The sequence below is a fragment of the Myxococcus xanthus genome (assembly GCF_013116825.1).
In the GTDB taxonomy this organism is placed as follows: Bacteria; Myxococcota; Myxococcia; order Myxococcales; family Myxococcaceae; genus Myxococcus; species Myxococcus xanthus_B.
The window spans coordinates 1-57,671 of sequence record NZ_JABFNS010000036.1; the positions used below are offsets into that span (position 1 = coordinate 1).

Annotated in this window: 38 protein-coding genes (1 of these 38 running past the window's edge); 26 read left to right on the plus strand and 12 right to left on the minus strand. The window is 65.4% G+C overall.

Annotated elements, in window-relative coordinates:
• The 3 genes from HNV26_RS12920 to HNV26_RS12930 form a co-directional block, all read left to right on the plus strand.
• Positions 1-4,552, plus strand: a 4,552-nt coding sequence (locus HNV26_RS12920; protein ID WP_171452801.1) for a non-ribosomal peptide synthetase, incomplete at its 5' end; no start/stop codon positions are given.
• Complete coding sequence (locus HNV26_RS12925) at positions 4,552-20,835, plus strand: non-ribosomal peptide synthetase/type I polyketide synthase (protein ID WP_171441524.1); 16,284 nt, start codon at positions 4,552-4,554, stop codon at positions 20,833-20,835. The genes HNV26_RS12920 and HNV26_RS12925, both read left to right, overlap by 1 nt.
• Complete coding sequence (locus HNV26_RS12930; protein WP_171441523.1) at positions 20,835-21,800, plus strand: proline iminopeptidase-family hydrolase; 966 nt, start codon at positions 20,835-20,837, stop codon at positions 21,798-21,800. The genes HNV26_RS12925 and HNV26_RS12930 overlap by 1 nt, the downstream gene beginning before the upstream one ends.
• A 68-nt stretch (positions 21,801-21,868) precedes the next feature.
• Here the strand turns inward: HNV26_RS12930 and HNV26_RS12935 are convergent, their stop codons facing one another.
• Positions 21,869-23,542, minus strand: coding sequence for an ABC-F family ATP-binding cassette domain-containing protein (locus HNV26_RS12935; RefSeq protein WP_253816518.1), 1,674 nt, complete (start codon positions 23,540-23,542; stop codon positions 21,869-21,871).
• Positions 23,543-23,722: 180 nt separating this feature from the next.
• Between HNV26_RS12935 and HNV26_RS12940 the strand changes: the two genes are divergently transcribed.
• From HNV26_RS12940 to HNV26_RS12995, 12 genes are all read left to right on the plus strand, one after another.
• Positions 23,723-25,453, plus strand: a complete 1,731-nt coding sequence (locus HNV26_RS12940) for a hypothetical protein (protein ID WP_253816519.1) — start codon at positions 23,723-23,725, stop codon at positions 25,451-25,453.
• A 595-nt stretch (positions 25,454-26,048) separates the two neighbouring features.
• Positions 26,049-26,333, plus strand: a complete 285-nt coding sequence (locus HNV26_RS12945; protein ID WP_171441522.1) for a hypothetical protein — start codon at positions 26,049-26,051, stop codon at positions 26,331-26,333.
• Between the two features lie 68 nt (positions 26,334-26,401).
• Entirely contained in the window at positions 26,402-26,671 is a 270-nt protein-coding gene (locus tag HNV26_RS12950; RefSeq protein ID WP_171441493.1) for a DUF6900 domain-containing protein, read from the plus strand.
• A gap of 72 nt (positions 26,672-26,743) precedes the next feature.
• A complete protein-coding gene (locus HNV26_RS12955) occupies positions 26,744-26,968 on the plus strand; it encodes a DUF6900 domain-containing protein (RefSeq protein WP_171441521.1) in 225 nt (74 codons plus the stop codon).
• A gap of 114 nt (positions 26,969-27,082) precedes the next feature.
• Entirely contained in the window at positions 27,083-27,700 is a 618-nt protein-coding gene (locus tag HNV26_RS12960; protein ID WP_171441520.1) for a DUF2924 domain-containing protein, read from the plus strand.
• A gap of 8 nt (positions 27,701-27,708) precedes the next feature.
• Positions 27,709-28,071 (plus strand): hypothetical protein, encoded by a 363-nt coding sequence (locus tag HNV26_RS12965; protein ID WP_171441519.1) that lies wholly within the window; start codon positions 27,709-27,711, stop codon positions 28,069-28,071.
• 165 nt (positions 28,072-28,236) lie between these two features.
• Entirely contained in the window at positions 28,237-28,578 is a 342-nt protein-coding gene (locus tag HNV26_RS12970) for a hypothetical protein (RefSeq protein WP_171441518.1), read from the plus strand.
• A gap of 377 nt (positions 28,579-28,955) precedes the next feature.
• Positions 28,956-29,930 (plus strand): amidoligase family protein, encoded by a 975-nt coding sequence (locus tag HNV26_RS12975; RefSeq protein ID WP_171441517.1) that lies wholly within the window; start codon positions 28,956-28,958, stop codon positions 29,928-29,930.
• A 149-nt stretch (positions 29,931-30,079) separates the two neighbouring features.
• Positions 30,080-30,283: a hypothetical protein gene (locus HNV26_RS12980; protein WP_171441516.1), complete on the plus strand. Its 204-nt coding sequence runs from the start codon at positions 30,080-30,082 to the stop codon at positions 30,281-30,283.
• Positions 30,284-30,416: 133 nt separating this feature from the next.
• Positions 30,417-30,857, plus strand: a complete 441-nt coding sequence (locus tag HNV26_RS12985) for a gamma-glutamylcyclotransferase family protein (RefSeq protein WP_141619455.1) — start codon at positions 30,417-30,419, stop codon at positions 30,855-30,857.
• Entirely contained in the window at positions 30,854-31,243 is a 390-nt protein-coding gene (locus HNV26_RS12990; RefSeq protein ID WP_171441515.1) for a gamma-glutamylcyclotransferase family protein, read from the plus strand. The genes HNV26_RS12985 and HNV26_RS12990 overlap by 4 nt, the downstream gene beginning before the upstream one ends.
• Before the next feature lie 5 nt (positions 31,244-31,248).
• Positions 31,249-31,479, plus strand: coding sequence for a hypothetical protein (locus HNV26_RS12995; protein WP_171441533.1), 231 nt, complete (start codon positions 31,249-31,251; stop codon positions 31,477-31,479).
• 45 nt (positions 31,480-31,524) lie between these two features.
• Here HNV26_RS12995 and HNV26_RS13000 read toward each other — a convergent pair whose 3' ends face one another.
• On the minus strand, positions 31,525-31,893 hold the full coding sequence (locus tag HNV26_RS13000; RefSeq protein WP_253816520.1) for a hypothetical protein: 369 nt from the start codon (positions 31,891-31,893) through the stop codon (positions 31,525-31,527).
• A gap of 426 nt (positions 31,894-32,319) precedes the next feature.
• A complete protein-coding gene (locus HNV26_RS13005) occupies positions 32,320-32,874 on the minus strand; it encodes a plasmid pRiA4b ORF-3 family protein (protein WP_366816859.1) in 555 nt (184 codons plus the stop codon).
• 71 nt (positions 32,875-32,945) lie between these two features.
• Between HNV26_RS13005 and HNV26_RS13010 the strand changes: the two genes are divergently transcribed.
• Together HNV26_RS13010 and HNV26_RS13015 are read left to right on the plus strand one after the other, a co-directional pair.
• The gene (locus tag HNV26_RS13010; protein WP_253816521.1) at positions 32,946-34,016 is read left to right on the plus strand and encodes an IS630 family transposase; all 1,071 of its coding nucleotides are present in this window, start codon (positions 32,946-32,948) and stop codon (positions 34,014-34,016) included.
• A 162-nt stretch (positions 34,017-34,178) separates the two neighbouring features.
• On the plus strand, positions 34,179-34,769 hold the full coding sequence (locus HNV26_RS13015) for a hypothetical protein (protein WP_171441512.1): 591 nt from the start codon (positions 34,179-34,181) through the stop codon (positions 34,767-34,769).
• Positions 34,770-34,813: 44 nt separating this feature from the next.
• On the opposite strand, the gene HNV26_RS13020 is transcribed toward HNV26_RS13015, so the two are convergent.
• The 3 genes from HNV26_RS13020 to HNV26_RS13030 all read right to left on the minus strand — a co-directional run bounded on the left by HNV26_RS13020 (position 34,814) and on the right by HNV26_RS13030 (position 39,123).
• Positions 34,814-35,257 (minus strand): hypothetical protein, encoded by a 444-nt coding sequence (locus HNV26_RS13020; protein WP_171441511.1) that lies wholly within the window; start codon positions 35,255-35,257, stop codon positions 34,814-34,816.
• Between the two features lie 1,199 nt (positions 35,258-36,456).
• Positions 36,457-37,005 (minus strand): hypothetical protein, encoded by a 549-nt coding sequence (locus HNV26_RS38370; RefSeq protein ID WP_253816522.1) that lies wholly within the window; start codon positions 37,003-37,005, stop codon positions 36,457-36,459.
• A gap of 171 nt (positions 37,006-37,176) precedes the next feature.
• Positions 37,177-39,123, minus strand: coding sequence for an FG-GAP-like repeat-containing protein (locus tag HNV26_RS13030; RefSeq protein ID WP_171441510.1), 1,947 nt, complete (start codon positions 39,121-39,123; stop codon positions 37,177-37,179).
• A gap of 210 nt (positions 39,124-39,333) precedes the next feature.
• Between HNV26_RS13030 and HNV26_RS13035 the strand changes: the two genes are divergently transcribed.
• The 4 genes from HNV26_RS13035 to HNV26_RS13050 all read left to right on the plus strand — a co-directional run bounded on the left by HNV26_RS13035 (position 39,334) and on the right by HNV26_RS13050 (position 44,945).
• Positions 39,334-40,557 carry an IS701 family transposase gene (locus tag HNV26_RS13035; RefSeq protein WP_171441509.1) on the plus strand — a complete coding sequence of 408 codons (1,224 nt, stop codon included), beginning with the start codon at positions 39,334-39,336 and terminating at the stop codon, positions 40,555-40,557.
• A gap of 249 nt (positions 40,558-40,806) precedes the next feature.
• The gene (locus tag HNV26_RS13040; protein ID WP_436410039.1) at positions 40,807-40,974 is read left to right on the plus strand and encodes a transposase; all 168 of its coding nucleotides are present in this window, start codon (positions 40,807-40,809) and stop codon (positions 40,972-40,974) included.
• 448 nt (positions 40,975-41,422) lie between these two features.
• Positions 41,423-44,509, plus strand: coding sequence for an RCC1 domain-containing protein (locus HNV26_RS13045; protein ID WP_171441507.1), 3,087 nt, complete (start codon positions 41,423-41,425; stop codon positions 44,507-44,509).
• Between the two features lie 277 nt (positions 44,510-44,786).
• On the plus strand, positions 44,787-44,945 hold the full coding sequence (locus HNV26_RS13050) for a hypothetical protein (RefSeq protein ID WP_171441506.1): 159 nt from the start codon (positions 44,787-44,789) through the stop codon (positions 44,943-44,945).
• A gap of 76 nt (positions 44,946-45,021) precedes the next feature.
• Here HNV26_RS13050 and HNV26_RS13055 read toward each other — a convergent pair whose 3' ends face one another.
• Positions 45,022-45,480 (minus strand): hypothetical protein, encoded by a 459-nt coding sequence (locus tag HNV26_RS13055; protein ID WP_171441505.1) that lies wholly within the window; start codon positions 45,478-45,480, stop codon positions 45,022-45,024.
• 214 nt (positions 45,481-45,694) lie between these two features.
• On the opposite strand from HNV26_RS13055, the gene HNV26_RS13060 reads away from it, so the two are divergent.
• Positions 45,695-46,057, plus strand: a complete 363-nt coding sequence (locus HNV26_RS13060) for a hypothetical protein (RefSeq protein WP_171441504.1) — start codon at positions 45,695-45,697, stop codon at positions 46,055-46,057.
• 393 nt (positions 46,058-46,450) lie between these two features.
• Here the strand turns inward: HNV26_RS13060 and HNV26_RS13065 are convergent, their stop codons facing one another.
• Positions 46,451-47,221, minus strand: coding sequence for a hypothetical protein (locus tag HNV26_RS13065; RefSeq protein WP_171441503.1), 771 nt, complete (start codon positions 47,219-47,221; stop codon positions 46,451-46,453).
• 709 nt (positions 47,222-47,930) lie between these two features.
• Between HNV26_RS13065 and HNV26_RS13070 the strand changes: the two genes are divergently transcribed.
• Both HNV26_RS13070 and HNV26_RS13075 read left to right on the plus strand, forming a co-directional pair.
• The gene (locus tag HNV26_RS13070) at positions 47,931-48,854 is read left to right on the plus strand and encodes a DUF429 domain-containing protein (RefSeq protein WP_171441502.1); all 924 of its coding nucleotides are present in this window, start codon (positions 47,931-47,933) and stop codon (positions 48,852-48,854) included.
• Between the two features lie 22 nt (positions 48,855-48,876).
• The gene (locus HNV26_RS13075) at positions 48,877-49,101 is read left to right on the plus strand and encodes a 50S ribosome-binding protein YggL (RefSeq protein WP_171441492.1); all 225 of its coding nucleotides are present in this window, start codon (positions 48,877-48,879) and stop codon (positions 49,099-49,101) included.
• Positions 49,102-50,381: 1,280 nt separating this feature from the next.
• Here HNV26_RS13075 and HNV26_RS13080 read toward each other — a convergent pair.
• Positions 50,382-51,389, minus strand: coding sequence for a methyltransferase domain-containing protein (locus tag HNV26_RS13080; protein WP_171441501.1), 1,008 nt, complete (start codon positions 51,387-51,389; stop codon positions 50,382-50,384).
• 399 nt (positions 51,390-51,788) lie between these two features.
• Between HNV26_RS13080 and HNV26_RS13085 the strand changes: the two genes are divergently transcribed.
• Positions 51,789-52,346: a hypothetical protein gene (locus HNV26_RS13085; RefSeq protein ID WP_171441500.1), complete on the plus strand. Its 558-nt coding sequence runs from the start codon at positions 51,789-51,791 to the stop codon at positions 52,344-52,346.
• Positions 52,347-52,961: 615 nt separating this feature from the next.
• A complete protein-coding gene (locus HNV26_RS13090; protein ID WP_171441499.1) occupies positions 52,962-54,818 on the plus strand; it encodes a GmrSD restriction endonuclease domain-containing protein in 1,857 nt (618 codons plus the stop codon).
• Positions 54,819-55,591: 773 nt separating this feature from the next.
• Here the strand turns inward: HNV26_RS13090 and tnpC are convergent.
• The 3 genes in view from tnpC to tnpA are tightly spaced (at most 46 nt apart) and all read right to left on the minus strand, a layout consistent with a single transcriptional unit that may run on beyond the window.
• Entirely contained in the window at positions 55,592-57,091 is a 1,500-nt protein-coding gene (gene tnpC, locus HNV26_RS13095; RefSeq protein ID WP_171441498.1) for an IS66 family transposase, read from the minus strand.
• 46 nt (positions 57,092-57,137) lie between these two features.
• Complete coding sequence (gene tnpB, locus HNV26_RS13100; protein WP_216612192.1) at positions 57,138-57,503, minus strand: IS66 family insertion sequence element accessory protein TnpB; 366 nt, start codon at positions 57,501-57,503, stop codon at positions 57,138-57,140.
• Positions 57,504-57,507: 4 nt separating this feature from the next.
• On the minus strand, positions 57,508-57,671 hold the 3' portion of the coding sequence (tnpA, locus tag HNV26_RS13105) for an IS66 family insertion sequence element accessory protein TnpA (RefSeq protein ID WP_171441497.1). 151 nt of this gene lie beyond the right edge of the window; 164 of the gene's 315 nt are visible here — the last part of the coding sequence; the start codon falls outside the window, past its right edge; it ends in the stop codon at positions 57,508-57,510.

Below are 57,671 nucleotides of genomic sequence, written 5' to 3' on the forward strand. Positions count from 1 at the left end.
ACCCTCCCTCGCGAGGACCGGCGTCCACGTCCCCCCCGCGACCGAGCTGCACCGGCACCTGCACGGACTCTGGGCGAAGGTTCTCGAGGCGCCGGAGCAGCGCATCGGCATCACCGACAGCTTCTTCAGCCTGGGCGGCAATAGCATCTCGGCCATACGCCTGATGAACAGCATCAACAGCGCGCTGAAGGCCAACATCACGATCCGCGACATCTTCGATGCCAGGACCATCGAGCGACTCTCCGACGTGGTGAGCGCGAGCCTGGGACGTTTCGCCTACCAGGACCATCTCATCCACGGCATCGACGAGGAGGCGCTGCACAGCCCATTCCCACTGAACAACGTACAACAAGGCTACTACTTCGGCCGCTTCAACAGCTTCGAACTCAGCAACATCTCGACCCACGTCTACAGTGAGTTCCGCTACAGGCGCCTCGACCCGGCACGGCTCGAGGCGGCACTCAACCGACTCATCGCGCGCCATCCAGCGCTGCGCACCCAGTTCAACGACGGGCAGCAACACTTCCTGCGCGAGCACGGCCATTACGCCATCGCCGTCCACGAACTGCGGAGCATGGCGGAGCTGGAGGAGCTCCGTGCCCGGTATTCCCACAAGGTCTATGATCCCGACCAGTACCCGCTCTTCGACATCGTCGTGAGCCGGCTGGATGGCGTCTATCGGCTGCACATCAGCTTTGATGCCATCATCATCGACATGGCCAGCTTCCGCATCCTCTTCGAGGAGTGGAGCCAGCTGTATCAGTCCCCCACCCAGCAGCTGCCCTGCCTCGGCGTCACGTACCGGGACTACGTCCTGGCCTATGAACGAATCCGGGAGGGCGAGCTGTTCGCCAAGGCGCGCCGATACTGGGAGGGCAAGGCAGATGCCTACGAGCTCGAGCTGAAGCTCCCCCTCGCGGTCCATCCTTCGAGCATCGTCAAGCCCCACTTCAAGCGGATGAGCCGGACGATCCCCACCTCGGTGTGGGAGAGCCTGCTGGCCAGGTGCAGGCGACACGGAATCAGCCCGACGGCCTTGATTCTGGAGCTCTACAGCCAGGTCCTGAGCCGCTGGAGCGGACAGGAGCGGCTGTGCGTCAACCTGACCCTGTTCAACCGGCTCCCGCTGCACGCCGACATCGATGGCATCATCGGCGACTTCACCGTCCTTGAACTCTTCGACTACCGCCTTGAGCCCCGAAAGACCATCGTCGAAAAGCTGCGCGGTGTTCACGACGCGCTGTTGCAGGACATCGAGCACAACCTGTTCGATGGCATCGACTTCCAGCGTCTGCTGAAGATGCAGCGCGGAATCCCTGGCAACAAGGTGATTGCCCCAGCGGTGCTCACCAGCGTGCTCGGCATGAAGGGCAAGGCGAGCATGTTCGAGCTGCCGCTGGGAGACAGCTACCTCGGCATCGACTACGCCATCTCGCAGACGGCCCAGGTCTGGCTCGACAACAAGGCCTACGAGACCGACGACGGTTTCGTCGCCGAGTGGGACTACGTCGAGCAGCTCTTCGACGAGCAGGTCATCTCCGACATGCATTCGGCCTACTGCGCCGCCATCGAGGGGCTGGCTCGACTGGACTGGGAGGCAGCGGCCTTCCCGGCCATCGAGGCACCCGCGCATGACCTTGTGTTGATCCACGAAGCCAACAGCGCGCGGCAGCCGCGTGCCAGTCAGACCCTCTTCGGGCGCTACGAGCAGGAGTTCTCCAGACAGGGCTGGGAAGCCAGGACCGCCGTGACGGACGTCGCCCTGGGGCGCACCTTCAGCCATGGCCAGCTCCATCGGGATAGCCACTGCCTGGCCCTCCAACTCGCGGCGCTGCGACGCCGGTCGCCCACGGCGCTGATCGCCGTGCTCTCAGAGAAGGGCTATCTCCAGGTGGTCGCCACGCTGGCCATCATGAAGTCGGGCGCGGCCTACCTGCCGCTCAACAGCGAGTGGCCTGCAGGGCGTATCGACGAGGTCATGGTCCAGGCCAATACGCCCGTCATCCTTGCCTCGCGGGCACAGCTCAAGCGCGACGAAATCCAGGCCCTCGCCGGTAGGTACCAGTTGCTGGACCTCGATGCGCTCGTCTCGAGCGAGGCTCAGGCACCGCTCGCCTCTTCCGAGCAGACACTGCCAGACGTCCACCCGGACGACGTCGCCTACGTCATCTTCACCTCCGGCTCGACAGGAAAGCCCAAGGGCGTGACCATCAGCCACCGGGGCGCGGTCAACACCATTGACGCCATCAACAGCCGGTTCATGGTCTCCTCCCGTGACAGCGTGCTCGCCCTGTCCGAGCTCAGCTTCGACCTCTCCGTCTACGACTTGTTCGGCGTGCTGGCGGCGGGCGGAAACATCGTCTTCCCCATCCAGGCCGAAACCAAGAACCCCGCCCACTGGCTGGAGCTCGTGGAGAAGCACGGAATCACGCTCTGGAACACCGTGCCTCAACTAGCGGGTCTGCTGCTCGACGAAGCCTCTGGCAGCACCGGACGGCTCGCGTCCCTCCGGCTCTTCCTGCTGAGCGGTGACTGGATTCCCACCAGCCTCCCTGGCCGCATTCGTGGCCAGTGCCCCAACAGCCTGGTCATGAGCCTTGGAGGCGCCACTGAGGGGAGCATCTGGTCCATCTGGTATGAAATCGCGCAGGTCGACCCGTCCTGGAGCAGCATTCCCTACGGCACGGCAATGCCCAACCAAGGCATGTATGTGCTGGACGGTCAGTTGCAGCACTGCCCAGTCGGAGTCACCGGTGAAATCTACATCGGTGGCGAGGGGGTCGCGCTCAACTACTGGCGGGCCCCAGCCCTGAGCGAAGCGCGCTTCATCCAACACCCCCACCTTGGCCGGCTGTACAGAACCGGGGACCAAGGTCGCTGGTCCCGCGCGGGACATATCGAGTTCCTCGGTCGCAACGACTTCCAGGTGAAGCTGAACGGCTACCGCGTCGAGTTGGAAGAGATTTCAGCGAAGCTGTGCCAGGTCCCCGGCGTGGACAGCGCCGTCGTGCGCATCCACAAGAGCAAGGGTCGGGAGCACGTGGTGGCATACCTGGTGCCCACTCCCGAGCCCGACCGCCCAGCGGAACACATCCAGTTGGACAGCTTCCTGCTGGCCTCTCACGGCCTCTTGGATGACGCGACCACGCAGCACCCCCTGCCCATCGTGCCGGACGAAGGCGCATGGTGCCTTCGGAAGAGCTACCGTCAGTTCCTCTCACGCCCCATGGAGTCTGCCTCACTGCTCGAGGCCGTGCAGGAGACACTTGGCGCCCGGCAGCCCATGCTCTCGCTCGTCCACCGGGAGCTCGACTGGACCACGCTCGCGGCATTGCTCACGCCGCTGGCAGCGATGCGCCTGGAGGGCCGGGCCCTGCCCAAGTACCGCTACCCTTCGGCTGGCAGCACCTATCCGGTCCGCTCCTGGTTGAAGCTCGGCAGCGCCACGGCCGGCCTCCCCCGGGGTTCGTACTACTTCCACCCGGTGCGACATCAGCTGTGTAACGTCGAGGGGGCTTCCGCCGAGTTGTTCGACGACGATGACCGCGATCAGCTCGCCCTGAGCATCCACTGGCCGGCCATCACGCCGCTCTACGGCGCACAGTCCCGGCGCCTGGCATTGCTCGAGCTCGGGCACATCCTTCGCTTCCTGAGCGAGCGTCTGAGGGAGCAGCGGATCGCGCACGAAGTCGTGCTCATGGAGCATCCGCTCGACACGGACAACACCGTCGTCTGCCGGATCATCCTTGGTGGTGAGGGTAGTGGCTTCGAGCCAGCGCCACTGGTCCCGCGCTGCTTCCAGAAAGCCGAGGACGGGCGCAGCTACGCCGAGGTGGCGGGCCCAGGCCGGTTCCCCGTGAGCCACGGTGCCATCCCCGGGAAGGTCGCTGACGCCCACGCCATCCTTCGTCAGGCCCAGTACGCCGTCGTGTTCGAGGGTGACGAGAGCATCCAGATGCTCGTGTCGGCCGGGTACCTGTCCCAGCGCCTCGCGGATGAGCTCCATGAACGAGAGCTCGGCAGTTGCATGCTCGGCGTGAAGCTGACCGAACGCAGCATCTACGGCATGGCCGTGGGCCCCATTGAGCCGAGCGCGCAGGCGCAGCCGGACAGCCCACTCCAGCGCGAGGCGCTCCGCGGCGCGCTCAACCGGGAGTTGGCCAGCGTGCTGCCCGACTACATGCTGCCGGAATTCTACCACTTGTTGGAGAGCCTGCCGCTGACGCCAAACGGCAAGCTCGCCGTCGACCGGCTCCCCACCATCGACTTCAGCATGCCCCGCGTGGCGCCGAAGAACGCCGTCGAAGCCATCCTTGCGAGCATCTGGCAGAAGACGCTGGACCTCCCGGAAGACTCCGTCAGCACCGACCAGAGCTTCTTCAGCCTGGGCGGTAACTCCCTGTCCGCCATGCGTCTGGTCAGGGCGCTCAATGTCGAGTTGGGGCTGAACATCAAGCTCAAAGACATCTATCAGCACAACACCATCAGCGCCTTGGCGCGGGCCTTCGTCCCCGCGCCCGAAGCCGCGACGCGTGAAGAGGGGGAACTCTAATGGTCTTGCTGCAACTGCTCGGCGAACTGAAGGCACACGGCATCGTCTTGTGGCTCAAGGGCGGCGGCCAGCTAGGCTACAGTGTCCCGAAGGACACGGGCTTTCCCGATGCGCTCAAGGAACAGGTCCGGCAGCACAAGGGCGAACTCCTTGACCTGCTTGCGCTCAACGGCATCGACTCGGCGCAGCGCGCCCGCGACAGCGTGTACCTCAAGCTGCCGGCTGGGCAGAGACCACGCGCGCTGCACTCCATCCAAAAGGGGATGTACCTCCAGAGTCGGATAGACGGGCTCCCCTACACCTACACCATTCCGCTGTTCGTCCGGCTCCAGCACGCCGACCTGGAGCGGCTCGACGCGGCCCTGGTGTCACTGCTCGAACGACACCCCATCCTCCGCATGAGCGTCGCGGAGGACCTGAGCTTCACGTTCTGGGAGTTGGCGCAGCACCCCATCCAGCATGTCCGGGTGGAGTCGGTCGCCCTAAGCCAGGCTTGCGAAGCGCGAGCCCGGATGGGATTCGAGCCCGGCGCGCCGCTGCTCCGCCCCGAGGTGCTGGAAGTGACGGGGACCCCGGACGTCGTCGTCAGCCTCTGCCACCACCACCTGCTCTCCGATGCCTACTCCGCGGAGCTGCTGGTCCAGCAGTTGATGGCCTGCTACGAGGCGTCTGGCGACGGCGCGATGCGAGTCAGTCCGGATGATGCCGGCCGGGCGCTCGACTATTTCGACCACGCCGCCTACCAACAGGTGGAGTGCGACAGCCCCACCTATCGTGAGGCCCGACGGGTCCTGGTTCGCAAGCTGGAGCAAGCGCAGAAGCTCCAGCTCAAACGAAAGAAGGTGCTGGCGTCCCAGGAGAATCACGCCGGCACCCTGACCTTCACCCTCGACGCCGACACTTGCCAGCGGCTCAGGGGCGTCGCCAGCGGACACAACCTGGGGCTGTATTCCCTCCTGTTCACCGCCCTCTACCAAACCCTGGCGACCTTCTCGAACAGCGAGCCCGGCTTCCCCATCGGCCTGACGGTGGCCAACCGCCCCGACGAGTTCCGTCACGCCATCGGTCCCTTCATCAACACATTGCCGCTGGTCCCCGAGTACCAGGCCAGCGAGAGCTTCCTGTGGAACGCCGAGCGCGTACAGCAGGAACTGCTCTTTTTGAACCAGCACCACCAGCTCAACGTCAACATGCTGGCGGAGCAGATGGGCAACAGCGAGGAGCTATCCGAGCTGATGCAGGTGCTCTTCACCCTGCACAACTTCAAGCCGGTCGATCGCTTCCCGGCGAGCATCTCCTATGAAGTGCTGCCTCACCCGGATCTGGCGGAGAAGTTCGGAATCACCCTGGTGGCCCGGGAGCACCGCGAGCACGTCTCGTTCACCGTGACCTATGCCCGCGACAGCTTCGAGGAAGCGTTCATCCAGGCACTGCTCGACGGCTACCAGACGCTGCTCTCCAACCTGACGACCAACAGCGTCCACCAGCCGATCCATCACCTGAGCCTCCTCAGCCCGAGCGAGCGGCAGCGAATCCTGGTGGACTGGAACGAGACGGAGGCCGCCTTCGAGGGTGGTCTGACCGCGGCCCAGCTCTTCGAGCGGCAGGTGCTGCGGACTCCGGACAATCTCGCGGTGATCTATCAGGACACGCGCCTCACGTACCGGGACCTGAATGCGCGAGCGAACCAACTGGCGCACTGGCTGCGGACCGAAGGCGGAGTGGCGCCAGAAAGCCTCGTCTGCCTTTGCCTGGACCGCAGCGAGGACATGTTGGTCGCGGTGCTGGGCATCCTCAAGGCAGGCTGCGCCTACGTCCCCATCGACCCCAGCTTCCCCCCAGAGCGACGGGACTTCATCCTCGAGGACACGCGGGCTCCGGTGCTGCTCACCCAGGAGCGCCACCTTCCTTCCTGGCGCGACCGCCAGCCGAGCGCACACGTCTTCGCCATCGACAGCGCCAGCACCCGCGCCACGCTCGCACAGCACCCCCGCGACAACCCCGCCTCCGTCATCGACGGCGAGGCGCTCGCCTACGTCATCTACACCTCCGGAACCACTGGCAAGCCGAAGGGGGTGATGTCCGAGCACACGGGGCTGGTCAACCGCCTCCAGTGGATGAACAAGCAGTACCCACTGCAGGAGACCGACAAGATCCTCCAGAAGACCACGTACGTCTTCGACGTGTCGGTCTGGGAGTTGCTCTGGGCCAACTGGTATGGCGCCTGTGTCGTCTTCGCAGAGCCGGAGGGCCACAAGGACGTCGACTACCTGCTCGGGTTGATGGAACGGGAGTCGATCAGCGTCGTTCACTTCGTCCCGTCGATGTTCGGCGTCTTCCTGGACAGCCTGCGGGCCCGCGCGACGCCGTCGCCCCTGTCGAGCCTGCGCTACATCTTCTGCAGCGGCGAGGCCCTGCCCCTCAATCAGGTGCGGGACACCCATGCGCTGCTGCCAGCGGTGCGGCTCCATAACCTCTATGGCCCCACCGAGGCTTCCATCGACGTGCTGCACTTCGATTGCACGGACCGCGCGCTCGACTCCGTCCCCATTGGAAAGCCCATCGACAACACCCAGGTCTACGTCCTCAACGAGGCCCTTCGGCCCCTGCCCATCCACGCAATCGGTGAGCTGTTCCTGGGCGGAGTCGGACTAGCACGGGGGTATCTGAATCGCCCCGAGCTCACCGCGCAGCGCTTCATCCCCAACCCCTTCGCCGCTCCGAGCGAGCGCGACGCCTCCCGCTCACGGCTCTACCGCACCGGCGACCTGGTCCGCTGGCTGCCGGACGGCAACCTCGAGTACCTCGGCCGCAACGACTTCCAGGTCAAGATTCGTGGGCAGCGCGTGGAACTGGGGGAGATAGAAGCCGCCCTGGCCCGGTTTCCCGGGGTCAAGCAGGGCCTGGCGCTGGTCCGTACGCCCACCGGCGATCCGGACGCGGCCCAGGTACTGGTCGGCTACTACGTCTCCGCGCATCCGCTGGATGAAGCAGCGCTGCTGCGACACCTCAATGAGAAGCTGCCCCAGCACATGGTGCCCAGTGCGCTGGTGTTCCTCCCCCATGTTCCGCTGACTCTCAACGGCAAGCTTGACCGCAACGCCCTACCCGCCCCACGGCGGCCGGAGCGCGAGCAGTACGTCCCCCCTCGGGACCCGCGGGAGGAGCAGCTCCGCGCGCTCTGGGCCGAACGCCTGGGACTGGAAGCGCACCGGCTGGGAATCCGTGACGACCTGTTCAGCCTGGGCATGGACAGCATCATCGCCATCCAACTGGTCAGCCGCCTTCGCCAGCAGCTGGCCTTGAAGGTCACCGTCAAGGACGTCTTCGCCCACAAGACGTTGGGGCGCTTCTACGACCACCTGCTGGCGCGGGAAGCCGAACAGGCTCGCGCCTCGGAATCCGTGACCGAGCAAGGCTTGCTCGAGGGCGAGCTCGGACTGCTCCCCATCCAGTCCTGGTTCTTCGCCCAGGACTTCGCGCGGCCCGCCCACTGGAACCAGGCGTTCCTGGTGAAGACGCCCCCCCTGGCTCCCGAGCGATTGGAGGAGGCGCTGCGAGCCCTGGTGCTGCACCACGACGCCTTCCGTCTACGCTACGAGCCCATCCCCGGGCAGCGTGAACCGCGGCAGTTCTACGCCCCCTCCGCGCCCGTTCCCCCACTGCGCCGGTTGGACGTCCGCACCCTGGCGGCGGCCGAAGGCACAGCCGCCTTCCAAGAGGAGCTGCACCAAAGGCTGACCGACTGGCAGAGCCACTTCGACCTCCACCAAGGCCCGCTGCACTGCTTCGGCCTCCTGGAAGGCTACGCCGAGGGGGGCTGCCGGCTGTTCTTCGCCCTGCATCACCTCATCGTCGACAGCGTCAGCTGGCACATCCTGATCGACGACCTCCAGGCCCTGTACGAGCAGCGCCCGCTTGGCGCGAAAGGAAGCAGCTACCGCCAATGGGTGGCCAGCGTGGCGCGCTACCAGGAGCTCCACGCGGCCGAGCGGGAGTTCTGGCGAAAGCTGCTCGCCGACCACCATCCGTCCCAGCATCCCTGGCTCCATGCCCCCGCGCCCGGTACGTCCCATCAGCGCCAGCTCAGCCTCGACGCGGCGCAAACGGACGTCCTGCTGCGCAGCGCCCATCGCGCCTACCACACCCAGGTCAACGACCTGTTGCTGACAGCCATCGGCTACGCCCTGCGGGAAATGGACGGCAATCCCATCCATCACCTGATGGTGGAGGGGCATGGCCGCGAGGAGTTCGACGCGACGCTGGACATCACCCGGACCTTGGGCTGGTTCACCACCCTGTATCCCGTACGCCTCTGCGTCGCGAGCGACCTCGGCGAAGGGCTGAAGCAGGTCAAGGAGGCGCTGCGCGCAATCCCCGAGAAGGGCCTGGGCTTCGGGAGCCTGCTGGGCTACGGCGAGCAGTCCCTCCCCCCCATCTGCTTCAACTACCTGGGGCAGTTGGACAGGGACGGCGCCCCCCCGGACGCATGGCAGCTCGTCCCGGAAGACGGCGGCGACGCCATGCCCTCGGTCAACCAGAGCGGCGCCCTCCTCAACATCTTCGCCTTCGTGGTCAACGGTCGATTCCACCTGCGGCTCGACTCGCGCATGGAAATGCCACTGACCAAGAGGTTCCTCCTGGCCCTCGATCGGCAACTCTCCACGTTGCTGACGTACTGCCTCGAAAAGCAGGGAGGTGAGTACACCCCCAGCGACTTCCATGGGGTGACCGGCGAGGCGGACCTGGCCGCGCTGCCGCTGCTGCCCAGGCCGGAGCGCGGCGAGTGGTTCGCCATGACCGAAATCCAGAAGGCCTATCTCATTGGCCGACTGGGTCACTATGAGATCGGCAACGTCGCCAACCATATCTACAACGAGTATCACCATCCCCAGCTCGACATCGACAGACTCGAGGCGGCGCTCAATCGGTTGATCGCCGAGTGCGACGTGCTGCGAACGGTGTACTCCATCGAGCACCTTCGGCAGCGCTACTTGCCCCTGGAAGACATCCCTCCCTACGTGGTCAGGGTCCATCGCTTCGAGGCACAGCGCTACACGCCGGCCCTGCTCGAACCCGTCCGCGCGCGCCTCTCTCATCATGTCTACGATGCGGAGCGGTTCCCCCTGTTCACCTTCGAAGTGAGCCGCTTCGAGGACCGCTGTGTCCTGCATATCAGCATCGACCTGCTCATCCTCGACGTGCAGAGCCGGCTGATGCTGCTGGGTCTGCTCAACGACCTCTACCGAGGCGTGGACATCCGCCCCAGGCTGCCGCGGGTGACGTTCAAGGACTACCAGGACTACGCCAGCCTGCTCAAAGAATCTCGCTGGTATCAGAGTGACAAGGCCTACTGGCAAGCCCGGCTGCCAACCCTACCGCTTCGGCCCTCGCTCGCCTTCAAGCAATCCCCCGAGAGCATCACGCAGCCGCGCTTCGCCGAACACACCTTGTACGTCGAGCCAGGGACATGGGCAAGGTTCAAGGCCCAGGCACAGCGCAACAACGTCTCCTATTCCTCCGCGCTGCTAGGCCTGTTCGGGAGCTTGATCTCCTACTTCTCGGGCTCCCGGGAGTTCCTCATCACCCTGACGCTCTTCAATCGCTACGCGGTGTGCGACGACGTCGAGGCCATCCTCGGGGACTTCACCTCGACCACCCTGTTCCATTTCGACCAGACAGGGCCAGACGCGCAGTCGCTCCTGCGCCGAACCCACGATGTCCTGTGGGAGGACATCTCCCACGCGCTCTACTCCGGCCTCGAGGTGCAGCGCGAGCTGAGCCGGCTGCACGGCCTGGACTCCCACAAAGCGGTCTCCCCCATCATCTTCACCGGCGTGGTCGGGAACCAGACACGCCAGTTCGAGCGGACCTCCTTCCTGGAGGACAGCGAGCTCATCGAGCAGCGCTACTGGTGCGCTCAGACGTCCCAAGCATGGATCGACCTTCAGGCCATTGAGGTCGGCGACCGCTTCATGAGCAAGTGGCTGTACGTGGAGCAACTGTTCGACGCCGGCTACATCGAACACCTCAACCGGCTCTACTGCGCGCTCATCGAACACCTGGCGGAGCACGACTGGCGTGAGGAGCTCCCCTTCGAACGCTACCTGCCCACCCGCGACCGCGACATCATCCACGCGGCCAATCAGGCGACCCTCGATCGCAGTGACGACACCCTGTTCAGCGTCTACGAGCGCAGCTGCCGGGAACGCGGGCTCGAGTCCGCCATCGCCGTGGTCGACCTGGGCAGGAACGAACGCTACACCTACGCCACGCTGCTCTCGCACACCGAGCGACTGGCCCGGGTGCTGTACCAGCTTGGCGGCGATACCCTGGAGGCCGACGGCAGCAGGCCCCAGTTGATTGGCGTCCTGCTCGAAAAGGGCTACCACCAGGTGGTGGCCTGCTGCGCCATCATGAAGGCCGGTTACGGCTACCTGCCGATGCACAGCGAATGGCCCGCCGGCCGGGTGGGCGACGTCCTGAGCCAGGCTGGAGCATCACTGCTACTGGTCTCCCAGGCGCAGTACGACGACACCGACGTGCGGACACAACTGGGTGGCAGATACCGCCTGCTGGTGATCGACGAACTGCTGGCACGCGCCGACGAGGAGGCGCCAGCGCAGCCACTGCCCCAGGTCGACGCCGATGCCGTCGCCTACGTCATCTTCACTTCCGGCTCCACAGGCAAGCCCAAGGGCGTCACCATCTCCCACCGCGGCGCGCTCAACACCATCCATGCCGTGAATCAGCGCCTCGCGGTGAGCCCAACGGACAAGGTGCTGGCGCTCTCCGAGCTGAGCTTCGACCTCTCCGTCTACGACCTCTTCGGCCTGCTGGCCGCTGGCGGGCAGATCGTCTTCACGCCTCCACGCGCCACGAAGGACCCCTCTGCGTGGCTGGAGGCCATCGAGCGTGAGCAAGTCACCCTGTGGAACACCGTGCCCCAGTTGGCCGGCCTCCTGGTCGACGCCATGAAGCACGGCGGCAAGACCTCCAGCTCGCTGCGGGCCTTCATGCTCAGCGGTGACTGGATTCCCACGCGGCTGCCCGATCAGCTCCGTGCGCTCGCGCCCAACGCCGAGGTCCTGAGCATGGGCGGCGCCACCGAGGGCAGCATCTGGTCCATCTGGTACCCCGTCGAGACCGTCCCCGCCGAATGGACCAGCATCCCTTATGGCGTGGCCATGCCCAACCAGAAGATGTACGTGCTCAGCCCGGCCCTGTGCCACTGCCCCGTGGGTGTCACGGGTGAAATCCACATCGGTGGCATGGGTGTGGCGCTCGGCTACTGGCGGGACGAAACGCTGTCTCGCGCTCGCTACATCGAACACCCGACACTGGGACGACTGTACAAGACCGGCGACCTCGGGCGCTGGTCCGCGCAAGGGTATATCGAATTCCTGGGCCGCAACGACTTCCAGGTCAAGTTGCGCGGACACCGTGTCGAGCTTGGGGAGATTGAAAACGCCCTTCTGCGTCATCCGGCCATCAAGCAGAGCGTCGTGCTGGTCAAGAACCAGGGGCAGGGAGGTCACGGGGCGCAGTATCTGGTGGGCTACTACGTAGCGGAGCAGGCGCTGGACGAGCAGGCCCTACTCGAGCGGCTGGCCACCAGCCTGCCGGAGTACATGGTGCCTGCCGCGCTGGTGCACCTGCGCGAGTTGCCGCTCACCGCCAACGGCAAGCTGGACCGCAATGCCCTGCCAGTCCCCGGCCTCGGTGGCGGTGCCCAGCGCGCGGAGCCGCGAGATGAACGTGAGGCATCGCTGCGCGCAATCTGGGCCAAGGTCCTGGGAATGCCGGAGGAGCAGCTGGGCATCCGCGACGACCTGCTCCGCCTGGGTATGGACAGCATCGTCAGCATCCAGATGGTGGGCCGCCTGCGCCAGCACTTCGGGGTGAAACTCAGCGTCCGCGACATCTTCGCCCACAAGACCATCGAGCGCTTCTATGACCAGGTCCTGCGCGACGCGGTGGCACGGGAGGACTCCAACACGCACGGCGAGGAGGGCCCCCTCACCGGCGAGGTCCCCCTGTCGCCAATCCAATCCTGGTTCTTCGCCCATCGGTTTCCCCGCGCGCACCACTGGAACCAGTCCTTCCTGGTGAGGACCCCCGCCCTTTCTCTTGATGAACTCCAGGGGCACCTGAACACCCTGGTCGCGCGTCATGACGCCTTCAGCCTGCGCTACCGGATGACGCCGGCGGGCGAGCCCACGCAGATCCACACCGGGGACGCAGGGACCGCGTCCCTTCGGCATCTGGATGTCCGCACGCTAGGCTTCCCCCAGGGCAGCGCCGCGTTCGAGCAGGCATTGCAGGACCGGCTGACCGAGTGGCAAGGCGGCTTCGACCTGGAACATGGCCCCACCCACTGCTTCGGGTATCTCGACGGCTACCAGGACGGCAGCAGCCGGGTGTTCTTCGCCCTGCATCACCTCATCGTCGACGGCGTCAGTTGGCGCATCCTGGCCGAGGATCTGGCCACGCTCTGCCGGGGCGAAGCCCTCGGGGCCAAGGGCACCAGCGTGCGTCAGTGGGGACGCGCCATGGCCGAGTACGCCCAGCGACACGAGGACGAGCGCGCCTATTGGCGCGGCGTGCTCGCCGACTACCAGCCCCCCGCCCAGCAACCGCCGAGCGGTGCGCCGGTGGAACTGCACATCGCCTTCAGCGAGCTCCAGACCCGCCAACTGCTGCGCAACTGCCCGCGGGCCTACAACACCCAGGTCGGCGACCTGCTGCTCACCGCGTTCGCCCATGCCCTGCGCGCCGTCACGGGCGACCCGGTGCACCACATCCTGATGGAAGGTCATGGGCGCGAGAACATCGCCGAGCATCTGGATGTCAGCCGCACGCTCGGCTGGTTCACCAGCATGTTCCCGGTGCGGCTGTCCGCCGGGGAAGACCTGCTCGACAGCCTCAAGTCCATCAAGGACCAGCAGCGCGCCATTCCCAACAAGGGCGCGGGGTACGGCGCGCTGTTCGGCTATTCCCTCAAACAGCTGCCCCACATCTGCTTCAACTACCTCGGACAGGTCGGCCAGGCGTCCAGCGAGCATGGCGACTGGCAGATTGTCGACGAGTCCGGCGGCGTCGCCCTGCACCCCGACAACCTGTTGCCCTACAGCATCAACCTCGCCGGGATGGTCGCCGGCGGGCATCTGCGCTTCATCCTCACCTGTCGCACCGAGCCGGAGCGAGCGCGGCGGCTTGCCCATGCGTTCGAGGCGTCCCTGGCGGAACTCATTCAGCGGACCGCGTCGTGCTCGCGCCGCTACCTGACCGTCAGCGACCTCGACCTGCGCGTCTCCCCAGCCTTGCTGGAGCGGCTTCAGGCGGAGCGCGACATCGAGGACGTGTTCCTCGCCAACAGCCTGCAGCAGGGCTTCATCTACCACGCGCTGCAACAGGCCCACGTCGACGAGGCCTACCGCGTGCAGGCGGTGTGGGAGTACACCTGCACCATCGACCCGGCGCTGCTCGAGGACGCCTGGCGCTGGACGCAACGGGCCTACAGCAGCTTGCGACTTCGCTTCGACTGGCAGGAGGAGATGCTCCAGGTCGTCGACCGGAAAGGGCAACTGAACTGGCGCTACCTGGACCTCGTCGGGCAGAGCCCGGCATTGCAGGACGAGGCCTGCGAGCAATTGCTCGCAACAGACAGAAACACCCCCTATGACCTGAGCGCCGGCAGCCTCTTCCGAGTCTACCTGCTCAAGCGCGGCGAGACGTCCTACACCTGCCTCTTCAACACGCACCACGCGATTCTCGATGGCTGGAGCAGCCCGCTCCTGCTGGACACCGTGCACGGGTTCTATCGCGCCCTCGTGAAGGGCAGACCTCCCGAGCTGCCCGTGGACAGCTACCCCGCGAGCCAGCGCTACCTCCAGCGTCACCACCGCGAGCACGAGGCATTCTGGCGTGCCTACCTGAGCGACCTCGACGGCGGCTGCGACCTCGGAGGTCTGCTGCGGGAGGGCCGTGTGCTTACCGACATCGCCCAGTGCAAGCGGGTTCAACGACAGGGCCAGCGCGGCCTGTCACTCAGCCCCGCGCGGATGGATCGGTTGAGGAGCACGGCGCGAGAAGCCGGCGTCACTCCGAACGTGCTGTTGCAGTATGCATGGCACAAGGCACTCAGCATCTTCGGACGCAGCACCCAGACCGTGGTCGGCACCGTGGTGGCCGGACGCGACCTCCCGGTGGACCACATCGAGCTTTCGGTCGGCCTGCACCTCAACACCCTTCCACTCCGGGTCCGGCACACGCCTTCCGCTTCGACCTTGCGGGAGGAGCTGCTTCGGCTCCAGGGCGACGTCAACGACATCAACCAGCGCAGCACCATCGACCTGGCGAGCCTCCAGCGCAACGGGGAGCGGCTGTTCAACAGCCTGTTCATCTACGAGAACTACCCGAACAGCGCCAATACCTCCGATGACCGGCTGATCAACGCCGTGTTCAAGGCCCGCTACGAGAAGCGCGACTATCCCCTCGTGGTTTCAATTGGCGAGCAGCACGGCGGCCTGGTCTGGCACCTGGACTTCGCCGAGGAGCTGTTCGAGCCCGCCGCCATCGAGCGCCTGCTCTCCTGCGTCGAGCAACTCCTCATCCAGTTGGAGGGCGACCTCGAGCGCAGCCCCACTTCATTGTCCTTCCTTTCAGAAGCACAAGCGCAGTGGGTGCTCCGCGGGCAGAACGCCACGGACAGCGAGCAGCGCCAGGAGCTGACGATCCACCAGGCCTTCGAGAGGGTCGTGGCGGCGTCCCCCACGGCCGTTGCCATCGAGCACAGGGGCCGCACCCTGAGCTATGGCCAGCTGAACGCACTGGCCAACAAGGTCGCGCGCCATGCCCTGCGCCAGCTCCCGCTCCGCGCGGAAGAACCCGTGCTCATGCTGGTGGACCGTGGTGAGCTCACGATGGTCGGCCTGCTGGCCATCCTCAAGATGGGCGCGGCCTACATTCCGGTGGAGCCCACCTATCCCGATGATCGCGTCGCGCGCATCCTCGCGGACAGCAAGACGCGGTTGGTGCTGACCCAGGGGAAGTACCAGCAACGCCTGGCCCGGCTCCAGCCGGACCTGACCACTCTCGCCCTGGACAGCGCCGCCCCGCCCTGGAGCGAAGAAGCGGAAGGCAACCTGTCGCGGCCCGTCGCGCCGACACAGCTCGCCTACATCCTCTATACCTCCGGCACCACGGGTCAGCCCAAGGGCGTGATGATCGAGCACCGGGCCTTCATGGGAACCCTCCGCGCTCTGCGCGAACAGTACTTTCCCACCCCGGGCCCGCTGAGCACCTACAGCATGACCAACTATGTCTTCGACATCTTTGGTCTGGAGTACGGCCTGCCCCTGCTCAGCGGCGGGCGCCTGCACCTGGGTGACACGTCGTTCACCAGCCTGAGCTGCGCGGAGTACGACTTCATCCAGATGACCCCGAGCCTGCTGGAGATGAAGCTGGACGCGCTCATTTCCCACGACGCGACCAGGCTCCTGGTGGGCGGTGAGAGGCTGGAGCGCCATCTGCTGAACAAGGTCCGACGCCGCGGGCTGCCCCTGGTGAATGTCTACGGCCCCACCGAGACGACCATCTGGTCCACCTCCCGCGCCTACCTCGACACGCCGCCAGATGACACCACGCCGGTCACCATCGGCCGACCGCTGGCGAATGAGACGGCCTACGTCCTCGACGCCCAGGCTCGGCTGCTGCCCGTCGGCGCCGTCGGAGAGTTGCACCTCGGCGGAGAGGCCGTGGCGCGGGGCTACTTCAACCGTCCCGAGCTGACCGCCGAGCGGTTCATCGCCAACCCATTCCAGACCGCGGACGAGCGCCGCGCGAATCGCAACGCCCGGCTGTACAAGACCGGAGACCTGGCGCGCTGGCGGGAGAATGGCGAGCTCGAGTTCCTCGGACGGGTGGACAATCAGGTCAAGATCCGTGGCCATCGCATCGAGCTGGGGGAAATCGAGAGCGCCATCGTCCGTTTCCCGGGGGTGAAGCAAGGCCTCGCGCGGATCGCCCACCTCGGGGCATCCTCCGCCGAGGCAAGCACGGCGAACCAGGTGCTGCTCGGCTACTACCTGTCCGACGCGCCGCTGGACGAGAGCGCGCTCGCCGCCCATCTGGCGACGCTGCTGCCGGACTACATGCTGCCCAACGCCCTGTTGCACCTGCGGCAGCTGCCACTGACGGTCAACGGAAAGCTGGACGTGACGGCCCTCCCGTTGCCAGGAGGGGTCCGGAGCAAGTCCATCACGCCGCCGCGCGGCGAGGTCGAGACGCTGCTCGCGGGGCTTTGGAAGGAGGTGCTCGGCCTGGAGCAGGTCGGCGTCCACGAGCGGTTCTTCGAGCTGGGGGGAAACTCCATCCTGCTCACCAAGCTCTACATCCGGCTGCCCGGGCACCTGCGAGAGCGCGTCAGCATGGTCGAGCTGTTCAAGTATCCGACCATCGCCATGCTCAGCGAGCACCTCCAGGGCGGCCCCCCCCGCGAGGAGGCCCCGACGGCCCGCGCAGAGCGGGGCACCACGGCGACAGGGCACCAGGACATCGCCATCATCGGCATGGCGGGCCGCTTCCCCATGGCCGATGACCTGCGGGAGTTCTGGGACAACCTGGCGTCCGGCCACGAGGCGACCCAGCACTACAGTCGCGACGAACTGCTCGAGGCCGGCGTGCCGGCAAGCCTCCTCGAACAGCCCGGCTACGTCCGGGCCCAGAGCCGCTTGAGGGACTTCAAGAGCTTCGACGCCGCGTTCTTCGGCTACTCCCCCAAGGAGGCCGAGCTCATGGACCCCCAGCACCGCCTGTTCCTGGAGTGTGCGTGGCATGCCCTGGAAGACGCAGGCTGCAACCCCTTCACCTATCAGGGGGACATCGGCGTCTACGCGGGCGCCGGTCAGAACAACTACGACCGCGACTACGTCCAGCCGACCCTGGACGCTGGCGACCTGTCCGCTCAGTACCAGGTGATGGTCAATACCCAGGCGAACTTCCTCTGCACCAAGGTCGCCTACAAGCTGAACCTGACCGGCCCGGCGGTGACCGTGCAGACCGCGTGCTCCTCCTCGCTGGTGGCGGTCCATCAGGCCTGTCTGGCCTTGCAGTCGGGTGATTGCGACGTCGCGCTGGCTGGCGGCGTGTCCATCGGCCAGTTGGAGAAGCGGGGCTACCTTCACCAGGAGGGCCTCGTCTTCTCTCCGGATGGCAGGTGCCGGGCGTTCGACAGCGCGGCCCAGGGCACCCTGGAGGGCCAGGGCGTCGGCATCGTCGTCCTGAAGCCACTGGAGCGGGCGCTCGCGGACGGAGACGCAATCCGCGCGGTCATCAAGGCCACCGCCATCAACAACGACGGCAGGGACAAGATTGGCTACACCGCGCCGAGCCAGAAGCGACAGGCCGACGTGATTCGCGCGGCCCACCGCAAGGCGGGAATCTCCCCTCGGAGCATCAGCTACATCGAGGCCCACGGCACCGGCACCGTCCTGGGCGACCCGATTGAGTTCGAGGGACTGAAGGCGGCCTTTGGCGACACACCTGGCCCGGCGCCCTACTGCGCGTTGGGCTCCGTGAAGACCAACATCGGCCATCTCGACGTGGCTGCCGGCATCGCCGGGCTGATCAAGACCGTCCTCTGTCTCGAACATCGGACGCTGGTGCCCACGCTGCACTTCCAGGAGCCCAATCCGCGCATGGACTTCGAGCACGGCCCCTTCTACGTCAACACCCAGACCCGGCCATGGACGGCCGAGGGGCCGCTGCGCGCCGGCGTGAGCTCCTTCGGCATCGGCGGAACCAACGCGCACGTCGTCTTGGAGCAGGCTCCGCCAAGCACGACCGCCCCCACGCCCACGCGGCCCCGTGCCCAGCACCTGCTGGTGCTGTCGGCCCACAGCGCTGAAGCGCTGGAGCGACAAGCCGCCCAGCTGGCAACACACCTGGAGGCCCATCCCCAGCTCGACCTGAAAAGGGTCGCCTACACGTTGCAGGTCGCCCGCCACAGGTTCCCCCACCACCGCGTGGTGGTCGGGGCGGATAGGGAAGCCCTGCTCCAGGCCCTCCACACGCCCCAACCAGGCCTCCTGGCCAAACAGGACGTAGGCCCGGTGGTCTTCATGTTCCCCGGCCAGGGGGCCCAGTACGCCGGAATGGGCCGCTCGCTCTACGAGCACGAGCCGCGCTTCCGTGGGCACGTCGAGCGGTGCCTGGCCATCCTCCAGCCTCACCTCTCCAGCGACATGGGCGAGGAGGACATCCTCGGCTGGAACGAACGAGTCCATCACACGCAGGTCACCCAGCCCGCGCTGTTCATCCTCGAGTACGCCCTGGCGCGCTGGTTCATCGACCTTGGTATCAGGCCCGCGGCGATGATTGGCCACAGCCTCGGCGAATACACGGCCGCATGCCTGGCGGGGGTGTTCTCCCTGGAGGAGGCGCTCCTGCTGGTCCTCGAGCGCGGGCGATTGCTGGCGTCCCTTCCCGAGAGCAGGATGCTCGCGGTCTCCCAGGCGGCTCACGCACTGCGAGAGCGAGCTGAGCGCTACGGCGTCGACATCGCGGCCATCAACGAGGACAACCACTGCATCCTCTCTGGCGGCGCCGAGACCATCGGTGACCTCGCTGCGGCGCTGGCGAAGGAGGGAATCGCAAGCAAGCCGTTGAAGGTGTCCCATGCCTTCCACTCGCGGCTGCTCGACCCGGTGCTCGCGCAATTCGAGGCCCGCGTCGCACGGCTGCGGCTCCAGCCGCCGCGGCTCCCGTTCCTCTCCAACACGACCGGAGCCTGGGCGGACCCGGCCGAGGTCGTGACGCCACGCTACTGGGCCCAGCACCTTCGCCAGACCGTGCGCTTCCACGATGGGCTGACCACCCTGCTCCAGGATACACGGCTGCGCCAGGCCACCTGCATCGAGGTCGGGCCGAGCCACATCCTGACTCGACTGGCGCAGCGCCACCCCGCACGCGGCGATTCCCTGGTGCTCCCCACGCAACCCAGGGCCGAGCAGCCCGAGCGCGCCTGCGCCGACCTCGCGACCGCGCTGGGCAGGCTCTGGGGCTTGGGCCATGCCATCGACAGTGATGCCTACCATGGCCTGAGCGCCAAGGACCGGGTACGCCTACCGGCCTACCCATTCACCCGTCAGTCGCACTGGCTGGGGGCGGAGAAGAACGCCCCGCCAGCCGCGAGCCCGCCGCGCCTGGAGCCAACATCCTTCGCGGGCGACGAACTGACCGAGGCCGTCGCGGACATCTGGCGGAGACTGCTCGGGGTTCCCGATGCGCGGCTGGATGACGACTTCTTTGAGCAGGGCGGGGATTCGCTGGCGGCGGTCCGGCTGGTCGCCACCATCGAACGAAGACTCGGCCTGAAGCTGGAGTTCATGAGCCTGGAGCAACACACGCTCCGGGCCATCTCGACGCACCTGCAACAGCACCTGGCCGGCCACACGTTCTCCGACAGCTCCCTCGTGGTGCTCAAGAAGGGCAACCCTCAGGCCGAACCACTCGTTCTGGTGCATCCCATCGGCGGTGACGTGTATTTCTACCGGGAGCTGGCGCAGTGCCTGCCCCCGGGGCAGCCCGTCCTCGCAATCCGCTCACCCATGCTCGACGGGGGCGCCAGGTTCGACAGCATCGAGGCCATGGCCGAGGCCTATGTCGCCCTGCTGGAGAGCCAGGGCGTCCACCCACCCTACCGTCTGGGCGGCTCCTCGTTCGGCGGAATCGTCGCCTATCACATGGCCGGCATCGTCGAGCGACGCCACGGCTTCGCTCCGGGGCTGGCGCTGATTGACAGCCCCGCTCACGGCAACCTCCCCACGAGCATGAACGAGCTGGAGATTCTCGATTACCTCGCCAGATACGGCCTGCGTGGGCTGAGCTTCTCCCACGAGGCACTGAGCGCCCTGCCGAACCTGGAGGAGAAGGTTCGGTATCTGGCGAGCCGCGCACGTGGCACGGCCTTCGAGGACATGCTGTCCGCCGAGTTCCTGCCGCGCTTCATCCGAACCTGGTTGTGCCATGGCGAGCTCATGCAACGCTATGTGCCGGCTCCCTACGGGGGACCGCTCCTGTTCTTCTCGCATCAAGAGCCCATCGCCGAATTCCCGTCCGGCCAGTACAGCCACTGGCGAAAGCTCGTTACGGGGCCGTGTCAGGAGATCTCCATTCCAGGCAACCACCTCAGCATGAACACCATGCCGAACGTGGCCCATATCGCCGAAGCGCTCCGCCAGCACTCACCCCTCGTCACCCCGTCAAAGGAGTCCACCTGATGAGCACCGAGCTCCCGCGCAGCACTCCCACTACCGTGAATGTCCCGGGCACGCACGACTTCCAGGGCGCGGCCACAGGCCGCTGCCCGGTGGAAGGGGGAGAGATCTGGTACGAGGTGCTCAACGCGTCCGCCGTACGTCCGCCCCTCCTGGTCGTCCACGGTGGACCCGGAACGCCGCATGGTTACCTGAGGTCGCTGGCGGCCCTGGTCCCGGAACATCCCGTCATCGTCTATGATCAATTGGGCTGCGGCCGTTCGGACCAGCCCAAGGATGCATCTCTCTGGCGACTTGAGCGTTTCGTCGCGGAGTTGGAAGCCCTGGTCCGGCGGCTGCGGTTCGATGCCTTCCATCTGCTGGCGCATTCGGCCGGCACCATGCTCGCCTGCGACTATGCGCTGGCGAACCCGCGGACCTTGCTGAGCCTGACCATGCTCTCCCCCGTCCTGAGCGCCAGGCAACATCAGCTGGAGATGCAGCAGTTGCTGGAGAGGCTGCCGGCTGACGTCTCCAGCCATCTGATGATGGCGCTGAACGGCGGCACCGTCGCCTCCATCGACTATCTCGAGGCAACCCTGCATTTCTCCGAGCAGTACATGTGCCGGATAAGCCCATGGCCCGACGCGCTGATGGAGGTCTCCAGCCACACCAACGCCAGTGTCAGGGACAGCCTGTGGGGCAAGACTGAGTTCCGTATCACCGGCAGTCTGCGGGACTACGAGCGCCTCGATCGACTCCCGTCGCTGACCGTGCCCAGCTTGCTCATCTGCGGCCAGCATGACTTCACCACGCCCCGCCTGTGCAGGCGCTACAGCGAGGCCATGGCGAACGCCGAGCTGGTGGTGATAGACAACGCATCCCACATGGCGCACCTGGAGCAGCCCAGACGCTTCGCCAACGTGCTCAATCCATTCCTTCAAAGGGTGGAGAAGTCATCCCGGCCGGATTCGCCTCCGGGCGCCTGAGCAGGAGCCCGGAGCTGGAGGCGCCCCGCCTCCAGCCCTGGCCCTCGGGCATGTGCCCTCCGCACGCATCAGTCCCGTCTGGGATTCTCTCGCTTCGAGCGACTGCCGCGGGAACTCTCACCGACCTCCCGCGCGAGCCGGCGCTGCTCCTGGTGGTAGAGGTAATCATCTAGGCCCCCCGGATGCCTCTCCACCTTGCCCCCCACCACGTCCCAGACGTGTGACGCCAGCCTATTCACGAAGCCGCGGTTGTGTGAAACGAACACCAGCGTCCCTCCATACCCCTTCAGTGCTTCTATCAACATCTCCGTCGAGTCCAGGTCCAGGTGGTTGGTGGGCTCGTCCATCAGCAGGAGGTTGGAGGGCACCAGCAGCAGCTTGGCCAGCGCCACTCGCGCCCGCTCTCCACCACTCAGTACGCTGATGGGCTTGTCGACGTCGTCCCCCGAGAACAGGAACGAGCCGAGCACCCTCCGCACCACGCTCTCCGGCTTGTCCGCCGCCAGGGGACGCACCTCCTCAAGGATGGTGTTGCGCTTGTTCAACTTCTCCGTGTGGTGCTGTGCGTAGTAGCCCATCACCACGTTGAGCCCTGGCTTCACCACACCCGCGTCCGGCGCCAGCTCCCCGGCCATGAGCTTCAACAAGGTCGTCTTGCCCGCACCGTTGTCGCCCACCACGGCGATGCGCTGACCGCGCTCCACCCGAGCATCCAGCCCTGAGTACACCACCGTCGCGCCATAGCGCTTCTGGACGCGCTCCAGCAGCATCACTTCCTTTCCGGAGCGAGCCACTTCCGGGAAGCGAAAGCGCATACGGGCCCGCTCCTCCAGTACCCGCACCTCCTCGAGCCGCTCCAGCATCTTCGCCCGGCTCCGGGCCTGGCTGGCCTTGGTCACCCTGAAGCGGTCGATGAACGACTGCAACTCCGCCTTGCGCGCCTCCACACGCTGGGCTTCCGCCATGAGCTGCTCGGCCTCCTCGGCCCGCTGCCGCTTGTACGCGTCGTAGTTGCCCACATACGAGCGCAGTCCCTCCACTTCCAGGGCCAGAATCCTATCCACCTGTCGGTTGAGGAAGTCCCGGTCGTGGGAGATGAGCACTAGCGCCTTGGTCGAGCGCTTGAGGAAGCCGTCGAACCATGCCAGCGTTGACACGTCCAGGTGGTTGGTCGGCTCGTCCATCAACAGCAAATCCGGGTCCTGGAGCAGCAGCCCTGCCAGTGCCGCGCGCATTCGCCAGCCGCCACTCAGCGCCCCCGTGGGTCTATCCAGGTCCGCGTCCTGGAAGCCCAGCCCCTTGAGGATGCGCTCAGCGCGGTGTCGCCCGTAGTGCTCCTCGAATTGGTTCAGTTCCACATAGAGGTCCGCCAGCGCCTGGGCCAGCGCCAGTTGCTCCTCCTCGCTACTCACCTCCCCAAGCGCGTCCTCCGTCTCCCTCAGGCGCGCCTCCAGCGAGTCCCGGCCAGGCACAGTGCTGAGCACCGCGTCCACCACCGTGCCCTCAGGCAGGCCCGCCAGTTCCTGAGACAGATAGCCCACCCGCGCCCTGCGCCGGTAGGTGAACGTCCCGGAGTCTGGCTGCCGCACTCCCGCCAGCATCTGCATCAGCGTGCTCTTGCCAGTGCCATTGGAGCCCACCAAACCCATGCGGTCCCTGGGGCCAATGGAGAAGCTTTCGTTGTCGAAGAGGACTTTCTTTCCGTATGAGAGGCAGACCCCCTGGGCGATGACGAGGCTCATGGATGACCTGGAGCTATATCAGCCCACCCGTCTTTCTGGAACAATTGTCGCTGCCTGTCTGTCATTCCCAGCGCCAGCCCCCTGGCACTCCGTTCGGTACTGGGAGTCCCGCGTGCGCGCGGGGCAACGGATGACGCCCCATCAGGTCTCTCTCCAATCCAGTATGCCGCCCCCAGCCCAGTGGACCCGGGACGCGCCTACGACAACCTCGGCCAGCGCATCTTCTTCGGCACCGGGCAGACGGTGGACTGCGCGGTGGACTTGTCGGGCATCCCCACCGACGTCTCCACCTCCGGCAGCGAGCGGTGGGTGGGCATCTTCCTGCGCTTCACCCGCCTGCTGTCCGAGCCGCGTACGGACGGCAACTCCCAGCAAGTGTACTTCCGCCGCGACGAGTCCTTCGAGCTGGTGGTGCGCCAGGCGCCGGAGGGCCTCGTAGGCCAGGCGCCCAAGCCCGCCCTCCAGCCGGACGAGCTGCTGCTGTGTGACGTGCGGCGCCGCTCCGGACAGACGCAGATTCTCGCCGCGGACTTGGACACCTCCCGCCGCCAGGCCTTCATCTTCGCGCGCGGCACCTCCGTGGCCGTGGAGAGCGGCACCTGGGACGTCCTGAGCCCCAGCTCCGCGACGGTGCAGGCGGCGCTGGACGAGGTGGACGCCGAGTTGGCCGGACACTTCTCTGGTGCCGCCCGAAGGCATGACGCCAGCACCGTGGACTGCAAGCCCCGAGGCTTCATCACTGGCACCACGGTGCAGGAGGCCGTGGACGACGTCGCGGACAAGCTCTCCTCAACCGCCGCCGGCACACCGGGCGCCTCCCTCGTCGGCGCGGACGCGGTACCGGGCACGCCCAACCTGCTGCCCGCGGGCACCGTGGACGCCCAGCTCTCCTCCCTGCTGGGCTTCCTCAACGCCCACCAGGGCGCCGCCACCGGGGCACACCACGCCAGCGCCGTTGGCGCCACGCCCCACGGCTACGTCACCAGCGCCAGTGTTCAGGCCCAGCTCCAGGAGGTCGTCACCCGCCTCGGTGAGACGACGGCTGGAAGCCCCGGGACGTCTCGCGTCGGAGGAGACGTGCTGGCCGGGACGCCCCATTCCCTTGCCGCCGGCAATCTGCGGCAGCAGGTGGCCGCGCTGCTGGGCTTCCTCAACGGGCACGTCACCCAGGGGGCGGGGGCCCACGCGGCCTCCGCCGTCTCCGTCGCGGACACGGGAGAACTCCTCGGTGCAGGCACCGTCGAGGCAGCCCTCGCTGAAATCCTCGCGGCCCTCAGCAACGGGCACTATCGGAGCAACGAGACGGCGGCAGGCCAGCACAAGGCCATTCTCCAACCCAGGCTGGGCTCCGGCCGCGTCCTCCTCCTCGACGCCCTGGGCGTTGGCGGAGCAGCCGCGCGCCTTCGCCTCTACGCCGACAGCGACTCGGTGTGGTTCACCCTCAACGCCGCCTGGAATGGCAGCGCCTGGGCCCGAGACACCACCGGCGCGGCTGCCGCCGGCTTCCGCCTCTCGCGCAACGAGGTGGAGTTCCTCCACGACGCCAGCCTCGCCGCCACCTTCGCCTCCTGGACGCGCACGCTGCGACTCCCGCTGAGCAGCACCGCCAGCAACACCTCCTTCGAGCTGGCGGGCAGCGTGCGCGAGGTGGGCCGGCTCGGCCTCCAGTTCAGCAACAGCGACACCGCCGCGCACGACAGCCTGTCCGGCGGCGGCTCGGTGACGTTCCGCAGTCGCTTTCCCACCGCGCCCTCCTCCATCACCCTCAGCCCCTACGCCTTCGCCGGAAGCTTCGTCGGCAATCCCACCGTCATGGTGCCGGACAGGGACGGCTTCGCCTTCTACACCCACCAAAACCTCCCAGGCCTCGCCTCGACGTACTGGTTCGGCTCGTACACCGCTGTCGCGTGAGGACGCCCCCATGGCCATTCACGAAGTCACCGCTGACGACGTGCTTCAACGCTGCGCCCGGTGCGGCAGCGGCAATCGCCTCTCCCTTGGCACCCTGGAGGTCGGCGTCGCCCGTCGTGAGGACGTGGACGACGGCCTCGTCCAACTTCCGCCCTGTCCCGCCTGCCGCTCCACCGAGTTCCTCATCCGCGCACCGGAGGGCGAGCCGGAGCACCCCGCGCCAGGCAGCTTCGGGCACCTGCACCAGCTCCTCGTCGGCCACCTCCACGCGGAGCTCGTCCAACGCGGGCGCCTGCACACGGTGCTCAAGCCCAAGGGGGGGAGGCGCGGGCAAGGTGGTGGCGCGGCCCCTGTCTCAAGAGGCCCGCGCGCGCTGGTTTCCGCAGGGCCTGCGCATCGAGGTGCCGCCGGGCGAGCACCCCCGCGCCCCGGAAGAGTCCAGCCAATAGACATACACTGCCAGCAAAACAGAGGACATTCCCCGCCGGCCGCATCTCAAATCGCCCTCGAATCCCTCCCTCCTCGGCTTGCTATCGCTCGAAGGTAGAGCGTGTATGTCTTCGCGCGCTCCCCACTGCGCGCCAAGGAGACACCCATGGTTATCGGCACTGATACCACCTACCTCGGCAACGAAATCCCCGGCCTCCGGGGGCAGAAGGTCCGCATCTTCGCGGTGCTGCGCGGCGGCCTGCGCCCCGACGCCAACCCCGACGCGGACGACTACTATGTGAATGACAACGAGACGCTGGCGCGCCTCGGAGGCGTCACGGCCGAGGACTGCATCGACGCCGCCCCCATTCTCCCGGACGGCACCACCTCCTTTGTGCATGTCGATCCGCGCGCCATCGACTTGGAGTGCTTCGCGCACCTGCGCAAATAGCGACTTGCATTGCACCTGAGACAGAGCGCGTACGCACGCGCTCGCGAGCAGGCGCGCCAGAGAAAGCCATGACAGACACCCCCGAGGCGTATAGCGCCTCCGAAGAGCAGGCCATCTCCCCATCGCGCGATGCAGCGCTTGAGAGAATCGCCAACAGGCACATGGGCTTCGACACGCTGCGGACGCGCATCGGCCCCATCGACTTCCGCGAAGTCGCGGTGTGGGAAGTGAAGGATGCCCTCGAAGCGGCCTACCAAGCTGGGCTCGACGCAGCCGGCAGCACTCGCGTTGCCGTCCCGAATCAGCTCAAGAGCCGTCGCAATCCCAGCGAACAATGACTTGCCATACGCGCACAACAGAGCGTGTATGCCTCATGCGCGCCACCCAAGGGCGCGCGGAAGGACGAAACAATGACACCCCGCAAGCCACGCACCGCCAGCTCCGCGAAGCCTGCCCTGGCACCCGAGGCAACCCTCGAACGCATAGCAAGCGAAGCACTCAACATTGAAACCTTGAAGACACGCAACAGCGACAGCCTCGACTTTCACGACGTGGCGGTGTGGCGCCTGAAGGAGGCTCTCGAAGCCGCCTATCAGGCCGGCCTGAGCACCGCCAGCAACACCCGCAGCAAGTAGCGCCTCCTCTCACCAACCACGCCCCGCCCAGCGGGGCACCAGCGCATGAGGGCCACCAGGCCACCCTTGCGAATGGCAGACGTGTACCCACGGCCCGGAAAGGAAAACACCACCATGCCCCGCACCACCGCCTCGAAGACGAAGAAGCTGGAGTCCATGAACCTGACGGAGCTGCGTGCCCGCTACCGCGAAGTGGTGGGCGAGGAGACGCGCAGCCCCAACAAGAAGTACCTCATCCGCCGCATCGAGGAGTCCCTCGCCGCGAAGAAGCGGCGCAGCCCTTCCCGCCGGGCGACGGCCGCCGCCCCCAGCGCGCCTCCGGCGCCCGCCGCACCGGCCGCTACCCCGGCCGCAGGCACGCAGCCTGCCCCTCGGCGCGGGCGCTTCGCTGGCATGTCGCTGGAGGAGATGCAGGCGAAGTACCGCGAAGTCGTCGGGCGCCCGACGGGCAGCAGCAACGTCGACTACCTCCAGTGGAAGATTCGGGAGGCGGAGGCTGGACGAATCAACGTAGGCCCCCGCCCCGAGCGCGAGGTGAAGGTTCGCGAGGACGGCAAGCGCGTCATCCCCCTCTCCCTCGACGCAGAGGCCCTGGACGCCCTGGACAAGGCCTGGCGCGACGCGGGCCTGCCGAGTCGGACCCGCTTCTTCATGCGCGCGGTGCACCGGGAACTCACGGCCATGGGCGCCACCGAGGCTGCCGCGCACTTCGCCCCGAAGGCTGAGGAGTAAGGCTCGCCATGGCGACAAAGGAACAAGCCACCGACGCCCTCGTGTCGGTGGCACTTCGCAGGGCGCTCATAGGGGCGCGCGTAGAGGTGAAGCTGGCCCTTCACAGCAGCGGCTGCGAATTACAGCCGGAAGCCGAAGTCACATTTCCCCAGGGCACCTCCGCACGCCAGCGCAACGCGGCCCTCCTGCTTCTTGCCGCCCAGGTGGAGCTGCGCACCCCGGCGCAGGACCATTGGTTCGTCGAATCAGAGGTCCTCGACGGCGGAAATAGAGGCCGCATCTATCTGGTGCTGCTCGGCGTCGGTGGACCTTGGCCGACGCATGAAGAGGCAGAGCGCGGACTGCAAGTCCTGCACAGCGCCCTCCGCTGACGTGGACATACGGGCGGCATGCGCAAGCAGCCTCCCCGCCGCCCATTCAATGAAACATACGACGCCATAGCGCCAGAGAGGACTTGATACGCCTGCACGACAGAGCGTGTATGCCTTTCGCGACGGGCAACAAAGCGCCGCGCCAACCCCAAAGGAACGCACACCATGAAGACCACCCCCAAGCCCCTTCACTTTGGCCAGACGACGGCAACCGCGCCCCAGAACGCCACGGTGAATCTGAGCCTCAGCAAGAACCGATACGACACACCTCAGCCGCAGCTGGACATCTTCCTCCCGCGCGGTTCCAGCCACCGGGAGACGAGCGCGATGCTCTACACGTTCGCCGCCCGCCTGGAGCTGCGCACGCCCACCAGCGAGCGATGGACTGTGCAGACCGAGCGCCTTGAGGAGGCGAACCACGGCCGCATCTACCTGGAGCTGGCTGAAGGGGACCATGCCGAGGCCATGCGGGGCATGGCGCTCCTCAACGCCGTGCTGCCGCGCTGAGCAGCAGGAGCTGAGGGGGGAACCCGCGCGCAGCACCGCGCGCCCGCCAGCAGCCCGGCGTCGGTGGACGGCTGCTCCGGCTGAACCAGCGGACACGGCGGGGGACTCCGCGCCGACACATCCCGCCAATCCCCCGGCCTATCGCCAGGACAATCACACACACTGAAATTCCGCCTGCCGGCCCGAGCCTAGAAACGCCGGGCTGCGCGCCCCCCACAGAAGGCCGGAGTGCAACCCCGCGAATTCTCGCGACAATTCGAGACAGCCAAATCCACATCATCAGCTGCCGAAGATGACTTGCTTCATCCACACACCAGAGCGTGTATGCGTTTCGCGACGGGCGCCACAGCCCCGCGCGAATGCGAGAGGCAAACCCCATGAAGACGCTCCGGTTTGGAATTGAGATTGAGACGGTTGGCGCCACCCGCCAGCAACTGGCCTACGCGATTCAGAGCGCGGTGGGTGGACACGCCTCCGGCGACTACCGGGGTTGGCAGGTGACGGACACCCAGGGCCGCATCTGGAAGGTGGTGGCGGACGCCTCGCTGAGTGGGAGCTCTTACAGCGGCGAAATCGTCTCCCCCATCCTCACCTACCAGGACATGGACGCCTTGCAGCAGGTGGTGCGCGCCGCGCGCGAAGCCGGCGCCCGCGCCGACTCCTCCTGCGGCATCCACATCCACGTCGACGGCAGCCGCTTCGACGCGAAGGGCGTCACCAACCTCGTCAAAATGGTGCACAAGCAGGAGCGCCTCCTGGAGACGGCCCTCGGGGTGAGTGCGGCCCGGCTGGCCCGGTACTGCCGGCCCATCGATGGGGCATTCCTCCAGCGGCTGGAGGCCCGGCGCCCGCGCACCCTGCAGGAGGTGAATGAGGCTTGGTACGGGCGCCGCAACAGCGTGCCCAGCCGCTACGACTCCAGTCGCTACCACGGCCTCAACCTCAACAGCCTCTTCTTCCGGGGCACGATTGAATTCCGGTACTTCAACGGCTCGGTGCACGCAGGCGAGGTGAAGGCCTACGTCCAGTTGGTGTTGGCCCTCGCCGCCCGGGCCCTGGCCTCGAAGGCAGCCTCCAGCAAGCGCCGCGACTTCAACCCCGCCACCGCGAAGTACGACTTCCGGGTGTTCCTCTTGCACCTGGGCCTCATCGGAGAGGAGTTCAAGACGGCCCGGCTCCACCTCCTCAAGAAGCTGGAGGGCAGCGCCGCCTGGAAGGGGCAGCGCCGCGACCGGCGCGGCTCGGGCGGGGGCGAGGACGGCTCGCCCGGCAGCGCGGGCACGGAGGGCGCTCAGGGCGGCGCTGGGGGCACGCAGGGCGGCGCGCCCGCCGAAGCCATGGCCGCCGCGTGACAGGGCCTTCGCGGGCGCCAGGGAGCCCTGGCGCCCGCCCCTCCCGCGCTCCGCGCGCCGCCTCAAACAGCGCTTGCTTCAATGCCGAACCAGAGCGTGTATGTCTTTCGCGACGGGCGAAGGCCCTCGCCAACACAAGAGACACAGCAATGAAAGCATACGGAATCACCCGGGAGGACAGAGGCTGCCGCCCGGGGCACGGCAAGTTCCCCGTTGAGACGTACCGCGGGCGCCTCTCCCGGAAGGCGCACGCCCGGGGGACGCGCCTCGCGCACCGCCGCGCGCGGGCCCAGACGAGGGTGGAGCTTTTCAACGAGAGGCGCGACGCCTCCCGCGTCAACAACGAGGGGTAGGCCCCGCCGCACAGGACGACGAGCCCAACCCAGTACGCCCCCACCACGGAGGCACCGCGCCAGAGCCCTGCAGGTGCCCTGGCTGGCAATGACAACGGCGGGCAGTGCGCCCGCCCTCAACAGGAGGAACCCCATGCTCTACTTCGCCTACGGCTCCAACCTCGACAGGGCCCAAATGCGCACGCGCTGCCCTGGCGCCACCGTCGAGGCCCGGGCCACCCTTCCCGGCCACACCCTGGTGTTTGGCGGGTACAGCCGCCGCTGGGGCGGCGCCGTCGCCAGCCTCCAGCGCGTGCGCGGCGCCCACGTCGAGGGGCTGCTGTACCGACTCACCCCCGAGGACTTGCGCGCCCTCGACGTCTTCGAGGGACACCCCTTTGCGTACCGACGCGCCGCCCGGCTGGTGACGGACAGGGCCGGCCTCCGCCGCCGCGCGCTGGTGTACCTGCAGCCCGAGGCGAACTTCGAAGCCTGGCCGCCCGCTGGCCGCTACTTCCGCGTCCTCTGGCACGCCTACGGGCGCCTGGGATTCAACCGCGCCGCGCTCGCGGACGCCCTGGGAGGTGCGGCGTGAAGCGCGCTTCAACCCCGACGCGTGTCTTCGTCTACGGGACGCTGCTGTCCGGCGAGCCCAACCACCGCCTCCTGCGCGGCGCACGCCTCATCGGCCCAGCGCGGACGCAGCCCCACTTCACCCTCTACGACTACGGGCCGTTTCCCGCCCTCGCGTCCAGGGGCAAGCACACCGTCAAGGGAGAGGTGTACGAAGTCGACGCTCTCATGCTGGCGGCGCTCGACAGGCTCGAGAGCCACCCGCGCTTCTACCGGCGCACGCCCATTACCCTCGACGAAGTCGGCCGCGTCGAGGCATACCTGTTTCCCAAGGAGCGGCTCTCTGGCCGCCCCATCATCGAGTCCGGTTGCTGGCGTCGACACATACAGGAGAGGAAGCAATGGTAATCATCATGCGCGACGGGCGTGTCTTCCAGGGCACGGCCGTCCAAATCGTGAAGGGAATGCAGGACGTCGCCTTCGGCGTGGAGCGCCTCTCGCTGCCCGAGTACATCGACTGGGTGGTGGCCAATGCCCAGCGCTTCGAGTCCGTCGCGCTTCGTGTGCAGGGCGACACGGACGAGGCAAAGGCCGCGTCCCTCGTGGAAGAAATGCTGCGCGAGGGCTTGGCAACGAAGGGGTGAGGGCGCGCCCGCCAGGCGCGCTCTCCCATACGGCGAAGGACGGCTTCAGCCGCGCGCTGTAGCAACTCCGCCTCGAAGGAAGCGCTCAGCGGCCACAGGCCACGCCCGCCGCTTGCGGCGCGTGCCTCGCCACTCCTCAGCCACCTGGCCACCGTGTGCAGCGACGTGGCTTTCAGCCAGGAGGCCCACCGTGGCGCGAAGAGGGCCCTCACCGGCACCTCTCACCTCCACCAGCACCAAGGCATCACGGGAGCCCAGCCTCTGTAACGCCGCGGCCTCCGCCAGTCGGTACTCAGCCTTCGCCTCGGCCAGCCGCGTCCGCGCTTCGGCACTCCCGTCCAACCTCGCGTACGCCCGCTGCAACTCCACCTCTGCCCGCCCCAGGCGCTCCGCGAGCGCCCGCCGCTTCTTCATGCTCCTGGCTTTCAGGGACCGGGGCAACTTCAGCATCCGGGTCGGCCAAATAGATCGCGACTCCTGCTCGCTCAGGACTGGCCGCTTGCGGCCGATTGCTCTTTGGTGGCGCGCGTATGGAGGGTCAACGGCGCAGAACCGTTCAGGCTTCGGCGCAGCCGCCCCTTGACACTCCCAAACACGCAGTGCTCGGAACGACGGTCCGTGGCCCCACGAGCGCTCCAACGGGGCAGCCCATGACATGCCCCCATCAGCGCCCCCGCCCCTTCACGGTAACTCCGACCATGGAACGGCGCGCGCCGCCTCAGCGACGTGCGGAACAAAGGCGATGCCCTCATGGCCCTCCAGGTTTGGCAGGGCGTGACCGAAGCGCTGGAGCCGCTACGCGGCATTTTGCGGCGCTAAACCAGCGTTCTCGAGCCTCGATCACCTGACGGCGCGGACGGCCTTGTCGGTGGCTTTGAGGTCGAAGGCTTCAGGGTCAAACGAGCCTCCGACCCAATCGAGCATTTCCTCGTGCTCCTCGTGCTTGGGGTTTTGAAGAATCTCAAGCAGGCGCTCGTAGCCGGGGATACCGCCGCAGTCATCGGGCGGCGCCGCCCGCTCTCCTGCGGTGCATGCGGGGTATCTCCTGCCGAGTTCTGGAGGCTGCAGCTTCTTCACGCGGATGCGGTGCACCCAGTCGTCGCCGAAGTCGTAGATGTAGCCGAAGATGTTTCGAACGCGCGGTGCGATGTCCGCAACTGTGTACTTGCGCTCATCCCGCAGTGGAGGGCCCCCGAAGCCAAAGTCATCGGAATCTCCAGCAGCCCGGTGGCCGTATTGCTGCCGCGAAGTGTCCTCGAACACGTGCATGTGGCTGTGGGCCCAGCCGAAGGCCTCTTGCAGGATGTCGTGGAGCTTCGATAGAGGCGTGTCGCTGCGCACGTGAAGCTCGCGCCAGATGGCCGGCTGGATGCCCACCAACTCGACGTGCAGCACGTGAATGGAAGGCTCGGCAGGTGTCTTCTTACGGGAAACCATGGACGAGGGCGCATGTAACCGCTCCGGCCATGAAGAGAAAGCGTCCTGACAGTCCCCTGCGGCTGAGTCGTACGAAACAGAAGAAACTGCTGCGGCTGAGCCGCAAGGCTCCCGACGGCTGCACAGCGCTGCGCTTCCTGGCGGTCGCGAAGGTGGGCCGCGGCCTGTCTCGGCGCGAAGTGGCGCGACAGCTGTGCTGTGCCCCTTCGACGGTCGTCTCTGCCGTCCAGCGCTACCTCGCCCACGGCGAGGAGTGCCTGCGAGACGGGCGGGCGCGCAATGGCACGTCCAAGGTGGATGAGGACTTCAAACAGGCCCTGAGAGAAGTCCTCATCGGCACGCCCCAGGAGTGCGGCTGGCAGCGCCCCACCTGGAGCCGCGAGCTGCTGTGTCTGGAAATGGGCCGCAGAGGAGAACCGGCGGTGTCCGTGGCCACGAAGGGCAGAGCGCTCTGCGCGGTGGGTGCAAGCCTCAAGAGGCCCAAGCCCTTCGTGAGATGCCCGTGGCCGCGGATGAAGCGGCAGCGGCGAATCTTCCAGTTGCGCAGGCTGGCGGCAGCCTCCTGTGCCCGAGAGCCGGTCTTCTACGTGGACGAGGTGGACATTCACCTCAACACGAAGGTCGGCCCGGATTCGATGCTGAAAGGCCGCAGACGCTACGTGCTGACTCCCGGCAACAACGAGAAGCGCTACCTCGCCGGCGCGATGAACGCCAAGACGCGCAAGATGATGTGGGTGAAGGGCCGCAGCAAGGCCAGCCCCCTCTTCATCTCGCTGCTGTGGCGGCTGGCCGCCGAGAACCCGCGCGCGCGGTGCATCCACCTCATCCTCGACAATGCCTCCATCCACGACATCAGAAAGACGCGCTTGACCCTGGCCCAACTGGGCGGCCGAATCGTCCTGCACTTCCTGCCGCCCTACTGCCCCGAGGAAAATCGCATCGAGCGCCGCTGGCTCGACCTGCACGCCAGTGTCACCCGGAACCATCGCTGCAAGTCCATGGACGAGCTGATGAATAACGTGGAGGCCTACCTCCAGGCGCGAAACGACTGCGGCGAGGCCAGTCCAGCTCTACGCCGAACTGTCCCTCTTGCCGCGTAGGTGTTCGAGGATCGTGAACTTCGGTTTAGCGCCGCCCGCGGGCGCCGTGGGTGGCTTCGTACCCCTCGACATCTAGATAACAGTCACTTCGGAAACAGCTTTCGCGTCTGACATCTTCCTTTATACCGGGTAGCGAAGTCCTAACCCCTGGAGGTCAATGCCATGCATCTCTTCAAATCCGTTGTTTCCCTTTTCGCGCTCGTCGCAGCCACGGCGTGTGGTGGAGTAGAAGAGCAGGGCGATCTCGCCACCCGTGAGTCGGCGCTGGTGACGGGGACTTCCCAGGGCTGCACCTTCACGGCGTCGGTCGTGACGCGGCCGGGCCCGTTTCCTTACATCTACGACGTCAAAGTCACCCGCGAGGCAAGTAATACCTGCCCCTGGGGCGAGGGCACCGTGGTAGCGGGCTCTGCCATTGGCGGGTCGCCGACGCCTTGGCTGGCGGCCAACGAACTAGGCGTAGCCGTGAGCTACACGTACAGGACGGGCGGCCCCTCGTCCCAGAACCTGGGGCTCAAGCACGTGGCCCCAGATACGCTGGCCATCGTCCGGTCCAGGGGCCTGAACGTCAACGCGCTGGGGAAGGCCATCTACTCCGGATACCTGTCCATCGAGACGGACGGGACGACGCTCACCGTTACCGGCACCAAGGACGCCCCCCTCTACGGGGAGACAGGCTCCGGTAACTACTACGTGGCCACCTTCCAGGACTTCTTCACCAGCGAGACAGAGCCATCCATCGTCGCGTTCTAGTGTCGCGACACACGGGGCGTGGCCCGCGCCCATCCAGGAGCCCCCTATAAGGGAGCATCCGCCTTCGTAGATTCCCGTTCGGGAGCGGGCGAGGCGTCCGCAGGCGAGGATTTCTGTAGCTTCTTCTGGAGTCGTTGCTGCCGCTCCAGGTCGATCGCAAGGATGGCGGCCTGAAGCTCATCCGCGAACGGACAGTCCATGACTCCAGCCTCTTTCGCGGAGTCACGAATGATTTCAGCCCTAGAACCAGGATTGATACTGGGGATAGCTTTCCAAAGCTGCTTTCCCTCGGTCGACCGAGCGCGCTCGGCAGCCCACCAGCCGGCCACTGTCAGGACATCCTCCTCCTTAATTGGAAGCTCGCGCGCCTTCGAGCGCTCCACTGCATGGCAGGTATTCTCCATGTCCCACTTGTAGAAACCACAAGCGGAGGCAAGCGCGGCAATAAGCCCTCCAAGGAACGGCCTCAGCATCACTCGAATGTTCATGTTCACGCAGACTAACCCAACACCCGTGCCTACCTAAATTCGGTCACTGCGTAATAGGTTCGCCAAGGCCACATTCGGCAGCGCGCCAACGCCAGTGAGCGAGGCGCGCGCGGTCCACATGCTGGACGCGCCATCCACGTACGCCAGCCGGCCTGGCCGGCTCCGCCGAGAGGGCGCGCCGCTTGCGCGTCGACGTCGCCTTCTTCGCGGGCTCGACGGCAGGCTCAGGGGAGAAGAAACCACCTCCGGTGCAGCAAGGGTTGGCGCGGGCTGCGCCTCGGACCGAACAAGGCCATCCCACCGCGCAGCCACTTTCCACCTCACAACAGAGACAAGGCCGAGCACGAGGACTCCAATAAGTCCCCAACCCAGGCCACTTGGAGTAGGGTTCGCGGTCATCGAACTGTCGGGCCGGCGAACCGCGAGGAGCTATGAGCGATTTCCCCCTGAAGCCCGGTGAGCCATCCCCATCTGTCCCCGTGGAAGTCCCCCCGTTGAAACGCCGCCAACGTGCCACGCCTTGCGGCGCCCGGTCCCCTGGGGCTGCACCTGTGGCTTACCCGCCGTCCTTGGCTCCAGTCCCGCCGTCGCTGCCTGCATTGGTGAGATTGTTAGTAAGCTCAGGAAGAAGAGAACGAGGAGGGGGGCAGCAGTAGTTCCGCGTGCGGTCACAAGTATAGCCCGGTCTACAATATACACCCGAAAGACATGCTGCTACAGCGGGTGCTCCCCAACTGCAGGTACGCTGCTGCTGCGCATGAGCCACGAAGCTCACGACAAGGAGTATGGCGCCGACAGTGGCTGCGAGAAGCTTGAGTGTGGATGTCATGGGAATTCAGGTTTGAAGTGCGAGTCGTCGAGAGGCATTTGTCCATCAAGCGTCATATTGTTCAAGAACCTCCCCAGTAGAGAAATTAACTTCGCGGCCTAACCAGTGGTGCAACTGGGGCCGGCGCAAAGTCAGGACGGAGAGGTCACGGGCCATGATGGCGTGACTCTGCAGGAAAGCTCCGCATTGGAGACTGGGGCAGGCGACTGTCCGCGATTCTCGGAGACCCGGAAAGCTGTAGCTACCCAAAATTCGATCACTGCGTCATGGGCGCGTCAAAGTCCCGCTCAGCAGTGCGTCAATGCGCGAGAGCGAGGCGCGGGCTTCGCGCGTCCCTGCTCGGCGAGGCACTCCGAAATCATCGTCAGGCTCATGGCCACGCCAGGTCGATGTGGACCAGCGGGTCCGCAGACCTCTCCACCTTCGCGGTTCGTGCCTCGCGGAAGGCTTCGCTCAACACGCCGATGTCCGGGGCCGCGCGCGCCTGGCCGTCCAGCCAGAAGCGGCTCTCCGTCTCCGCACGCAGGTGGCTCTGCACCCAGCCCGCAACCATCGGCATCTGCTCCTCAACATTGGAGCGTGGCAGCTTCGCGCCGCGCGCCAGCATCGCACTCAGGAAGCCGTGGACGGCAGTCGCGCGGACGGCGCGCGCGTAGGCGAGTTGCTTGTCGCTGACGGCCTGGAGGGGCGGCACTTCCAGACCCTCCACTATGAGGACCACGTGCGGCAGGACGACGTGCACGCAACCCGCCTCGAGCTGGTCCGCGAGCTGGTCAGCCGCCTCACGCCGCTGGGCCGCGCGTTCGGCTCGGGCAGAGGTGATGCCGAAGCGCTCTTCCAGGGCCTGGAGCATGGGCCCTGTCGTGCGCGGCACCACCTCGTCTACCCCGAGGACGGTGGCGTGGAGGGTGCCATCCACCTCCGTCACCTCGACGTAGGCATCCCGGGCACGCCGCGCCGATCGACCAGCCCGGGCAGGTAGTTCAGGCGGTGGAGGACTTCTTCGCCGAAGTCGAAGGGGCAGCTCGCGACACGCGAAGCCTGGGCTCATTGGAACGCCGCCAGAGCCGCCCCTCCACCGTGAGCCGGGCTACTGCTTGCGCGTGGCGTTGGCCTGCACCGTCATGTTCCAGTACATGTCCGGTGCCAGGTTGCCCTGCGCATCGAGCCACTTCTCGCTCGTGCCGGTGAGGCCGCTCGTGTCGGTGGGCGCCACGGCCGTCTCCTCGGCGTACTCGTTGAACGAGTTGATGATGGCGAGCCTGGGCCGCTGCTGGTTCACGCGGCTCCAGCCGAGCTGCTGGTAGAAGCCGCCCCTCACGCCGTTGTAGGTGCGCGAGACGAACCAGCCCCGGTGGTTGTTCCAGCCCGACATCACGACCATGACCTCGTCGTTCGCCAGTGCTCCATCGGGCATTCCCCAGCCGTAGTAGAGCCTCCAGTCGCTCTGGGGAGGCTGGGTGGAGCTCGCCCTCACCGAGCCTTGCGCCCAGCGCACCGTGAAGCGGCTACTCGCGGTCTTGCTTCCGGTCCAGCTCTCCCACGCGAGCCGGTCCGCGTACTCAGCGTAGACGACGAGCAGCGGCTTGCCATCGAGTTGGAAGTAGCCATCCGGCGTGACGCACTTTGCGCTCTGGACGAACTCGTTCCAGACCTTCACCGCCTCCAACTCGAGCGTCGCCGGCTGGTGGTCGAATTGGATGCCTCCGATGGCGATGGCGTAGCGTGGCGTGCTCAGGGCTCCCGCGCTCCGCTTCTGGCCGATCCGGGCACACACCTCGAGCGCACGCGCCTTGATGTAGCCCTGGTCGACATCGAGGTTGTTGGTCTCGTCGAGCAGCAGGAAGTCGATCTTCGCCGACTCAATCGTCGCCAGGTGCTCGTCGATCACCGTGGCATCCTTGCTGTCATACACCTGGTACACGCCATGGGTGCGCGGGAGGTAGCGGATGTCCCAGGCCTCCCAGGTGTTCATGATGTTGGGTTGGAGGTACTTGCTGGAGTCGAGCACCCGCCACGTGCCGTCCGCAGCGGTGAAGGTGACGGGAGCGACCCGGCCCTTGCCGTAGGCATCACCCAGGAACTGCGTGTTCGAGCCCGCGCCATGGCCGGCGCTCCACAAGCTGTAGGCATTGAAGCCGGAGCCGCTCGAGGTGGCGACCTTCCACTCACCTGAGGAGAAGTAGGCGACGGCATCGGCGCGGCCATCGCCGTTGGTGTCGCCGAGCCGCTGGGCACTGGAGCCGATGCCGTGGCCGGAGCTCCACCGGCTGTAGGGATTGAAGCCGGAGCCGCTGGAGGTGGAGACGTACCAGTCACCCGTCGAGGCGATGTAGGTGACGGCGTCGGCGCGGCCGTCGCCGTTGACGTCGCCGAGCATCTGGGCGTTGGAGCCCACGCCGTGGCCGGAGATCCACCGGCTGTAGGGATTGAAGGCGGAGCCGCTGGAGGTGGAGACATACCAGTCGCCTCCCGCGGAGAAGTAGACGATGGCGTCGACCTTTCGATCACCATTGACGTCCGCGAGCCGCTGGGCGCTGGAGCCCACGCCGTGGCCGGAGATCCACCGGCTGTAGGGATTGAAGGCGGAGCCGCTGGAGGTGGAGACATACCAGTCGCCTCCCGCGGAGAAGTAGACGATGGCATCGGCCCGGCCATCACCGTTGACGTCGCCGAGCATCTGGGTGCTGGAGCCCACGCCGTGGCCGGAGATCCACCGGGTGTAGGAATTGAAGCCGTTGCCGTTGGAGGTGGCGACGTACCAGTCACCCGTCGAGGAGAAGTAGACGACGGCATCGGCGCGGCCATCGCCATTGACGTCGCCGAGCATCTGGGCGCTGGAGCCAACGCCGTGGCCGCGGCTCCAGATGTAGCGCCCCTCGTTGGCGTACCAGGTGCTGTACCAGATGCCGGTGGTCACGGGGCCCGTGTACAGCGCGGAGGACTCCGACTCGGGCGTGGAGTCCTGGCTCGCGTCGGGCTCGGGCGCGCACGACGCCAGGCCGAGCAGGAGCGTGAAGGACAGGGGGAGACGCATCGTTCGATGAAGTTTGGGTTCCATGGCTCAGGTGCGCGGCTGGCGCTCCGCCGCCTTAACACGAGACAGGCAGGAAACTTGAGCTTTCCTCGTACCCAATCCATGGGCACTACCTCGCATGTGGCCGACTTAGTCCTACAGTTGTAGTTCGGAAGAAGCCGCAGCCTCCTCCCTGTTGAAAGAACAGGAGGGGGAGGAACGAGGCTTCCCATGTCGTCGACACTCGAGGCGGAGACGCGGGCGCACGAGGTGCGCCTGGTCAGCCAGCTCGGCGCGGAAATAGAGGCGGTAGGTACTTGGCTGCAGCCCCACTTCCGCAGGCGCGAGGCGCATGTCGCTGCCGTGGAATACGTGAGGGCGCTGCTGGGCCGAGCGCAGCGGAAGAATGCGTGGGGCCTCTCAGAAGACGCAGGGCATGGCGCCCCGTATGCCTTCCAGCACCTACTGCTGCGCGCGAAGTGGGACGCAGACTCGGTGCGCGACGGCGTTCTGGAGTACGCCCGAAGAAGTCTGGGGGACGGCGGCGTGCTGGCGGTGGACGAGACAGGCTTCTTGAAGAAGGGAGACAAGTCCGTCGGAGTCGCGCGCCAGTACACCGGCACGGCGGGCAAAATCGAGAATGCGCAGGTGGGCGTCTTCCTCTCATATGCCACGCCCCGTGGACACGCGCTGGTGGACAGGGAGTTGTACCTGCCAGCAGCCTGGACACAGGACGCGGCACGCCGTGACGCGGGCGGCATTCCAGAAGACGTCGACTTCGAATCCAAGTCGGCCCTCGCGCAAGGCATGCTGCAGCGGGCCTTGGCCTCGGGACTGAAGCCTGCGTGGGTGGTGGGCGACGAAGTCTACGGGCGTGACAACACGTTGCGGCGCTTCCTGGAGGACTTGCGCCAGCCCTACGTGCTGACAGTGGCCGCAAATACGCACGTCTGGCGGGGCTTCTACCAGGTGAAGCCGGGAGACATGGTGCAACTCGTCCCTCCCGAGGGCTGGGTACGACTTTCCGCAGGTGCGGGAAGCAAGGGCCCACGCCTCTACGACTGGGCACGCATGCGTCTCAACCGGCACCTGGGCCTTTCGCGGTGGCTGCTTTTTCGTCGCAGCCTCGTGGAGGGGAAGGTGGCCTTCTACATTGCCCACGCACGGCGCAATGCTTCGCTGGCCTCGCTGGTGAGGGCCGCCGGAAGCCGGTGGGCCATTGAGGACGACTTCGAGTCCGCCAAGGGCGAGGTGGGCCTGGCAGACTACGAGGTGCGCACCTGGACGGCTTGGCATCGGCACATGACGCTGTGCCTCGTCGCGCACGTCTTCCTGGCCAATGCGCGGGCCATGGCCAACCTCGCACCCAAGGAGGGACTGCCCCCAAAAGGGCTCGGCCTGCCGTCGCGCAGAAACCCCATGCGGGCGTTTCTCGTCCGGCAGGGCCTTCACTGACAGGCCTCGTCCGCTACTCCGTCCAGGAGATTCGGCGCCTGCTGCTCGCCCTCTGGCGGCGCACGCTCTCACCAGTTGAAGATGTCCTCCTGTGGAGTCGCTGGCGACGGCACCATCAAGCTGTCGCCATGCGCTGCCACTATCGTGCACGTGGCGCGAGACTCAAACTGCAACTGTAGGACTACGGTCCACACGAAGTGCGGGAGAGCCGCTTCCGTGGACACCCCCAATGTGATGGACGGGTGTTCGATGTCGGCGAGCGAGAAGAAGCAGAGGCGGCAGCGACGTAGTTTCAGCCCGGAGTTCAAGGCCGGGGCGGTGAAGCTGGCGCTGGTGGAGGGCAAGTCAGTCGCGGAGGTGGCGAAAGAAAGACCTGGACCTGCCCGAGAGCATGCTGCAGCTCTAAGACGGCGCTGACGGAACAAGCGCTACTGGAGACCATCCGCAGAGTGCCAATCCGCTCGCCTTTCCTGGGCGACGGGCACCACAAGATCGGGAGCCGCCCTCCCCCGGATTGCGAAAGTGGTCGCAGCTCAAAGACATCTGTCGCGCCAGCTCTCTTCCCACCGTCATGAGGGCACCATCGCTCTCCTCCATCTTTCCAGATGACAGACTCGAAATCCATGGAGTAGAGCTCTTGCTTGACTCTCAATCTAGAGGTTCTCCCCCATGAAAAGGTCGTCCCTGCATGCGATGCTTGACAGGAAGTAAGTCAGTCGACAGCTTCGCTAAACTGCTCCCGGTTCTGATGGGGGTGTTGCTTTCTGCAAGCTGTGGCGTCATTGAGGACCCCCCTCAGGAAGAGCCAGTGACTCTTCCGAGACAGGGCATTGCCACGGAGGCACTCCGTGCGCTTCCAGCCCGAATGGCTGCCGGGCAGGAGCACTCACTCGTCATCCGGCCTGATGGGTCTGTCTGGGCCTCCGGCTCCAACCTGTTTGGCCAACTGGGGGATGGCACCAATATCGACCGGAAAGAGTTCGTCCGAGTTCAAGGACTCACACACGTAATCGCCGTCGCGGCGGGGCTTTCCCACTCGTTGGCGCTGCGCGCGGACGGCTCGGTATGGGCGTGGGGCACCAATGCCTCCGGGCAGTTGGGCAACGGCTCCGGCGAGGACAGCCCCATCCCATCCCAAGTTCCCGGCCTCAGCGGAGTCACAACCATTGGGGCTGGCACGGAGCACTCCCTGGCCGCTCGCTCAGATGGAACGGTCTGGGCCTGGGGCGCCAATTGGGATGGACAACTGGGCAACGGCTCCCTGACCTCGCGCACCACCCCCACCAAGGTGGGGACGACCCTTGGCAACATCGTGGCAGTGGTGGGGGGAAGCGCCCACTCGATGGCACTCCGGGCGGACGGGACGGTTCATGCCTGGGGCGCCGGCGCCAGCGGACAGCTTGGCAATGGATCAACGGCCCGCCGTCTTGCCCCCATGCAAGTACCGGGGCTGAGCAACGTCCTTTCCATCGCCGCGGGTGACAGTCACTCCCTCGCCATCCAAGCGAATGGCGCCATCCGGGCATGGGGCAACAACGCCTATGGCCAACTGGGGGATGGGACGAACACGAATAGACTTGCCCCTGTGCCGGCGGCGCCCCAGGGAAACTGGGTGTCCCTCGCCTCCGGACTGAACTCCTCCATCGCCGTGCGCTCGGATGGCACCGTCTGGGCCTGGGGCTTCAATGCCTACGGACAGCTTGGCGATGGGACGCAGGTGGACCGCGTCCTCCCTGTCCAGGTCAGTGGGCTGAGCCAGGGGCGGCTGGTGTCCATGGGGAGCGCGCACTCTCTCGTGCTACTGACCTCGGGGCTGGTGAGCTCATGGGGAGGCAACTTCGTCGGTCAACTCGGTAGCGGCACGGTGATGGACCGCGCCACGCCCGGCTCCACGAATGTCCAGTCAGGATGGGCGAAGGTCGCCCCTGGAGACTCCTTTACCCTGTTCTTGCGACCGGATGGAACCGTTTGGGCATCCGGAGAAAACCATGCAGGGCAGCTCGGCAACGGAACCACCAATGGTAGTGCCCTACCCGTTCCTGCTACGGGGTTGAACAACGTCGTGGACGTGGCCGCGACCAGCGACTCCTCCGTTGCCGTTCGGTCGGATGGGACGTTATGGGTCTGGGGGGGTTACAACAAGGCCACACTGTTGCCAACGAAAGTGGCCGGGCTCAGCAATGCGGTTGCCGTCACGGCTGGAGCATACAAGGTCGCTGTACTCAAGATGGATGGAACCGTTTGGACCTGGTCCAACCTGGATTCATTCATCACCCCCACCCAGGTGACCGGTCTTTCTGGAGTGATTTCGATCACAGGCGGGCCTTACCATTTTCTCGCATTGCGTTCGGACGGCAGCATCTGGGCATGGGGTAACAACAGCTCTGGACAGTTGGGTGACGGAACGACCTCATCCCGCGAAGTCCCAGCACCCGTCGGGGGAGTGAGCAATGCCGTGGACATCGCGGCAGGGGGCTGTGTTTCGCTTGCGCTTCGCGCGGACGGGAAAGTCTGGAGTTGGGGCTGTAACGTCTATGGCCAGCTGGGTGACGACACAGAGGATTCTCGCTCTTCGCCGGCTCCAATCACTGGGCTCACTGGAGTCACCGGAATATCCGCCGGCTCCGCAGGAGCTTTCGCAGTGACTGACGATGGTGCGGTTTGGGTATGGGGCGGCGGCCTGCTTGGGGATGGGACCGAAAGATACGACGTCACCACTCCCATGCGATTGCCAAGCCTGAGCAATGTTGTTTCAGTTTCGGGTGGGCAAGGATTCTCGTTCGCGCAGCGCGCGGACGGCGTTCTGCTGGCCTGGGGCCGCAATCGGCATGGGCAGTTGGGCAATGGCGCTTCTGACCGGCGCGAAATGCCTGTTCGCCTCACGGGCCTGAACGACGTCGTGGACATCGCGGCAGCAGACGATAACTCCGTAGCACTCCGTTCTGACGGGACGGTCTGGGGCTGGGGCGCTGGGACCAGTTGGTCACACGTACCGATGCAGATTGCTGGGTTGGATCGTATCGTGGACGTCGTCGCCGGTGACTGTCACTTCACCGCCCTGAGGTCGGATGGAACAGTATGGACTTGGGCTGCGACTCCGTGTGGAGGCGACTACCAGAACCACGGGCAGATGGGTGATGGGACTCGGACCTATCATTATGTGCCGGCGCCTGTTCCGGGCCTGAGTCGGGTCATCGCGATTTCCTCAGGCGAGCTTCACTCTCTTGCCTTGCGCGCGGATGGTACGGTCTGGGGTTGGGGAAATAATGAACAGGGCCAGCTTGGCGACGGAACAACGATTGATCGCCTCACCCCAGTTCAGGTTTCCGGGTTGATTGGAGTCACCGCGATGTCCGCCTCATATTCGGGCTCGGTGGCAGTGGACGCGAATGGAAGGGTCTGGGTATGGGGCGACAACCATGAAGGACGCCTGGGCGCCGGACCGAATACCAGTACAGTGCTGTATCCCGTACAGATTCCGTCTCTCTCAGGTGTTGTGGAGATTGCATCAGGTGCATTCCATCACATGGCCAGACGCTCAGATGGCACTCTCTGGGCATGGGGCTCCAATGCGTTTGGGGGAATCGGCGATGGCTCTGCAATAGGTAACGGAAGCCTTGTCGGCACACCTGTCCAGGTTATGACCTCAGCAAGAAGTATCGGCGCCGGCGGCTATTCATCATATGCCATTCGCAGTAACGGAACGCTCTGGGCATGGGGCGACAATGCGTTCGGTCAGCTGGGGGATGGCAGCACGACCCATCGCACCAGACCCGTACTGGTTTCGGGGTTGACTGACATGATCCACTCCGCGGCGGGGCGTTACCATTCACTGCATCAAGCAGCCGATGGATCCGTCTGGGCCTCTGGCGACAGCATCTTCGGACAGCGAGGGGATGGTGCCCCCCAAGCTGTAGCGTACACGCCAGTCCCGGTTCAGTTGCCCCAGTAGTGCTCAGCGCTTGCTTCGATAGGAGCGAGTGGACCCAAGTGGTGATGCCCAGTGCGAAGTGCAGCATCGCGACGTAGGTGTCCTCTCGCTTCTCCCAACTGAAGAAAAGAAGGCCCTGCCTGAAAACTGGCAGGGCCTTTTATTTTGGCCGCGCGATGAAAAAGGAGCCACCCGCCACGTGCACATGAACCGCAGCGGCGAACCCCAAGAAGAAAATCGTGTCGTGTCAGGGACAGAATCCAATCACCGCAGGTCCCCAGGGAAAGGAGCGGCGACCATGACGACGTTGACGGTGCGGACGAACCCGATGAAGCGCAGCTATCGCAACAGCCTCTGGCCCCAGTTCGACGCCGCCTCCTGCTCCCTTGTGAGCTTCGCCTCGAAGTCCCCTGCGGGCTTTGACCGGCTTGGCGGCCCTCCGCCCGTCCCCTGCTGAAGCTCGCGCTCCTTCACCTGCGCGCCAAGCCACGCAGAGGCCGGGCTCCCATCCAGGGGACCTGGCCTCTCGGCATTCAGGGCTCCTGCTCCTCCTGGGGATGTAGAGGGCGACCGGTAACTTTCGGTGGAGGAGCCAAGCGTCCCGCTTCGAGAGCGTCGAGTTCCGCCTGCTGTCGAACATGCCGACTCGAGGGGCCGCGGTCCGCCCAGCTCTTCGCCATGAAGCGAACGTCGATGCCGCCACGCTCCTCGTCCACGAAGGCCCGCGTGCTGCCCTCGAACTCCGCCATGTGCGCCAACCCAGGCCGCCATGTGCAATCCGCAGGGAGCACCACCCAGACGCGCTTGTCGAAGCCACGGGTGTCGGCCAGACATACACTGCGCCCGCGCACCTCCACGACCTCACCCACCAGAATCATCTCCCGCGGCGGCAAGGCCTTTCGCGCCATGGGCTGGACGTCGTCAGAGATGAGCTGGATGACCGACCGGATGGAGAAGTACTGCGGCTTCTGCTTTCCAAGTCCCCGCTGCATGCGCCCTCCCTCGCATCGGGCACCACACCCGACTTGTGGGTGGAGGTATGCCAGATGGGGTTGACACGATTTGGCGAACTGGGTCAGCAGAGCCCCAGAATTGTCGAACTGCTCCGTAGCAGAGGAATCTTGTCGGCCGGGTGGAACCTACGCGGACGCTTCTGCCGTAGTACATTCTCAGCATCGGCGAACGCGCCAACAGAAGGGGGATGCAATGAACTTGATGATGACTATCGAGAGGACAGAGCGCCAAGAGCACATTGATTCACTCTTTGAGCGCGACGAGGTTCGCTACCCTTTTCCCAAGAGGATCCTGAGGAAGGACGAGCTTGCGGGCGGGGTGCTTTACGTCGTGTACCAAGGGCGAATCTGTGGTTACGGCCAGATAGGAAGCATCAAGCAGCACCGAGGAATGAAGGTCGGAAGTCGGCCAGGAAGGCGGGTAGATGGACCTGGGGATGTGGTGGTTCTCAACGGACCACTGGAAAAGATGCCTCGCGAGATAAGCATGCGTGGATTTCAAGGATTTCGTTACATCAAGAAGGACCTGCATAATCCATCGCGCGTTCGCCGCTGAACGGCATACCTGTGCGGTGAGCGTCAAGCCCTCGTCGGGCAGTGCGTCAATGCGAGGGAGCGAGGCGCGAGAGGGAGTTCCGGCTGACGGGCGCAGTGGAAGAGGCGCGACGTGCCTGGGCGGAGCTGACCGTGTGGCGGAAGGCCTATGCCCTGGAGACGGCGGAGGCACGGGCTGAGCTCGGGCGCTGTCGCGGGTAGCAGTCGATTTCAGGCGGCGATTTCGTCCGGTCTGTCTCTCCCAGTCTGGGGGCGTTCATGTTCCCCCTGACTCTCGGGAGGACAACGTGAAGGCGGCGACATGGAGTTCGTTCCTGGGGGAGACCTGGATGGTGCTTCACGTGAGAAGGAGGCGGTCCCTTGCGGAGAAAACACGCTACCGGGGGCGATGCGCTCAGCCGCCGCGAAACACCGGCTGCTTTGTCACCCCGCGCCGCTCGATCTCATCATAGGCAAGGATGGCGCGACCGCTCCCTGGCTCGTTCTGAACGAGTCCCTCCACCAGGAGCGACTCCGGCGAGCCCCCCTGCGTGCCCGAACGCCGCGTCTTCTCGCCTCCTCGTTCGTATACCGCGCTTTCGGCGACGACGCGCGCATGCACGGCCAGTTGTGGGTTGTCGTAGAGGCGGCATGAAAGCTGTTGCGCGAAGATGATGCCGCCATTGCCCTCCGCACGCGCGAAGTCGACTTCGATGTCGCCGAGAACGACGAGATTTCCAAGGCATCGAACCCCATGAGCCTTGAGTCCCCCGGCCACGACGACCGTGCTGCCGTCGTTCACGCGAAGCCAGCCCTCGACGGTGAGTGCTCCGCCGACAATCAAGAGCGGAGCCGCATCCAGGCTCTCGCTAACAACAGCGCTTCCCGGCCAGAGGACCACGTCATTCGTCCCGCCGTCGTCCGGCGTCCGCGGTACCGTCGAACCGTCGCGCAGCGCGAGCGCGATCCACTGAGGCCCCCCCGGAGGACAATCCTCCTCAAGCGCGACAGCAAGGTCGTCCGCATCGCCAATCGCTTCGGCCACTTCGCTGGGCCAAGATTGCGACCAGAGGCTGGCGAACGGCGAGATCGACTCCCACGGGAAGCCATCTATCGCCGAGCCTGCTCGTGCGAGTGTGTCGAACTCGTTCAGTCGGCGAAGGAGATTCTCGGTATCGATGGACATTGCCCTCCCAGCTACACTGCTGAACCTCCCTCTGCAAGACGCTGGCTCAAGCACGTTGGAGCCCATCGTCAGCCCCCTATACCTACCCCAAACTCGGTCGCCGCGTAACGAGTGCCTCAAGGCGCCGTCAAACCGTGCGTCACTGCAAGCGAGCGAGGCGCGCGGGCTTCGCGCGTCCCTGCTCGGCGAGGAGGTCCGAAATCACCTTCAGGCACAGGTCCACGCCAAGTCGATGTGGAGAAGCAGGTCCGTGGACACCTCCACCTTCGCGGTTCGTGCCTCGCGGAAGGCTTCGCCCAACACGCCGATGGCCGGGGGCGCGCGCCTGGTCGTCCAGTCAGTAGCGGCTCTCCGTCTGCACACGTAGGTGGCTCTGCACCCGGCCGGCGAGCATCGGCATCTGCTCCTCGACATTGGAACGTGGCCGCTTCGCGCCGCGCGTCAGCATCGTGCGGAGGTATCCGTCCAGGGACCTCCCCCACTATACGGTGCGCGGCGCTCGCCGCAGCATTCGCCTGGATGATGAGGAGCTTTCCCTTGCCGGTCACTTTGCGGTGAGGCACGAGGCAAAAGGGGGCGCGTGCTGGCGGGCGCGCCGCTCTCCCCACCACGGCGCCAAGCGAATCGCTCTGGACCACGTCGGCGGCAGCGGCGAGAACTGGAGCGTCATGGTCCCGTTGGTCTCCTTCGCCGCGCGCTCGAGGTCGAGATGATCGTCGGCGTCGACTTCGGTGCGCCGCAGCGGACGCGCGACCAGCGGCGGAAGATCATCGCCGTCGTCGCGCACTCGACGGGCTGGCACTCCTACCGCATCGACGCGACCGGCATGAACGCTCGGCTCCTCGCGGGTGAGCCTCCGGGCTGGATCGCGAAAGAGCTCGTCGACGAGTTGGTGGCCCGACCTGCGCGCGTCGTCGGGTTCGACTTCCCCTTCTGCGTTCCCCACGCGCTCCTGCGCGACCCGAAGTTCGCCTCGGACATCGGCTACGAGCACGGCGCGTTCCTTGGCTGGCGCTCGTTCAACTGGTGGATCGCGCAGCGCCTCCCACTCACCGACCCGCTCGACTTCACGCCCTTCGCCCCGTGGCGAGACCGCGCCGAGCGCGCGCGGCTCTGGACGAAACGCGCGACGGACATCGCCGCCGGTGGGCAGCCGCCGCTCAAGGACAAGTTCCAGGCGACGTTCCAGATGACGCTCCTCGGGAACGCGCTGCTCTCGAAGCTGTGGGAGTCGCACCAGTACCGCGTGCTGCCGTTTCCAGGCGGTCGCGGTGCTGGCGAGATCATCGAGGTCTACCCGGGCGCGACGCTACGAACGATTGGCCTGGCGAGCTACAAATCAAGGCCCGACGAAGCGGTGCGTCTCGGCATCGCCGCGTGTGCCGCCGCAGGCATCAAGCTCGACGTCGATCTCCGGCTCGTCGCCCTCGCGTGCCGCTACAGCTCGGGCACCACGAAGAAGCCCGACTACGATGTGGCCGACGCCTTCGTCGCGCTCTGCACCGCCATCCTCCACGCGGAGAACGGCTGTCGCCCGGTCCTCGCGCCCGACCCGACGTGGCAGGAGCGGCTCGTGAAGGAGTGGGAGGGCGCGATCTGGGTCCCTACCATCACGACGAGCGCACCGGCGTAGGCCGCTGCTACGGTCCATCGCGGTGAACAATCGGCTCCGCAAGAAGAAGCGCGTCGGCGAGTTCAAGGAGCTCGGCTTCGAGCTGCTCGGCTACCTGCGACCCGGCATCTCCTCGCTGCAGGGCTTCGGATTCTCGGGCCGGCCGACGAAGAAGGGCATGTACATGAGTCGCATGGGTCATCTCTGGGCCGAGCTGATGACCCGTGTGCCTAGCCGAAATTGGCTCGCCGCGTCACGAACCTGTTGAGGCGCGCGCGGGCCGGTGAGTTCCTGTAAGCGGCGAAGGAGCAATGGAGAGCGGCAGCGGGACGTACCGAGCTGCTACTGCGCGCGGCCTGGCTCGACACCTCCTACGGAGGCCTGCCCTCGCCGGCCGTGGACGCCGGCCGGGCGGGCCGCGAGGGGGCCCACGGGAGCCCCACGGGCAGGCCTCGCTCGTCCCAGGTTCCGCTCGCATTGAAACCATGCGACTTTCACCTACCTCAGAGCGTCGCGCGTGAGCCCACGCCCACCGCCACCACGCACTCCTGGTGAAGCGGGCGCCAAGAGGAGCAGAACCATGGACGGGAGGGCACCCACGGTGTAGTTTGCGGATATTCAATCGGCCCCCGATTGAAGGGCTCGCCCAGTCCCTCTTTGAAACCACTGGATATTGCTCGGCTTTCGGCCCTCAGAGAGTTTGAGTCCTCTGAGAGAAAAGCCGAGAACGAGTTCGCGCAGGGCTTCGTTCGGGGAGCTGAACGAAGGGCCCTACCAACCGGTAGGGCCCTTTTGTTTTACACGGGCCTCGCGATGCATATCGCGGGGCCTTCGTGCTTAAGCCCCTGAATCACAAGGGATTCTGGCTCACGGTGCCGCAGAGGGCGTTCTCGGCTCTCTACCCCGCAGAGCGAGATGTCCCCTCTCCTCCGCCGCCAATTGAGCTCTCTGGACCGCTCTTTCACCCGTTCTGGGGAGAGAGAGGTCGAGAGCGGTTAACAGGTGCTGTTAACTTTTGGGGAGGCGGTTAACAACATTCCCCTGGAGACCCGCTCTTTCAGCTCTGAGGTTTCTGGGAGGGCGTCTCTCTCTGGTTTTTGGTCGCGTCTCTTACCTGTTTTGCTGGTCTCCACGAGGGCGGCGCAAGGTCGGGGGAGGTCCTCCTAATCAGCACTCAAAGTGAAAGCGCGCTCGGAAGCCTTGGATCATCTGTCTCCGCCGCTGTTTCACGGGGAGGGACGCCCCGTCACGCACCCCAGCCCCGAGCGCCTCCCGAGAGAGCCAAGACTCCGCAGAGCGCCCCCCATCGCGCGGCCTCGTGGCGCTACCCGGCACCGCGAGGTGCCACCGCCACCCTCCGAGCTACGAAGCCGCCAGCCCCTCTGCGTCCGCTGCTAGACGGCCGCCCAGCCAGAATGTCGAGCCCCGCAAAGAGTGTCCACGAGCACCTCGCGCATCGGGCCTGGCGCTGGCGAACCAGAAGCCCCGTCAACGAACGGGCGAAACCATTTCAAAGTCGGAGCTGAGTTCGTCGTCCGCCCACTTCGGTTAGGGCTTGTTGAGATCCAAATTCGCGTTGGCGATCAACGCGTACTGGAGTTCCCGATGTGCCTCCGGATCCTTGCTCCGGTACAGCTCGCTGATGGTGTCCAAGGTTCGCCGCTTCATCTGCTCCCAAGCCGCTCGAGCGTTAGACTCCAGCGTCCCTAACAGGTCCCCATCCCCGGCAACTTTCACAAGGAGGTGGGTAATGGGCACCTTCTGCCCCCTAGACTGCGTCGTTCGCAGGTTCGGCTTCAGGAGGGGGGTGTTGAAGAGCAGGTGGACGTCCTCGACCCGCCAAGGGATGTTGAACTGCTCTGGCACCCGGAGTTCTGCCATCTCATGAACCAGGAGCACTCCCTCTGGTTTCAGTTTTGCCAGGAGGGCGGCCAACTGCTTCGCTAGTTCGAAAAACGGGATGTGGTGCAGCGTATTGACCACCATGATCACATCAGCGGTCGGTTGCGACGAAGCAAGGAACGCCTCCCGCTCATGAAACTCTGCCCGCGCGCCCACCTTGCCCGCTAGCGCCTTGACGTCATCGTGAATGGGCTGGTCAACAGCCACGTATGTGGCGTTCTTGAATAGCCCGGCCGACGCCAACCCGAGCAGGACACGCCCAAGCCCAACGCCGTAATCGACAAGAACCACCCCAGGCCTGGAGAGCCGCTCCTGGATAGTGGACACCACCATCTCAATCTGGATGTCGCCCTGCTTGAACTCCGCAGCGTCATCCACATTGGACAACAACGCTCGATAGAGTGCCTCGGCATCCGACGAGACAGCCAACACTACTTCGGTGCCCCGTAGCCTGATGGGGCTCCTATCGAGTTCGAGAACCTGATTAATCTGCTGCTCTAGGTACGCGGAAGAAATGGGGATTGGCCGGTCCTCTGCCTCCAGCCTCGCAAGGTAGGAATAACAACCTCTCAGGAACGTGATTAGCGATACATCGTCCGCCTCTTTGCACATCTCGTCCAAAGTGGACTTATTGGTGCGCTCTTCGAGGTCCACGCCGGCAGAAAGCCGAGCCATCTCCAGAGCCCCACTGAAGAGCCCATGCAGGGCCAGCGCTTCTCTGGCGCGCCTGTCGAAAAAGCGTCTGTTCGAAAGGTCCGACAGATGGCCCAAACTCAACGGGTCAGCCGCACTGAGAAGGGCACTGAGACGGACACGAGCATTCGGGCTGAAATGCACGACCATAGTTCCGTGGTGCTATCGCATGCCCACCATGGCATCAAGCCCCCCGAAGCTCCCTTCCGTTGGGCCTGGCGACGGCACCACCAAGCCTCCTGGTCCATACCACCCAGGGGTGAGGCCCGGGCGGCCACCAGTTCCTCGACGCCCCGTGGAGGGCTAGCTACTCTCCCCACAGCGAGCGGAAGCAGCGCCATGCCGCGCGGGGAATGCCCAATGCCCAAGAGGGTCCAGAGCGAGCTGAACGGCCGTGTGTTCGATGCCTCTGACTTCCGATGGGCGCTGCTAACCCTCCTCCGAGAGCGGATCCTGACCGACGCTGAAATGGCGGCCTCCCCGGCCCAGACTCAAGAGCAGGAGGACTTGGCCGCGTGGGCGCGAACCGAGGAGGGATGGGTCCCCGTCGGCGTACTGGAGCACCAGGAGCAGCTCCAAACGAATCACGAGATTGCGCTCGACGAATGCCACCGGCTGGCAGGCACGTACTTCATGGAGCACTGGGATGAGCGAGAGCGAACATATGCCGCGCTGCCCGAGTTCCCCGTCTGGTGGAGCCAGCCTGGCTCTCCCAACGCCGAACCGAGCGGGCTCGTTGGCGTCGTTCGATTCCTGGCCGGCGAGGACTGGGGCATGAGGCGCGGCGTCATCGCACGTCGTGGTGGCGATGTCGTCGTCATCGATGAAGAGGGCGCGGTCCTCCGCCCAGATGAGGTCAGCCCTCTGTCGCCCCATGAGAACCACCCGCTGGTGACCGCAGCCAAAGCCGCAGGCTAAAAATTCGAGTAGGGCCCTTTCACGAGCGAAGGCGGACGGATACCATGCAACTCCTCACGGCGTCTCCCATCCCAGAAGAATGCCGGCGGTACTGGGCCCTCGGTGGCCTCAGCGCAGCGCTCGACGCACTCGTGCAGGACTCGCATGCTGGGCGCATCTCAATGGGCGACGCCTACGCCCTCGCCCTCCATCTCCCCCTTCTTGCGCTGGAGGACTCTGCCCGCCGTACCGCCTTCTCGCGGCTCCAAGACGCCACGCAGGATGACCGATTCATGGATGCCGTACTCCACGTCACTCGTGGCGACATGGCGCTGGTCCCTCTCCTCCAGCTACGCGCAGCGCAGTATTGGATGCGGCTGGTCTACGACGCCACCGGGCAAACCAGCCACACCGTGGCTCCTGCCCTCGCCGCATCGCTGCGCAGTACGGAGCTCCACGGCTACACGTGTGACGACGTCCGCCTGCCCGTCCGCGCGCTGCACCTGGTGGTGCCACCCGAAGCCGGGCTGGAGCTGCCGGACAGCCTGCTACCTCCTGCCATCTTTCGTATGCCTTCGGACGTAAGGCGGCATAAACTCCATTCCTGCCGCCGGAAGGCAGTTTTGGAGGTCGCTCATGAGCGATGTCAGTGTCGCAATAAGACCCGTCAAGACGTGTTTTCAGAGCCGATATACACTTCCAACATTCCAACGTGACTACAAGTGGGAATCAAAGCACTTCACAGAACTGCTAAGCGACATCCAAGGTACTTTCCTGGAGTCATATGAGTCAACTCACGGTCGCAAAGACGTCGCCTCTTACCGCAGCTATTTTCTTGGCTCTATAATCACCTCAGCTGAAAAAGGTGGTCAGAAGCCCATTGTCGACGGGCAACAGCGGCTCACGTCTATTTTTGTCTTGATGGCCTACCTCAAGCGTTACTGCCACGATCAAGAAATTGCCCATGTTGAAGATTTATCCACGCTTCTTCAACGCACAAGCTACGGAACGATTGACTATACAATCGAGTTTTCAGAGTCGCGTCGAAGCATTTTTCGAGAATACCTAAATTACGATCAATCCGTCTCCACGGCCATGGAGAAGATCGACTCTCTTTCGGGCTTGGACAGCGGCGACCTGAGAGTTGTTGAAGTGCTGAAGTCCGTCGACAAGGAAATTCACGAAACCGTAAAGCAGCATATTCAATTCTTCATTGACTACCTTGTTGAGAAGGTCGAGCTCATCGAAATCTCCGTGGCGAGCGAGAATGATGCCCACCGCGTGTTTGTAACCATGAATGATCGCGGATTGCGTCTCGGACCAATCGATCTTCTCAAGGGCCATATACTCTCCAAGGTGACTGATGCTGAGGTCAACCAGAAATGCCACGAACTATGGGTCAAAACGGTCAATGATCTTCGGCGACTTGGCGCAGAAGAGGATTCACTGTTCTTCCGCGCCATGTTCCGTGCTCGGTGGTCCAACACCATTCGCGGAAAGAAAAAAGGAGACCCTCCAGGCGATTTTGATCATATTGGTGACTCCTATCACCGCTGGTTTGTCGACAATGCCACCAATATCGGCATTGTGACATCCGACGACTACTCCAGATTCTCCAGAGATGAGATAACCAAGTACGCAGATATTTATGCCGCGATTCGACGCGCAGAGGAGGAATTCGATCCTGCGTACGAACATGTATTCTACAACTCAGTTCACAAGTACACCCTACAAGCAATGGTGCTTTTGGCGCCTATTAAGCCTAACGACACCGACACCGAGTGGCAAAGCAAGGTGCAGCTTGTAGCCAGGTTTCTGGATCTAATTCTCACGTCACGCTCAATCGAGGGGAAAGATAACAATTACGACAATTTGCGAGACATATCGTACGGCATCACGAGAGCCATCAGAGGCATGGATCACAGTGCTGTGTTGACCTACGTGCAAACCGAATGGGACACCCACCTTCAAGCAATGCAAGGCATTGGAAATCTGAGCTACGCCAAGTCTGAACGATCTGATATTCTGTACATTCTCGCACGGATTGCTGACTTTCTGGAAAACAAAATCCAGCTAACGAACTCGGTTGGGTTTGGTGTGTATGTGCAGCGCGATCGCGGCGGGAGAACTTTTGATATTGAGCATCTGCTTTGCGCACCGTCGCAAAATGCGACACAGATGGGGTTCGCCTCCCCGGCTGAGTACACAGAACTTCGCAACCGGTTGGGCGCGCTGGTCTTGTTGCCGCGTTCCAGAAATCGCTCTCTGCAAGACAAGTCATACATAGACAAGCTCGCCGCTTATTCCACAGAGAATGTCCTGGCACAAAGCCTGTGTTCCGGATTCTACCAAAACAATCCAAATGTAAATGGCTTTACGACGACCCATCCAACCATGAAGCTTCGCGCGATACCTTCTTTCTCCAAGGCCGAGATCGACGAGAGGGCGGAAGTGTACCGCGCTGTGGCTCTAGAAATTTGGAAAAAGCCGTAGACCTTCGACTAGGGGACTCCGTTCAGGGCTGAGGCATCCCCTCATTTCGAATTCTCCCTCTGATCTCGCTTGGTCGGTCGCTCATGGTTACTCCGAGGGGAACCTCCAAATGAGGGGATACCTCAGCGTTCAGGGACCGAGTCCGGTGGACGGCGACCGACCTCCTCATCGTCGAGGAGCCGGAGCCACGCATCTGGCGGCTGTGTTTGGAGGCCCCCACCGGAGAGGGGCGCTCTGCGCACATGGTGACGATGGCGCTCCCGCCAAGGACAGCTCTCGAGGCAGCCGTGGCACAGCACGCGGAGAAGGCTGTCCGCGGCGCTGACTGGCGCCCGCTGTGGACATGGGCCCTTGGGGCGGTGCTGTCACTGACGCCGCCTGCCTCGCAGGCCTAGCGGCAACGCTCCGTCCTTCGCTATGTAAACGCCCAGGCTCCCGCCGTTCGCGGCGCCATGCGAACAGGCCCACACTGGGCGAGGTAGCAATGCAGCCGAGGTGGTCTGACAGCCCCCGCTGTCACCTTCATCAGGAACAGGCAGCCATCGACACCTGTCACCGCTGCGGAGCGTTCGTGTGCCTCCAATGCGTTCGAAGTGCCGTGGCTACCGTCTACTGCAGCCCGTGCTTCGAGCGGCGGCTGGCCGTCCAGCAGAAGGTCTCGGCTCAGGCATGGGGAGTCCTTGCCCTCTCCTGCCTCGTAACCGTCCGGCCAGTGACGTGGCGTGGGCGGTTGCGGACGGACGAGGACCGTGCTCGGCGCGTGCCGCGAGGATTCAGGCGCTGGGCTGGAGGGCTGCGTCAGGTGGCTCTGCGGCGCGTCGACGTTTCCACTCGTGGGGTAGCAGCTCGCCGATGCGCGAGTTGGGGTGCGTCTGCACGCACAGCAGGACGTCCGCGAGGTACGCCTCGGGGTTGACCTGGTTGGCTTCGCAGGTGGCCACCAGCGCGTAGAGGCCCGCGAGGTTTTCGCCCGCGGCCTCGTGGCCGACGAAGAGGAAGTTTTTGCGGCCCAGAGCCGCTTTCCGTAGCGCCGCCTCGGAGCGGTTGTTGTCCAAGGGCAGGCGCTCATTCTCGACGAAGCGCGTGAGGGCCTCCCACTGCTTCAGCGCGTAGGAAATGGCTTGGCCCAGCGGACTCTTGGGCAGGTGGCGCGTCGCCTGTGTTTCGAGCCAGTCGTGCAGCTTGGCGAGGACGGGGGCGCTGTGCAATTGGCGCAGCTCGCGGTGAGCGGCGGTGCGCACCATGTTCGCATCGCGAGCCTGCGCCTCCACTCGGTAGAGTGCGAGGATGAAGTCCAGGGCGTCACGCGCCTCGGGCGCGGTGGCCAGCGCGTCGAAGAAGCGGCGACGCACGTGGGCCCAGCAGCCGACGCGTACCCGGCCCTTTGGCAGCGTCACCGCGTTGTAGCCGGTATACGCGTCCACCACGAGGGAGCCTACGGTGCCGCCCAGGACTTCCTTGGGCGTCTTGCTGGCGCGGCCCATGCTGAAGCGGTAGCCGATGAGCCATTCGCCCGCCTCATTCTGGGTGAGGAAAGTCCACAGGTAGCCCAGACGCGTCTTCTTCACGTCCAGCACGCGCAGCGGCGTCTCGTCCGCCCACACCACGTCCGCGGACGCAATGCATTGCAAGAGGTGCTGCGATAAGGGCAGCAATACCGAGGCGGCTTGGTGGAAGAGGTCCGTCAGCGTGCTGCGACTCATGGGCACGCCGCTTCTCTCCACCCGCTGGGCCAGCCGGTGCAGCGGCATGGCGTCCGCGCACTTCGACGTCACCACGTGCGCGATGAAGCCAGGGCCGTACTCGCCTCTGTCCACCACGCGGGCCGGAGGCGGCGCGGTGACGACGCCCTTGCCGCACGTGCAGGCCAGCACTTCCTGCACGTGCACCTGCCGCTCGAAGCGCGCCGGAATGTGCTCGAAGAGCACCGAGGTGCGGCCCTTGCCCAGCGGCCTCAAGTCCTCGCCGCCGCATGCCGGGCAGTGGCGCTCCTCGGCGGGCACCGCGTGGCGAATCTCCCGCGACGGGGCCTCCTCCGCCTTCCGGGCGGCCCTCTCTCGGCGCTTCTTCTTCGCGGCCTCGGCCTGGGCCGCCGTGGCGTCCGCATCCCCTCGCAGCTCGGCGGCCACCGTCGGCAGCTTCTCCGTCCTGCGGCCGAAGACGTGGCGCTCCAGTGTCGCCATCTTCGCTTCCAGCGACGTCAGGCGCTCCTTGAGTTCCTCCGCCTCCTCGCGCCAGGGACAGAAGTGGTCTTGCGGGAGCTCGCGGGGCACTCCGCCACAACACGCCGCCGCCGCGCTGCGTCCCGGACTCCTCGCCTCAGCTGCCCGTGCGCCCGGGAGGCGTCCAGGCGGGCTGGCGCCTCACCTGGGCCACGTCGATGCCGTCCAGCAGCATCGCCAACTGCGTGGCGTCCAGGTGCACCGCCTGCGCGTCCGCGTCCACCGGCGGCAGCCGGAAGCGGCCCGTCTCCAGCCGCTTGTACAGCAGCACGAAGCCGCCCCGACTCCACGTCAGCACCTTGATGCGGTCCCCTCGCCTCGAGACGAAGGCGAAGAGGTGCCCCGAGTAGACATCCTCGCCCCACTCGGCGCGCACCAGCGCCATGAGTCCATCTATCGACTTGCGCATGTCCACCGGCGCGGTGGCCAGCACCACGCGCACCGAGGCTGGAAGGGCAAACACCGCCTCACCGCCCCAGCGCGGCGACGAGCCGGGCCACGTACCCCACGTCAGTACCCACAGCAAAGCGCAGGCGAGCCCCACCTTCCGCGATGACCTCCACGAAGGTGGTGCTCGCCTCCACGGGGGGCATCACCTGGACTGGCAGCAGGCGCACCGCCTCGGCCTTCG

Coding starts and splice junctions, on each gene's coding strand:
- HNV26_RS12925 (WP_171441524.1), top strand. CDS start 4,552: ATGGTCTTGCTGCAACTGCTCGGCGAACTGAAGGCACACGGCATCGTC.
- HNV26_RS12930 (WP_171441523.1), top strand. CDS start 20,835: ATGAGCACCGAGCTCCCGCGCAGCACTCCCACTACCGTGAATGTCCCG.
- HNV26_RS12935 (WP_253816518.1), bottom strand. CDS start 23,542: ATGAGCCTCGTCATCGCCCAGGGGGTCTGCCTCTCATACGGAAAGAAA.
- HNV26_RS12945 (WP_171441522.1), top strand. CDS start 26,049: ATGGTTATCGGCACTGATACCACCTACCTCGGCAACGAAATCCCCGGC.
- HNV26_RS12950 (WP_171441493.1), top strand. CDS start 26,402: ATGACAGACACCCCCGAGGCGTATAGCGCCTCCGAAGAGCAGGCCATC.
- HNV26_RS12955 (WP_171441521.1), top strand. CDS start 26,744: ATGACACCCCGCAAGCCACGCACCGCCAGCTCCGCGAAGCCTGCCCTG.
- HNV26_RS12960 (WP_171441520.1), top strand. CDS start 27,083: ATGCCCCGCACCACCGCCTCGAAGACGAAGAAGCTGGAGTCCATGAAC.
- HNV26_RS12965 (WP_171441519.1), top strand. CDS start 27,709: ATGGCGACAAAGGAACAAGCCACCGACGCCCTCGTGTCGGTGGCACTT.
- HNV26_RS12970 (WP_171441518.1), top strand. CDS start 28,237: ATGAAGACCACCCCCAAGCCCCTTCACTTTGGCCAGACGACGGCAACC.
- HNV26_RS12975 (WP_171441517.1), top strand. CDS start 28,956: ATGAAGACGCTCCGGTTTGGAATTGAGATTGAGACGGTTGGCGCCACC.
- HNV26_RS12980 (WP_171441516.1), top strand. CDS start 30,080: ATGAAAGCATACGGAATCACCCGGGAGGACAGAGGCTGCCGCCCGGGG.
- HNV26_RS12985 (WP_141619455.1), top strand. CDS start 30,417: ATGCTCTACTTCGCCTACGGCTCCAACCTCGACAGGGCCCAAATGCGC.
- HNV26_RS12995 (WP_171441533.1), top strand. CDS start 31,249: ATGCGCGACGGGCGTGTCTTCCAGGGCACGGCCGTCCAAATCGTGAAG.
- HNV26_RS13000 (WP_253816520.1), bottom strand. CDS start 31,893: ATGAAGAAGCGGCGGGCGCTCGCGGAGCGCCTGGGGCGGGCAGAGGTG.
- HNV26_RS13010 (WP_253816521.1), top strand. CDS start 32,946: ATGAAGAGAAAGCGTCCTGACAGTCCCCTGCGGCTGAGTCGTACGAAA.
- HNV26_RS13015 (WP_171441512.1), top strand. CDS start 34,179: ATGCATCTCTTCAAATCCGTTGTTTCCCTTTTCGCGCTCGTCGCAGCC.
- HNV26_RS13020 (WP_171441511.1), bottom strand. CDS start 35,257: ATGAACATTCGAGTGATGCTGAGGCCGTTCCTTGGAGGGCTTATTGCC.
- HNV26_RS13030 (WP_171441510.1), bottom strand. CDS start 39,123: ATGCGTCTCCCCCTGTCCTTCACGCTCCTGCTCGGCCTGGCGTCGTGC.
- HNV26_RS13035 (WP_171441509.1), top strand. CDS start 39,334: ATGTCGTCGACACTCGAGGCGGAGACGCGGGCGCACGAGGTGCGCCTG.
- HNV26_RS13040 (WP_436410039.1), top strand. CDS start 40,807: ATGTCGGCGAGCGAGAAGAAGCAGAGGCGGCAGCGACGTAGTTTCAGC.
- HNV26_RS13045 (WP_171441507.1), top strand. CDS start 41,423: ATGGCTGCCGGGCAGGAGCACTCACTCGTCATCCGGCCTGATGGGTCT.
- HNV26_RS13050 (WP_171441506.1), top strand. CDS start 44,787: ATGACGACGTTGACGGTGCGGACGAACCCGATGAAGCGCAGCTATCGC.
- HNV26_RS13055 (WP_171441505.1), bottom strand. CDS start 45,480: ATGCAGCGGGGACTTGGAAAGCAGAAGCCGCAGTACTTCTCCATCCGG.
- HNV26_RS13060 (WP_171441504.1), top strand. CDS start 45,695: ATGAACTTGATGATGACTATCGAGAGGACAGAGCGCCAAGAGCACATT.
- HNV26_RS13065 (WP_171441503.1), bottom strand. CDS start 47,221: ATGTCCATCGATACCGAGAATCTCCTTCGCCGACTGAACGAGTTCGAC.
- HNV26_RS13070 (WP_171441502.1), top strand. CDS start 47,931: ATGATCGTCGGCGTCGACTTCGGTGCGCCGCAGCGGACGCGCGACCAG.
- HNV26_RS13085 (WP_171441500.1), top strand. CDS start 51,789: ATGCCCAAGAGGGTCCAGAGCGAGCTGAACGGCCGTGTGTTCGATGCC.
- HNV26_RS13090 (WP_171441499.1), top strand. CDS start 52,962: ATGAGCGATGTCAGTGTCGCAATAAGACCCGTCAAGACGTGTTTTCAG.